54 protein-coding genes, 1 tRNA gene and 1 pseudogene (1 of these 56 running past the window's edge) are annotated in these 56,979 nt (G+C 54.5%); 24 read left to right on the forward strand and 32 right to left on the reverse strand.

Going from position 1 to position 56,979, the window contains the following annotated elements:
- The 3 genes from H9I52_RS16965 to glmM all read right to left on the reverse strand — a co-directional run.
- On the reverse strand, positions 1-959 hold the 5' portion of the coding sequence (locus H9I52_RS16965) for a B12-binding domain-containing radical SAM protein (protein ID WP_187454867.1). The gene continues 466 nt to the left of window position 1, outside the view; 959 of the gene's 1,425 nt are visible here — the first part of the coding sequence; its start codon is at positions 957-959; its stop codon lies beyond the left edge, outside the window.
- Positions 960-1,115: 156 nt separating this feature from the next.
- Positions 1,116-2,258, reverse strand: a complete 1,143-nt coding sequence (locus H9I52_RS16970; RefSeq protein WP_187455278.1) for a cysteine desulfurase family protein — start codon at positions 2,256-2,258, stop codon at positions 1,116-1,118.
- Positions 2,259-2,431: 173 nt separating this feature from the next.
- On the reverse strand, positions 2,432-3,826 hold the full coding sequence (gene glmM, locus H9I52_RS16975) for a phosphoglucosamine mutase (protein ID WP_187454868.1): 1,395 nt from the start codon (positions 3,824-3,826) through the stop codon (positions 2,432-2,434).
- A gap of 168 nt (positions 3,827-3,994) precedes the next feature.
- On the opposite strand from glmM, the gene mazG reads away from it, so the two are divergent.
- From mazG to H9I52_RS17015, 8 genes are all read left to right on the forward strand, one after another.
- Positions 3,995-4,837 carry a nucleoside triphosphate pyrophosphohydrolase gene (gene mazG / locus H9I52_RS16980; protein ID WP_187454869.1) on the forward strand — a complete coding sequence of 281 codons (843 nt, stop codon included), beginning with the start codon at positions 3,995-3,997 and terminating at the stop codon, positions 4,835-4,837.
- Between the two features lie 259 nt (positions 4,838-5,096).
- Positions 5,097-5,969, forward strand: coding sequence for a MotA/TolQ/ExbB proton channel family protein (locus H9I52_RS16985; protein ID WP_222940552.1), 873 nt, complete (start codon positions 5,097-5,099; stop codon positions 5,967-5,969).
- A gap of 68 nt (positions 5,970-6,037) precedes the next feature.
- On the forward strand, positions 6,038-6,661 hold the full coding sequence (locus tag H9I52_RS16990) for an ExbD/TolR family protein (RefSeq protein WP_139514908.1): 624 nt from the start codon (positions 6,038-6,040) through the stop codon (positions 6,659-6,661).
- A gap of 15 nt (positions 6,662-6,676) precedes the next feature.
- Positions 6,677-7,201 (forward strand): ExbD/TolR family protein, encoded by a 525-nt coding sequence (locus H9I52_RS16995; RefSeq protein ID WP_187454870.1) that lies wholly within the window; start codon positions 6,677-6,679, stop codon positions 7,199-7,201.
- Positions 7,198-8,028, forward strand: a complete 831-nt coding sequence (locus H9I52_RS17000; protein WP_230471312.1) for an energy transducer TonB — start codon at positions 7,198-7,200, stop codon at positions 8,026-8,028. Before H9I52_RS16995 ends, H9I52_RS17000 begins: the two co-directional genes overlap by 4 nt.
- 221 nt (positions 8,029-8,249) lie before the next feature.
- Complete coding sequence (locus H9I52_RS17005; protein WP_187454871.1) at positions 8,250-9,065, forward strand: energy transducer TonB; 816 nt, start codon at positions 8,250-8,252, stop codon at positions 9,063-9,065.
- A 462-nt stretch (positions 9,066-9,527) separates the two neighbouring features.
- The gene (locus tag H9I52_RS17010) at positions 9,528-10,487 is read left to right on the forward strand and encodes a PstS family phosphate ABC transporter substrate-binding protein (protein WP_187454872.1); all 960 of its coding nucleotides are present in this window, start codon (positions 9,528-9,530) and stop codon (positions 10,485-10,487) included.
- 45 nt (positions 10,488-10,532) lie between these two features.
- On the forward strand, positions 10,533-12,155 hold the full coding sequence (locus H9I52_RS17015) for a tetratricopeptide repeat protein (RefSeq protein ID WP_139514912.1): 1,623 nt from the start codon (positions 10,533-10,535) through the stop codon (positions 12,153-12,155).
- A gap of 80 nt (positions 12,156-12,235) precedes the next feature.
- Here H9I52_RS17015 and H9I52_RS17020 read toward each other — a convergent pair whose 3' ends face one another.
- The 14 genes from H9I52_RS17020 to H9I52_RS17085 form a co-directional block, all read right to left on the reverse strand.
- Positions 12,236-13,288, reverse strand: coding sequence for an RluA family pseudouridine synthase (locus H9I52_RS17020; protein WP_187454873.1), 1,053 nt, complete (start codon positions 13,286-13,288; stop codon positions 12,236-12,238).
- Between the two features lie 89 nt (positions 13,289-13,377).
- Positions 13,378-13,998, reverse strand: a complete 621-nt coding sequence (locus H9I52_RS17025) for an OmpH family outer membrane protein (RefSeq protein ID WP_139514914.1) — start codon at positions 13,996-13,998, stop codon at positions 13,378-13,380.
- A gap of 41 nt (positions 13,999-14,039) precedes the next feature.
- Positions 14,040-14,726 (reverse strand): OmpH family outer membrane protein, encoded by a 687-nt coding sequence (locus H9I52_RS17030; protein WP_187454874.1) that lies wholly within the window; start codon positions 14,724-14,726, stop codon positions 14,040-14,042.
- Between the two features lie 38 nt (positions 14,727-14,764).
- On the reverse strand, positions 14,765-17,317 hold the full coding sequence (bamA, locus tag H9I52_RS17035; protein WP_187454875.1) for an outer membrane protein assembly factor BamA: 2,553 nt from the start codon (positions 17,315-17,317) through the stop codon (positions 14,765-14,767).
- Between the two features lie 9 nt (positions 17,318-17,326).
- The gene (locus tag H9I52_RS17040; protein WP_139514917.1) at positions 17,327-18,073 is read right to left on the reverse strand and encodes an isoprenyl transferase; all 747 of its coding nucleotides are present in this window, start codon (positions 18,071-18,073) and stop codon (positions 17,327-17,329) included.
- Positions 18,074-18,141: 68 nt separating this feature from the next.
- Complete coding sequence (locus H9I52_RS17045; RefSeq protein ID WP_139514918.1) at positions 18,142-18,879, reverse strand: DUF6089 family protein; 738 nt, start codon at positions 18,877-18,879, stop codon at positions 18,142-18,144.
- 42 nt (positions 18,880-18,921) lie between these two features.
- Complete coding sequence (locus tag H9I52_RS17050; protein ID WP_139514919.1) at positions 18,922-19,836, reverse strand: DUF6089 family protein; 915 nt, start codon at positions 19,834-19,836, stop codon at positions 18,922-18,924.
- A 129-nt stretch (positions 19,837-19,965) separates the two neighbouring features.
- Positions 19,966-20,859 (reverse strand): NAD kinase, encoded by an 894-nt coding sequence (locus H9I52_RS17055; RefSeq protein WP_139514920.1) that lies wholly within the window; start codon positions 20,857-20,859, stop codon positions 19,966-19,968.
- 34 nt (positions 20,860-20,893) lie between these two features.
- On the reverse strand, positions 20,894-22,234 hold the full coding sequence (locus H9I52_RS17060; RefSeq protein ID WP_187454876.1) for a BamA/TamA family outer membrane protein: 1,341 nt from the start codon (positions 22,232-22,234) through the stop codon (positions 20,894-20,896).
- Positions 22,235-22,429: 195 nt separating this feature from the next.
- Positions 22,430-23,137 carry a CBS domain-containing protein gene (locus H9I52_RS17065; RefSeq protein ID WP_262386122.1) on the reverse strand — a complete coding sequence of 236 codons (708 nt, stop codon included), beginning with the start codon at positions 23,135-23,137 and terminating at the stop codon, positions 22,430-22,432.
- An 85-nt stretch (positions 23,138-23,222) separates the two neighbouring features.
- Positions 23,223-24,002, reverse strand: coding sequence for an alpha/beta fold hydrolase (locus tag H9I52_RS17070; protein ID WP_187454877.1), 780 nt, complete (start codon positions 24,000-24,002; stop codon positions 23,223-23,225).
- 4 nt (positions 24,003-24,006) lie between these two features.
- A complete protein-coding gene (locus H9I52_RS17075; RefSeq protein ID WP_187454878.1) occupies positions 24,007-24,624 on the reverse strand; it encodes an anthranilate synthase component II in 618 nt (205 codons plus the stop codon).
- 85 nt (positions 24,625-24,709) lie between these two features.
- Positions 24,710-25,231 carry a CvpA family protein gene (locus H9I52_RS17080; protein ID WP_139514924.1) on the reverse strand — a complete coding sequence of 174 codons (522 nt, stop codon included), beginning with the start codon at positions 25,229-25,231 and terminating at the stop codon, positions 24,710-24,712.
- An 85-nt stretch (positions 25,232-25,316) separates the two neighbouring features.
- Positions 25,317-25,781, reverse strand: a complete 465-nt coding sequence (locus H9I52_RS17085) for a GatB/YqeY domain-containing protein (protein ID WP_139514925.1) — start codon at positions 25,779-25,781, stop codon at positions 25,317-25,319.
- A 150-nt stretch (positions 25,782-25,931) separates the two neighbouring features.
- Between H9I52_RS17085 and H9I52_RS17090 the strand changes: the two genes are divergently transcribed.
- The 7 genes from H9I52_RS17090 to H9I52_RS17120 are packed head-to-tail and all read left to right on the forward strand — an operon-like array spanning position 25,932 to position 31,437.
- The gene (locus tag H9I52_RS17090) at positions 25,932-26,645 is read left to right on the forward strand and encodes a pyridoxine 5'-phosphate synthase (protein ID WP_139514926.1); all 714 of its coding nucleotides are present in this window, start codon (positions 25,932-25,934) and stop codon (positions 26,643-26,645) included.
- 15 nt (positions 26,646-26,660) lie between these two features.
- Positions 26,661-27,737 carry a tRNA 2-selenouridine(34) synthase MnmH gene (gene mnmH / locus H9I52_RS17095; protein ID WP_187454879.1) on the forward strand — a complete coding sequence of 359 codons (1,077 nt, stop codon included), beginning with the start codon at positions 26,661-26,663 and terminating at the stop codon, positions 27,735-27,737.
- Positions 27,718-28,116, forward strand: a complete 399-nt coding sequence (locus tag H9I52_RS17100; RefSeq protein ID WP_187454880.1) for a VOC family protein — start codon at positions 27,718-27,720, stop codon at positions 28,114-28,116. The genes mnmH and H9I52_RS17100 overlap by 20 nt, the downstream gene beginning before the upstream one ends.
- 47 nt (positions 28,117-28,163) lie before the next feature.
- Positions 28,164-29,234 (forward strand): selenide, water dikinase SelD, encoded by a 1,071-nt coding sequence (gene selD, locus H9I52_RS17105; protein WP_187454881.1) that lies wholly within the window; start codon positions 28,164-28,166, stop codon positions 29,232-29,234.
- Between the two features lie 3 nt (positions 29,235-29,237).
- Entirely contained in the window at positions 29,238-29,834 is a 597-nt protein-coding gene (locus tag H9I52_RS17110; protein ID WP_139514929.1) for a hypothetical protein, read from the forward strand.
- A 55-nt stretch (positions 29,835-29,889) separates the two neighbouring features.
- Positions 29,890-30,672 (forward strand): alpha/beta fold hydrolase, encoded by a 783-nt coding sequence (locus tag H9I52_RS17115; protein ID WP_187454882.1) that lies wholly within the window; start codon positions 29,890-29,892, stop codon positions 30,670-30,672.
- Between the two features lie 60 nt (positions 30,673-30,732).
- A complete protein-coding gene (locus tag H9I52_RS17120) occupies positions 30,733-31,437 on the forward strand; it encodes an SAM-dependent methyltransferase (protein WP_187454883.1) in 705 nt (234 codons plus the stop codon).
- 12 nt (positions 31,438-31,449) lie between these two features.
- Here the strand turns inward: H9I52_RS17120 and feoB are convergent, their stop codons facing one another.
- On the reverse strand, positions 31,450-33,633 hold the full coding sequence (gene feoB / locus H9I52_RS17125; protein WP_187454884.1) for a ferrous iron transport protein B: 2,184 nt from the start codon (positions 33,631-33,633) through the stop codon (positions 31,450-31,452).
- 5 nt (positions 33,634-33,638) lie between these two features.
- A complete protein-coding gene (locus H9I52_RS17130) occupies positions 33,639-33,902 on the reverse strand; it encodes a FeoA family protein (RefSeq protein ID WP_316248047.1) in 264 nt (87 codons plus the stop codon).
- Between the two features lie 205 nt (positions 33,903-34,107).
- Here H9I52_RS17130 and H9I52_RS17135 point away from each other — a divergent pair, with 205 nt between their 5' ends.
- On the forward strand, positions 34,108-35,007 hold the full coding sequence (locus H9I52_RS17135; RefSeq protein WP_187454885.1) for a carboxypeptidase-like regulatory domain-containing protein: 900 nt from the start codon (positions 34,108-34,110) through the stop codon (positions 35,005-35,007).
- Between the two features lie 128 nt (positions 35,008-35,135).
- Here the strand turns inward: H9I52_RS17135 and H9I52_RS17140 are convergent, their stop codons facing one another.
- Positions 35,136-35,756 (reverse strand): OmpA family protein, encoded by a 621-nt coding sequence (locus tag H9I52_RS17140; RefSeq protein ID WP_187454886.1) that lies wholly within the window; start codon positions 35,754-35,756, stop codon positions 35,136-35,138.
- Between the two features lie 121 nt (positions 35,757-35,877).
- Positions 35,878-38,373: a bifunctional UDP-N-acetylmuramoyl-tripeptide:D-alanyl-D-alanine ligase/alanine racemase gene (locus H9I52_RS17145; RefSeq protein ID WP_187454887.1), complete on the reverse strand. Its 2,496-nt coding sequence runs from the start codon at positions 38,371-38,373 to the stop codon at positions 35,878-35,880.
- Positions 38,374-38,466: 93 nt separating this feature from the next.
- On the opposite strand from H9I52_RS17145, the gene H9I52_RS17150 reads away from it, so the two are divergent.
- The gene (locus H9I52_RS17150; protein ID WP_187454888.1) at positions 38,467-39,369 is read left to right on the forward strand and encodes an EamA family transporter; all 903 of its coding nucleotides are present in this window, start codon (positions 38,467-38,469) and stop codon (positions 39,367-39,369) included.
- A gap of 50 nt (positions 39,370-39,419) precedes the next feature.
- Here the strand turns inward: H9I52_RS17150 and H9I52_RS17155 are convergent, their stop codons facing one another.
- From H9I52_RS17155 to H9I52_RS17165, 3 genes are all read right to left on the reverse strand, one after another.
- On the reverse strand, positions 39,420-42,050 hold the full coding sequence (locus H9I52_RS17155; RefSeq protein ID WP_187454889.1) for a DUF5686 and carboxypeptidase regulatory-like domain-containing protein: 2,631 nt from the start codon (positions 42,048-42,050) through the stop codon (positions 39,420-39,422).
- Between the two features lie 302 nt (positions 42,051-42,352).
- On the reverse strand, positions 42,353-43,252 hold the full coding sequence (locus H9I52_RS17160; RefSeq protein WP_187454890.1) for a ferritin-like domain-containing protein: 900 nt from the start codon (positions 43,250-43,252) through the stop codon (positions 42,353-42,355).
- Positions 43,253-43,300: 48 nt separating this feature from the next.
- Positions 43,301-44,047 carry a ferritin-like domain-containing protein gene (locus tag H9I52_RS17165; RefSeq protein ID WP_187454891.1) on the reverse strand — a complete coding sequence of 249 codons (747 nt, stop codon included), beginning with the start codon at positions 44,045-44,047 and terminating at the stop codon, positions 43,301-43,303.
- A gap of 333 nt (positions 44,048-44,380) precedes the next feature.
- On the opposite strand from H9I52_RS17165, the gene H9I52_RS17170 reads away from it, so the two are divergent.
- The gene (locus H9I52_RS17170; protein ID WP_139514941.1) at positions 44,381-44,872 is read left to right on the forward strand and encodes a regulatory protein RecX; all 492 of its coding nucleotides are present in this window, start codon (positions 44,381-44,383) and stop codon (positions 44,870-44,872) included.
- 24 nt (positions 44,873-44,896) lie between these two features.
- Here the strand turns inward: H9I52_RS17170 and H9I52_RS17175 are convergent, their stop codons facing one another.
- The 5 genes from H9I52_RS17175 to H9I52_RS17195 form a co-directional block, all read right to left on the reverse strand.
- Positions 44,897-45,526 carry a DUF4230 domain-containing protein gene (locus tag H9I52_RS17175; RefSeq protein WP_139514942.1) on the reverse strand — a complete coding sequence of 210 codons (630 nt, stop codon included), beginning with the start codon at positions 45,524-45,526 and terminating at the stop codon, positions 44,897-44,899.
- A 211-nt stretch (positions 45,527-45,737) separates the two neighbouring features.
- Positions 45,738-46,688, reverse strand: coding sequence for a 1-aminocyclopropane-1-carboxylate deaminase/D-cysteine desulfhydrase (locus H9I52_RS17180; protein ID WP_187454892.1), 951 nt, complete (start codon positions 46,686-46,688; stop codon positions 45,738-45,740).
- Between the two features lie 89 nt (positions 46,689-46,777).
- On the reverse strand, positions 46,778-49,333 hold the full coding sequence (locus H9I52_RS17185; RefSeq protein WP_187454893.1) for a YfhO family protein: 2,556 nt from the start codon (positions 49,331-49,333) through the stop codon (positions 46,778-46,780).
- A 179-nt stretch (positions 49,334-49,512) separates the two neighbouring features.
- Positions 49,513-49,797 carry a DUF4834 family protein gene (locus tag H9I52_RS17190; RefSeq protein WP_187454894.1) on the reverse strand — a complete coding sequence of 95 codons (285 nt, stop codon included), beginning with the start codon at positions 49,795-49,797 and terminating at the stop codon, positions 49,513-49,515.
- Positions 49,798-49,821: 24 nt separating this feature from the next.
- On the reverse strand, positions 49,822-50,571 hold the full coding sequence (locus H9I52_RS17195) for an FkbM family methyltransferase (RefSeq protein WP_187454895.1): 750 nt from the start codon (positions 50,569-50,571) through the stop codon (positions 49,822-49,824).
- A 207-nt stretch (positions 50,572-50,778) separates the two neighbouring features.
- Between H9I52_RS17195 and H9I52_RS17200 the strand changes: the two genes are divergently transcribed.
- Positions 50,779-51,432, forward strand: a complete 654-nt coding sequence (locus tag H9I52_RS17200; protein WP_187454896.1) for a hypothetical protein — start codon at positions 50,779-50,781, stop codon at positions 51,430-51,432.
- Positions 51,433-51,447: 15 nt separating this feature from the next.
- Here H9I52_RS17200 and H9I52_RS17205 read toward each other — a convergent pair whose 3' ends face one another.
- Positions 51,448-51,912: a hypothetical protein gene (locus H9I52_RS17205; RefSeq protein WP_187454897.1), complete on the reverse strand. Its 465-nt coding sequence runs from the start codon at positions 51,910-51,912 to the stop codon at positions 51,448-51,450.
- 188 nt (positions 51,913-52,100) lie between these two features.
- Between H9I52_RS17205 and H9I52_RS17210 the strand changes: the two genes are divergently transcribed.
- Positions 52,101-52,173, forward strand: a tRNA-Thr gene (locus H9I52_RS17210).
- 131 nt (positions 52,174-52,304) lie between these two features.
- Here the strand turns inward: H9I52_RS17210 and H9I52_RS17215 are convergent.
- Complete coding sequence (locus tag H9I52_RS17215; protein WP_187454898.1) at positions 52,305-53,084, reverse strand: hypothetical protein; 780 nt, start codon at positions 53,082-53,084, stop codon at positions 52,305-52,307.
- 203 nt (positions 53,085-53,287) lie between these two features.
- On the opposite strand from H9I52_RS17215, the gene H9I52_RS17220 reads away from it, so the two are divergent.
- Complete coding sequence (locus H9I52_RS17220) at positions 53,288-54,088, forward strand: SDR family NAD(P)-dependent oxidoreductase (protein WP_139514950.1); 801 nt, start codon at positions 53,288-53,290, stop codon at positions 54,086-54,088.
- Between the two features lie 92 nt (positions 54,089-54,180).
- Positions 54,181-54,915 carry an SDR family NAD(P)-dependent oxidoreductase gene (locus tag H9I52_RS17225; protein ID WP_187454899.1) on the forward strand — a complete coding sequence of 245 codons (735 nt, stop codon included), beginning with the start codon at positions 54,181-54,183 and terminating at the stop codon, positions 54,913-54,915.
- Between the two features lie 105 nt (positions 54,916-55,020).
- Here the strand turns inward: H9I52_RS17225 and H9I52_RS17230 are convergent, their stop codons facing one another.
- Positions 55,021-55,395: a hypothetical protein gene (locus tag H9I52_RS17230; protein WP_139514952.1), complete on the reverse strand. Its 375-nt coding sequence runs from the start codon at positions 55,393-55,395 to the stop codon at positions 55,021-55,023.
- A gap of 317 nt (positions 55,396-55,712) precedes the next feature.
- On the opposite strand from H9I52_RS17230, the gene H9I52_RS17235 reads away from it, so the two are divergent.
- Positions 55,713-56,324: a C40 family peptidase gene (locus tag H9I52_RS17235; RefSeq protein WP_139514953.1), complete on the forward strand. Its 612-nt coding sequence runs from the start codon at positions 55,713-55,715 to the stop codon at positions 56,322-56,324.
- A 168-nt stretch (positions 56,325-56,492) separates the two neighbouring features.
- A pseudogene (locus tag H9I52_RS23100) lies at positions 56,493-56,846 on the forward strand (YkvA family protein); the annotation flags it as partial.
- Positions 56,847-56,979: the final 133 nt, after the last annotated feature.

The following is a 56,979-nucleotide window of genomic DNA, read 5'->3' on the forward strand; positions in this document are numbered from 1 at the left end:
GCAAACACATCGGGCCCGTCGTCATCGAGGCCAAATACAAAGCTGCCGTTGATCATTATGCCGAGGGCATGCAGGCGCTCGATGGCTTGCGCGTAGTCGCGGCCCAGGTTTTGGCGCTTGTTGCTGGCCCGAAGGTTCCGCTCGCTGAGCGTTTCAAAGCCCACAAACAAACTCCGTAGGCCCGCTACCGCAGCTTTTTCCAGCAAGCTCGTATCGCGCAGGATACTATCGACGGTGGCCGCGCCCTGAAACAGACGGCCCATGCCGCGCATGCCGTCGAAGAGTGAAGCCGCAAACCGCTGGTGCCCCAGCAAATGATCGTCGAGAAAATACAGATGGCGGCCCGGCAAGCGGTCGATTTCGGCCAGCGCATCGTCGACGGGCTGGGTATAAAACGATTTGCCACCCTCAAAAAAGGCGTCTTTGTAGCAGAAATCGCAGTGGTGCGGGCACCCGCGCGTCACGACAATAGAGTTCGGCACTAGGTATAGCTCCCGCCGGATCAGGTCGCGCCGGATTGGCGGCACGCCTACCAGCGTCCGCACCGACGACTCGTAGCGCGGTTGGGGCCGCCGTTGCTGCCAGTCGCGCAAAAACTGCGGAAACGTTTCTTCGCCCGGCCCTAGGAAGATGCTGTCGGCATGTGCCGCTGCCTCGGCAGGCAAGCTGGTAACGTGCAGCCCGCCCAAACATACGTAGCTCCCCCGGCTGCGGTAAAGGTCGGCCAGTGCGTAAGCCCGATATGCGTTGGTGATATATACTTGAATCACAACCAGTTTCGGCGCATCGTCGAGGCGCAGGGGTTCGACGTGTTCGTCCTGCAATTCTGCTTCCCAACTATCGGGCAGATAAGCGGCTAACGTCGCTAAGCCCAGCGGCGGAAACAACGAGTATTTGATCGGGCGCCAGTAAGGGTTAGTAGCCTCTGTAAGGGCCGGCAGAATGAATTTGACACGCATAGCTCGTAACCGTTAGGTAATGACGAGCGAAAGGAAGAAAACTTACTTTGAAATACAAAGTACTTTATTGTAGGAAGAAAAAATTATCAAGTAAAAAAGTAAAGGCCATACACCTAGCAGGCATCTGTCCTTTACAACTAGTTAATTATCAATTACTTACACAGCTACCTTGCGATACATTTTGGCAAGCTGTTCCACGGCGAAGTCTACCTCTTCCAGCGTGTTGTATTTACTCATCGAAAAGCGAATGGCCCCCCGATCTGGGTCGGTCCCTAGGGCCGTGAGTACGTGAGAGCCCGCGTTGGCACCGCTGGTACACGCCGACCCACCCGAAACCGACACATGATTGATGTCTAGATTGAACAGCAACATCTCGTTCAACTCGGACGGCGGCAGGCTGACGCTCAGCACCGTGTACAGGCTTTGGTCAGCTTCGGTCGAAAGCCCGTTGAACTGCACATCCTCGATTTCGGCGCGCAATCGCACAATGAATCGGTCTTTCAGGGCTTGAATGTGGCGTTGGTGGTCGGCCATGTTGCGGCAGGCGATTTCCAAGGCCTTGGCCAGGCCCACAATGCCATACACATTCTCGGTGCCGGCGCGCAGGTTGCGCTCCTGCGAACCGCCATGAATCAGTGAATTAACCTGAATCTCAGAGCGACGATACAGAAATCCCACGCCTTTCGGGCCGTGAAATTTGTGTGCCGAACCTACCAGAAAATGTGCCTTGAGTTGCTGCACATCGTGGCGGTAATGGCCCATGGTCTGCACCGTATCGGTGTGATAGACAGCCTTATGCGCTTGGCAAATTTCGCCGATGCGCTGAATGTCGTTTAGGTTGCCAATCTCATTATTACCGTGCATCAGGCTTACGAACGAGCGCGAATGCGTTGCCAGCAGATCATCCAGATGCTGCAAATCCAGGCGACCGCGCTCGTCGTGGCGCACGTAACTCAGCTCAATATCTCCGGCTTTCTCCAACGCCTGCAACGTATGCAACACGGCGTGATGCTCGAGCGGCGACGTGATGGCATGACGCAGCCCTAGCGTGCGCACAGTCCCGAACGCTGCGTAGTTATCGGCCTCCGTTCCCCCCGACGTAAAAGAGATTTCGGCCGGTGCCGCGTTGATCAGGTGGGCAATGGTTTTGCGGGCATTTTCGATGGCTGCGCGCACCTTTCGGCCGTGTCCGTGGATGCTGCTGGGGTTGCCAAAGTGCTCCCGCATAAACGGCAGCATGGCGTCCAGCACCTCCGGGTCGAGGGGTGTGGTGGCGGCGTTGTCGAAATACACTGCCATCGGAGCAGGCGACAAAGGAGAATCGGAAGAGTGATGCATAGCGAGCAACCGATTGAAAAAGTGAGTTGCGCCGAGGTGACGCAAGAAAAGTTTGGCCCAAAAATAAAGGATTCCGGCAGGGCAGCCAGAATCCTTTAGCAACTAATTGACTACAAGCAATTTACAACAAGGCATTAGGCTTTCACCGAAATGATTTCTTTGATATCGGCAATGATCTTGTTGGCCAAGTGGTCCGCCGTAGCATTGGAATCGGACTCGGCGTAGATGCGAATGATGGGCTCGGTGTTGGACTTGCGCAGGTGCACCCATTCCTTGTCGAACTCAATTTTCACGCCGTCGATGCTGTTGATGGGCTGCTTGATATAGCGCTTTTGCATCTGGCTCAGCACCTGGTCAGTATCGATGTCGGGGGTCAGCTCAATCTTATTTTTCGAGATAAAGTAACTTGGGTACGAAGCCCGCAGGCGCGTCATGGTAAGCCCCGATTTAGCTAAGTGCGTCAGAAACAGCGCAATGCCTACTAAGGCGTCCCGGCCGTAGTGCAGCTCGGGGAAAATGATGCCTCCGTTGCCTTCACCACCAATGACGGCATTGGTTTCCTTCATCATGTTTACCACGTTCACTTCGCCCACAGCAGCGGCGGCATATTGGCCGCCGTGCTTTTCGGTTACATCGCGCAGGGCGCGGGTGCTGCTGAGGTTGCTAACGGTGTTGCCGCCGCCGTGCTGCTTAAGCACGTAGTCGGCCACGGCTACCAAGGTGTATTCTTCTCCGAACATAGTGCCGTCTTCGCTGACCAGCGCCAGACGATCTACATCCGGATCGACCACGATGCCCAAGTCGAAGCTACCTTTTTCGATCACCCGCGCGATGTCGCGCAGATTTTCGGGCAGCGGCTCTGGGTTGTGCGCGAAGTCACCGGTTGGCTCGCAATACAGCTTCTCCACTTTCTCTACACCCAATGCTTCCAGCAGCAAAGGCACTGCAATGCCGCCGGTCGAGTTAACGCAGTCGATAGCCACCCGGAATTTTTTGGCGCGAATGGCTTCCACATCCACCAGTGGCAACTTCAGGATGGCTTCAATATGCTTTTGCAGAAAAGTATCGTCGGTGCGATACTGTCCGAGCTTCGTAACCGGCGCAAAATCAAAGGCTTCCTCATCGGCTAGGGCCAGCACGCGCTGGCCTTCGGTATCCGAAATAAATTCACCCTGTGCATTCAGCAATTTCAGTGCATTCCACTGCTTGGGGTTGTGCGAGGCCGTCAGAATTATGCCACCGCCCGCTTGGTGAGCCGGCACGGCAAGCTCTACGGTAGGCGTTGTGCTCAGCCCCAGATCAATAACGTCGATGCCTAATCCCTGCAAGGTCGCGGTCACCAACTTATTGACCATTTCGCCCGAAATACGGGCGTCCCGCCCGATAACGATCGTGTTATTCTGAGTTGTTTCCTGCACCCAAGCGCCGAATGCGGCTGCGTACTTGACGACATCAATGGGGGTAAGGCCTTGGCCTGACGCACCGCCGATGGTACCCCGAATGCCTGAAATAGATTTGATCAGTGCCACAAGAAATGGATGTGATGAAGTCGCAAAAATAGACAAATGCGCCTGCTTTCCCTACGCCTAGCTCCGATTGCTACTGCTGGCTAAGTGCAAATTAAATAGCTGTACGAAGCGGCAACCGAAATCGCCTTGCTCTAGTAGTACTAGTCTGGGAAATGTATATTTGACTCAATGGAAAATACATCATCTATCCGACGACAGGAGCAGTTAGCGGCTTTTGGGCGCTTGCTCGACGTGCTGGATCGGCTGCGGACCGAATGCCCATGGGATCAAAAACAGACCCTTCAAAGTTTGCGACATCTTACTATCGAGGAGACCTACGAACTTTCCGATGCCATCCTGCGCAACGATTTGTCCGACCTGAAAAAGGAACTCGGGGACGTGATGCTGCATTTGGCTTTCTACGCCAAAATTGCCTCCGAAACTGGTCACTTTGATATCGCAGATGTCCTTAATGCTCAATGCGATAAACTTATTTTCCGTCATCCGCACATCTACGGCGACACGAAAGTCAACGACGAAGAAGACGTCAAGCGAAACTGGGAACAAATCAAGCTTAAAGAGAAAGGAAATTCCTCCGTGCTGGGTGGCGTGCCTACCTCGCTGCCCGCCTTGGTGAAAGCCATGCGTATTCAGGAAAAAGCGCGGGGTGCCGGTTTTGACTGGGAGCGGAAAGAGCAGGTATGGGAAAAAGTACAGGAAGAACTGCAAGAGTTTGGTACCGAATACCTTGACGCCCAAGTTTCGGATGAGGCTCAGCAGCGGGCAGCCGATGAATTCGGCGATTTGCTTTTCTCTCTTGTCAACTTTGCTCGTTTCGCCGGCATTAACCCTGAAGAGGCTTTAGAACGTACAAACAGAAAATTCATCCGCCGCTTTCAATATTTAGAAACAGAAGCTGCTCGTGAAGGATACCGCCTTGCCGAGCTTACTTTGGCTGAAATGGATATTTATTGGGAACGCGCAAAACAACTCCCCACCACAAACGATCCCATCCCGACTTCCAAAAACTAGCTTTTTTCATAAAAAAAAGCGGTTTAACGCGCTTAAACCCATTTTTCTTTTGGCAGCGTGGGTTTTTTCCTTAGGTTTGCCAAGGCTAGACTCTCTATGGAACAGGCCCCGCACACGAGCAGACCCACGATTTTCACACTGCATTTTTGGTGCAGAGCGTGCGGGTGAGCGGGGCCAGCGTTTTTGTTTAGTCAACCGTTTGTTTACCTTTTTTCTCTCATTCAACCTTTCACCAACAACACCCTAATTCTCCGGAACAATGGAACAAAAGAATGCCATGAACAAGAACGTGCGGCCTGCCGCTCCTGCTGCACCTAAAGGTGAGGCAAAAGGCGGGTCTGTGTTTGCCGCCATCGTGATTCCGTTGGCACTTGTAGTCGCCGTCGTGATTTATATGTTTGTTCTGGGCAACCCAGGGAACTTTCAGGGCAATAACCCCGAAAACAACCCGCTGCCAGGCAACTACTTAGGTGTTGTGTACAAAGGAGGCTTCATTGTGCCTATCCTGATGACCATGCTCATCTTGGTAATCACCTTCTCGATTGAGCGCTACCTGACTATCGGCAAAGCAAAAGGCACTAAGAGCATCGAAAGCTTCGTGCGCTCAATCCGCCAGAAGCTGAACGTGAACGACATCACGGGCGCTATCGCTGTATGCGATCAGCAAAAAGGCTCGGTAGCCAACGTAGTAAAAGCTGGCCTGCTGAAGTATCAGGAAATGGCGCGTGAGCGTGGTATGGACAAAGACCAGAAGATCCTGTCGATCCAGAAAGAGATCGAAGAATCAACTGCTCTGGAGCTGCCAATGCTCGAGAAGAACTTGGTTATCATCTCGACCCTGGCTTCGATCGCCACGCTGGTTGGTCTGCTCGGTACGGTATTCGGTATGATCCGGGCATTCGCCGCACTGGCTCAGGCTGGTAACCCAGACGCAGTAGCTCTTGCCAACGGTATCTCGGAAGCTTTGATCAACACGGCTTTGGGTATCGGTACTTCGGCACTGGCTATCGTTGCCTACAACTTCTTCACCAGCAAAATTGACGAGCTGACTTACAGCATCGACGAAGCTGGTTTCAGCATCATTCAGACGTTCGCTGCTCAGCACGGCGAAAAGGAAACTTATACGGCTTAGGCTGCGGTTAACGCACTAAAGGCTAGTTCCCTTACGTTACTGAATCAAGCTACTTAACCACACCACAAATGCCCAAAGTAAAGCCCCATAGAACGTCCCCTTCGCTGGATATGACCCCGATGGTGGACCTGGCATTCCTGTTGGTGACCTTCTTCATGCTCACCACCAAGTTTTCTCCTGAGGAAGCAGTGGTGGTGGATACTCCCTCTTCTACGTCGGAGCTACGCCTGCCAGAAAGCAACGTTATCACCATTTCCGTTGACAAGGACAAGCGTGTGTTCTTCGGCTTTGACAGCGATAAGGCCAAGCCCAAGTTGCTGGATTACGTTGCTGCCAAGCGTGGCGTAAGCTTTACGCCGCAGCAAAGAGCGGAATTTGCCAACCTGCAAAGCTTCGGCGTTCCGGTTGAGCAACTCGGCTCTTTCCTTAACGTGGAGAGAGAACAACGGAAAAGCATCAAGCAGCCCGGTATTCCTGCCGACTCGCTCAACAACCAGATCACCGATTGGGTAGTTGAAGCGCAACGTGCAAACCGGGAAGCAATTGGCAAACCCGCTTATATCGCTATCAAAGGCGATGGCAATGCCGATGTGCCAACCGTGAGGAAGATCATCAAGTTTCTGCAGGACAAGAACATCAACCGTTTCAACTTGATCACGGACTTGGAAACTAAGCCAACCGCGCTCAAATAACCTGACTGTAGAGAAATGGCAGAAATCCAACAAAAAGCCGACTCCGGCGGGAAAGGCGGGAAGAAGCGGGCCAAGAAAATGTCGACCAAAATCGACATGACACCGATGGTGGACTTGGCCTTTCTGCTCCTGACTTTCTTCATGCTGACAACTACGTTCAGCAAGCCGACTGTAATGCAGGTCACCATGCCGGTGAAGCCAAAACCGGACGATCCAGAACCACCGGCAATTAAAGCTTCGAATGCTTTCACCATCTTGATGGGCGAAAACAATAAGGTTTACTACTACGACGGCTTGCTGTCGTCGGATACTAAGCCTGAACTGAAGCTTTCGAATTACGGCCCCGATGGCATCCGGAAAGAGTTGCTGCAACGCCGCAGCAACAAAGATCTGGTGGTGCTGATCAAGCCTGACGACAAGGCACAATACAAGAACATGGTCGATATCCTCGACGAGATGAATATTACCGGCCAGAAAAAATATGCGCTGGTTGACATTTCCAAGGCGGATGAAGACCTAATTAAATCATCAGGATTATGATGGACAATGCACAACTGGCTACTGCGAGCTTCGACGATATCGTCTTCGAAGGTCGTAATAAAGCCTACGGAGCTTACGTGCTTCGGCGGTTGTACAGCAGTCACATCACTCGTGCCCTTCTTATTGCAGTAGCGCTTTTCGCACTCTTCGTAAGCTTTCCGCTCATCGCGCGGATGTTTAGCCCAAAAGAAGATGTTCAAGCAGCTAAAAACCTGAAGGTCAACGAGTTGATGGAGGCTCCGCCGCTGGATGAAACCAAGCCGCCGCCCCCCCCACCTCCACCCGAGGCGCCACCACCCCCACCGCCCAAGCTCTCCACTATTAAGTTTGTGCCTCCAGTTGTTAAAAAGGATGAGGAAGTGCGCAAGCAAGAGGAGATTCCGGACCAAGAAGAGTTGAAGGATAAGGTAGTTGCCACTGAAACTGTAAAAGGTAACACGGACAACCCTGCTGACTTGAACGGCCTTGAGTCTGGAGATGGTAACAAGGTGGTAGAAGAGGTAGTAGAAAACAAAGTCTACACCTACGTGGAGCAAATGCCCACACCTCCTGGTGGTATGGAGGCCCTCCTGCAGTACATCGGCAAGAACATCAAGTATCCGGCGATGGCACTGCGCAACCAAGTTGAAGGCAAAGTATTCGTTGCTTTCGTAGTTGGTCCGGACGGCGCTATTTCGAACGTAACAGTGCAGAAAGGCATTGGCGGGGGCTGCGACGAAGAAGCAGTTCGCGTAATCAAAGGCCTTCCGCGTTGGACACCTGGTAAGCAGAACGGACGTGCAGTAAGCGTTTCGTTTACGGTTCCGGTAACTTTCGCTATTAAGTAAATTCTACTAACGCGACATCTTTTGGTCGCTACTTAAAAACCCGAATCGAGCTAGCTCGATTCGGGTTTTTTATTGTCAAAATTATTCTCGCCATGCATACTAATATTTCTATACATCTCGTTTTTACGTTGAAAGCCAGAGCAGGAGGCGGTTTGTGAAGGGTGCTTTAGGCTTGGGTAATGCGCGTCGCGAACCTCGTTCACCTCTAGCCATATAACCCCATGAAAACCCTCAACCTGCTCACCGCCTCACTGGACGAAATTGTCTTTGAGGGCCGCAACAAAGCGTATGGTGCTTTTGTCCTGCGCCGGATCTATAACCGGCACCTTATTACGGCGGCCTTCACTGCGTTTGCGCTGTTTCTGCTGTTGGTTAGCATCCCGTTGGTTGTTCAGAAACTATGGCCAGACCCTGTTGTAGCGCCAGTAATTGAAATTCTGCCGCCGCCAATAACATTCATTGCTGACCCCACGCATCCTAAACAGCCGGTCGTCCCTTCTCCTACTGCTAAGCCGATTGTAGTTACACCGCGTACAGACATTACGCCAACGGTAGTAAAAGATGATCAGGTTAAACACCCAATTACTACCGTACAGCCACCGCTGGTCAACAGCACTACGCCGGGTGATGTTACCGGCTTAGGTGATATTCCGGCCGGCACGGGTGTAGGAACTGGTACTGGAACAAGTGATACCGGCCACGCAGTACCACCTCCTCCTACTAAACCTTTCGTTTATGCTGAAGTGATGCCCGAATTTGCTGGTGGGGCCGACGCATTGCAACGCTACATGCAGCGCAACCTGAGGTACCCAAGCCAAGCCTTGTCGAACAGCATATCGGGGCGCGTATTTGTTGCCTTCACCGTAAATGCTGATGGAAGCATTTCGGACGTCGAGGTTGTGAAGGGCTTAGGCTACGGTACTGAACAGGAAGCCGCTCGCGTGGTAAGAAACATGCCGGCCTGGACCCCCGGACGCCAGAATGATGTAGCAGTGCCGGTTCGCTACACCATGCCCATTACCTTCCGTTACGAATAATTTTTTGCGTGTCCGTTCGTTCTGAGTAACACCTCCAGAACGAGGGACTTCGTCTTTCCGAAGTCAAAAATTGGTTAGCTTCTTTGAAGCGGCCAATTTTTGACTTTTTTTGTACTACTGATAAATAGCGTTTTTCAGATTTTCCCGTTAAGAAAAGCGAACAATCTGCCCGCTATTTCTCGTTATAGAAGAAATTCATCTATTCTACATCCATCAGCATGTCAAACCTTCCGACAACGGATGAAAGATTAGGCCAGCAAACACCCCAGCGAATAGTCCGTTACTTTTCGCTGATTATGGCCGCTGTGTATTTAGGGCTAGGCCTATATTTGGCATTCGCCGCGGGCGATACGCTGCCTCTCGCACCCGGCGCACGCCGTATTTTAGGCTTCGTTTTCGTGATGTACGGAATCATTAGATTTGTTCGCACCTACCAGCAACATTTTAGAAAGCGTTCCGACCATGTCCGTTAACCTGCGAAAAATCAGTTCATCTTTAGTACTAGCAAGCTTAGTGCTGGCAGGGTGCAACCGCGGTGGCGGCGCATCAGATGAGTCATCGGATACAGCCACCAGCGGCAAAATCAACATCAGTGTTGACGAGACCTTCCAGCCTATTGTGAAGTCTCAGGTAGATACCTTCCAAAAGCTGTATCAGTATGCTAAAATTCAGGCGGCCTACAAACCGGAGGAAGAAGTAGTACAGGACTTGCTCAAAGGCTCAGTACGGGTAGCGGTAATAGCTCGTGATCTGAACGCTACCGAAAAAGCCGAGTTTGATCGCCTAAAAATCGTACCCCGCTCTACCCGGATTGCTACCGACGGGCTGGCCATCATATTGCACCCGAGCAATCCTGATACCTTGCTGACTATAAGCCAGTTACGCGATATCTTCACGGGCAAAACGCAACAATGGAGCCAAGTCAGCGGCAAGAAAGGCTTGGGCGAAGTAAACGTAGTATTCGATGCCAACCGCTCCAGCACTACGCGTTATATTCAGGATTCGGTATCGAGGGGCGGTACGCTCACCAAACGGGCTTTTGCTGCCAAATCGAACCCTGCGCTGCTTGATTACGTTGCTACCCATCCCAACGCTATTGGTGTTGTGGGGGTCAACTGGATCAGCGACCGGGACGATGCTGCGGTACAAAGCTTTCTTAAGAAAGTCCGCGTAGCAGCGATCAGCCGCGCCGCTAATCCGCAGAAAACAGATGATTATCTGCAACCGTATCAGGCATACTTGGCGCTGAAGACTTACCCGCTACGCCGAGATGTGTATATTATCAGCCGGGAAGCCCGGGCAGGTCTTGGCACCGGTTTTGCCTCCTTTGCAGCCGGCAACAAAGGCCAGCTTATCGTGTTGAAGTCGGGGCTTATGCCGGCCACGGGTCAGACCCGCATCATCACGACCAACCAACAGTAATACCCTACTCCTTTTCCTTTCGCTTTTTCACTAAACCTTTTGCTCATGAACTTCAAGCCCTGGAAGCTTTCGCTCCTCGCTGTCTTGTCAGTTTACGGCTCTGCCGCTTATGCTCAGGATGTACAAAGTGCCAAGAAGGCCATTGACCTAGAGCGCTATAGCGAAGCCCGTGCTTCGTTGTTGCGTCAAGGACAATCGCCCGAAGCCTTGTTCCAATTGGGCCGCCTGTACCAAATGCGGGATATGCCTGACTCGGCTGCGTTTTACTTCAACCGGATTCCCCTCAACCCCAAAGACGCTACCAGCCTGGTAGCTGCCGGCCGTGCAGCGCTGGCGCAAGGCAAAGCGGCTGAGGCCCAAGTGCAGTTTGACAACGCTGTCAAAGTGACCAAAGGCAAAGATGCCAAGGTGTTGACGATGATCGCGCAGGCGTATGCCGAATCGGACATTAAGGACATCACCAAAGCAGTTGGCTACGTCGACGCGGCCCATAAAGCCAACAAGTTGAAAGACGATGCTGCCCTGATGGTGGCCCGCGGCGATATCTACCAGAAAAGCGAAACCGGCGGTGGTGAAGCGGCTAGCAGCTACGACCGCGCCATTGCCGCTGACCCCAACTACGTGGCGGCCTACGTGCACAAAGGCCAGTTGAACCAGCGCTCGCGCAACTACAACGAAGCCCGCGCCAACTTTGAGAAAGCCATCAGCCTTGATGCCAATTACGCGCCTGCTTATAACGGCTTGGCCGAGACGTATTTTTACGCCGGCAAGTACGACGACGCTCTGGCCCAGTTTCAGAAGTACACCAGCGTTGCTGAAAAGTCACCGACTACGGACGCCAAATATGCTTCGTTCCTGTTCCTGACTAAGAAGTATCCGGAAGCGCTTGCTGAAATTGACAAGGTTTTGGCTCGCGACCCTAACAACGTGACTATGAACCGTTTGCGCATGTACTCGTTGTACGAGACAGGCAAAAACGATGAAGCCGCGGCCGCCATGCAGAAATACATGCAGGTAACCCCACCCGACAAGCTCATTGCGCAGGACTACGTGTACCAAGGCAAAATCCTGTCGAAAAGTGGTAAAGGTGCTGAAGGCATCGCGGCCATTCAGAAAGCCATTCAATTGGACCCGAAGCAAGCCGCTGATCTGCAGAACGACTTGGCTTCGGCGTACTTAGCGCAGAAGGATTATCCGAAAGCCATTTCTACTTACAAGGCCAAGATCGCGCAGAACGGTGGGAAAGCAGAGCTAACGGACCAAGTGCTGCTGGCCCGTGCCTATAGCTTCAACAAGCAATACCAGCAGGCTGACAGCCTTTACAACATCGTACTGACTGCTCGTCCTACTTACACAGCCGGCTACCAGCTACGGGCTCAAAATGCCTATAACCTAGACCCGGACTCTAAGCAAGGCTTAGCTAAGCCTTATTATGAGAAGTATATCGAAAGCGCCAACGCCGCCGATCCGTCTAAGTTCAAGTCGGGTTTGGTAGAAGCTAACGGTTACCTGGGCTACTACTATTACCAGAAAGGCGATAAGGCCGCTGCTGCGCCTTACTACCAGAAGGTACTGGAAATGGATCCCGGCAACGAAAATGCCAAGCGCGTACTTGACTCGATGCGCAAGCCAGCTGCAACCAGCAAGGCACCTGCCAAGAAGAAGTAATCACTTCCTGCTCAGTAAAAAGGCTCGTTACGTATGTAACGAGCCTTTTTTTTGTAACTACTTATTTATCAATCGATTATCTAACTAACGTATTGTTCCCATTTTGCCAGCACAGCTTCAAAGTCGGCTGGCAGTTCGGTTTCAAAATGCATAAACTCGCCGCTTACGGGGTGCACAAAGCCCAAAGATTTAGCGTGCAGGGCTTGGCGGGGCATCACTTCAAAAGCCTTTTCCACAAACGCCTTGTAGGCTCCTACGCGCTGCCCATACACAATCTTATCGCCACCGTAGGTCGCATCCGAAAACAGCGGGTGCCCGATGTGCTTCATGTGAACTCGAATTTGGTGCGTACGCCCAGTTTCGAGATTACACTGAATGAGGGATACATACTGAAATGATCGTAGCACCTTATAGTGCGTAACGGCTTCTTTGCCATGGTCCGCGTCGGGATATACGGCCTGCACCTTGCGGTCTTTGAGGCTACGCCCAATGTGGCCACGCACAGTGCCCTGCGTTTCTTTGGGTACGCCCCACACCAAGGCTAAGTAAGTGCGCTCGATGGTATGGTGGAAGAATTGCTGCGAGAGGTGCGTCATGGCGTACTCAGTCTTGCCAACGACTAACAGGCCCGAAGTGTCTTTGTCAATGCGGTGCACCAAGCCCGGACGGATTTCGCCGTTTCGGTCCGTGGGCAAGTTGCTCAGATGGTAAGCCAACCCGTTTACCAACGTACCGGTCCAATTGCCAAACGCGGGATGTACTACTAGTCCAGCCGGTTTATTAACGAGCAGCAACGACTCATCTTCGTACCGAATATCCAACTCCATCGGCTCGGGCGTCACCTTAAAATCTATCGGCGGCTCCGGCAACGTGATGGTAATCAGGTCAAGGGGCTTGACGCGGTAGTTCGATTTGATGGGGTTACCGTTTACCTGCACCGCCTCCGCCTTGATGGCACTCTGAATTTTGGTGCGCGAGGAATGAGGCAGCCGGTTCATCAGGAATTTGTCGATCCGGAGGAGTTCCTGCTTTTTATTAGCTCGGATGCGGTGGTGCTCATATAGCTCATCACCGCCTTCTTCCTCCTCTTCTTCCTCGGGTAATTCGGGCGATGGCAGGTCTTGATTCGTCATGAATCGGCAAAATGTATGTGGGGTTCAAAATAAGAAAGCCGGAACGTAGGGTTCCGGCTTTCGCACTTCGAAACAAGCAAAAGGGTTGCTTATTTCTTCTTGGTTTTGGTCTTGGAAGCGCCAGCCGGCGTAGCGGCAGGAGCTACGGAAGGAGCAGAAACCTTAGGAGCCGCAGCGGCTGCCCCAGGCGTAATGCCCATTTTCTTCAGCACCAAGTCAGAGATGTCGCCATCTTTCGGGCCGTGCAACAGCACTGGGCTGGCACCGTCCGAATTCAGCACGTACGTGTAGCCATTTTCGGTAGCTACGTCGTCAATGGTCTTCTGCAATTTGTCCAGAGCTGGCTTAAGCAGGGTTTGCTGCTTTTGCTGCAAGGAAGTCTCGGCGTTCTGCTGGAACTCCTGAATCGAGTTCTGCAGGTTTTGCAGTTCTTTTTCTTTGTCAGCCCGCACGACATCCGTCATAGTCGAAGCGCCTTTCTGGTAAGCTTCGCCTTTGGTGCGGTATTCGGTAGCCTTTGTGTCCAGCTGGGTTCTCAATTGGGTGCTATAATCCTTCAGCTGCGACTCAATCTGCTTGCTTTCTGGCATTTGGCTTAAGATGTACTCAACACTGGTATACCCGATTTTCAGGGGTGCCTGCGCTTGAACAGCCGTAGCCGTAGTAAAGAGAAGAGCGGCCGCAGCCAAGACAACGCGAATTTTGTTCATGGTGATCATTAAGGAGAAAGTCAGTTGTTGATGAGGCAAAGTTAGTTTTTTCGGTTAGTTGGTTGCTGGCTGCCTGTATTGGTGCGTACAGGCTGACGCCCAGTAGGGGCATTCTGGTCCGTACCAGTAGCGGCGTCGCCGGCAGGCGTTTGGGGAGTGGTAACGCTGCGCACGGCCCCTTTCTGCCCTGGTTGGTTGCGTTCCTCTGAAGCTAAGCCCAATTCCTCCAGCACAAACTCGGTGTAGTCGTGCGCCGGATTGGTATAAAGCATAGTCAGATCGCCAGCTTTATCGAATACGATGGCCAGCTGCTTTTTCTTAGCCACTTTTTCGATAGCCTCAAACACCTGATCCTGAACGGGTTTCGTCAATTCCTGGCGCTTCTTGAAGAGCTGGCCCTCGAAGCCGAAGATTTTGTTTTGGTAGGCCTTAACTTCTTGCTCCTTCTTCAGAATCTCGTCCTGCCGCTTTTTCTTCATCGGCTCGGTAAGTAACACTTCCTCAGCCTGATAAGTGCGGTACATCTTATCAAGATCCTTTTTCTGGTTTTCGATATCCTTTTGCCAGTTCTGAGAAAGAAGGTTTAGCTCCTGTTGAGCCTGCGCGTAAGCAGGAATTTTGCTCAGCACGAACTCCGAATCTACGTAACCAAACTTCTGCGCGAAGGCTGCCGGCGCGGTTAGCACCGTTAGGAAAGCCACCGACAGCCAGAAAGTTATCTTGTTCATAGCAGTTGAGAAAATCCGGCCTCAGGCTGACCGGGGAGTTATCGTATTTGCTGACCGATGATGAAGTGGAAGTGGCCTTTGGGAGCCACCGCCGGATTAGCTCCAACCGTAGCATTGCCGGGTACGGCAGGTACCGTGTCGAAACCATAACCGTAGTCGAAACCTAGCAAACCAAATGCCGACATGAAAATACGGGCACCTACGCCGGCCGAACGGTACAGTTTGTAAGGATTGTACTGCTTGTAATTGTCGAAAGCATTACCTGCCTCCGCAAAACCCAGAACATAGACGGTCGCAGCCGGGTTCAACGAAACTGGGTAGCGTAGCTCCATTACGTACTTGTTATAGGCTACGCCGCCTGCTGACACCTGCTTGGCAGAAGGAATGGCTTCGGCATCGTTCGGATCACCGTAGCCGCGCAGACCAATGTATTCAGTACCTACAATGAAGTTCTGTGCCCCGCCATAGCCCAAGCCGGAGCCGCCCATTTTGAAGCGCTCGAAAGGTCCGATAGAACGATTTGAATTATAGGAGCCAATAAAGCCAAAATGCGCGCGGGTGTTCAATACCAGCTTGCCAACAACAGGCGTAAACCACGAAGCGTCGAACATCCATTTATGGAATTCTATCCACTCGTTCACGCTTGGATGTGCGCCGGGCAGAATAGAATAAGGCGGCGTCAGGTTGACGCTAAGCGAAAGCGACGAGCCCCGGCGCGTATAAGTCGGGTTGTCGATGCTGTTGCGCGACAACGTGGTGTTAAACGAGATATTTTTGGCATTTCCCGTATTATTCTTGAAAAAGTCACCGCCAATCGGGTACTTCTGCAAAATATACTGAGTAACTGATAATGAGTTACTTAGCGTAAAGTAGTCATCGGGGAAACGCAACTGACGACCAAGGCCAATTGAGGCGCTGTTTGATTTGATGAACGCATCAGACTTAACATCAAACACGCCCGTAGTAGAGTAACGGCTGATGCTCTTGTTCAAGCTGAATGACAAGGAGTTAGGCCGACGCCCGCCTAACCAAGGCTCTGTGAAGGAGAAGGAGTAGGCTTGGTATTGCAAGCCGTTCGCCTGCACGTTCAGCGACAACCGCTGACCATCGCCGGCTGGTACCGGGGTCCAATTGCGTAAACTCCCGGCTTTGCGCAGCGAAAAGTTATTAAACACAAGCCCTACGGTACCAATAAAGCCTTGGTAACCACCCCAGCCGCCCGAAAGGGTAATCTGGTCAGAGGGCTTCTCCACCACGGTGTAGTTGATGTCTACAGTGCCATCAGCAGGGTTAGGCACCGGGTTGATTCCTACTTTCTCTGGGTCGAAATAGCCCAACGTAGCCAACTGCCGTTGCGAACGAATCAGCAGCTCTCGGTTGAAGTTATCGCCAGGCAGCGTTCGGAGTTCGCGGCGTACCACATGGTCGCTGGTTTTAGTATTGCCCGCAATGTTGATTTCTTTGACGCGAGCTTGTACGCCTTCGCTAATGCGCATTTCGATGTCAATCGAGTCGCCCTCTACCTTGGTCTCAACCGGATCGATGGAGAAAAACAGATAGCCATCGTTCATGTAGAGCGAGGTAATATCCTGACCCGTAGGGTTATAGTTCAGGCGCTTGTCCAGGGTTTCCTTGCTGTAGACACTGCCCTCCTTAATGCCCAGCACCGAGGCGAGCGTTTTGTCGTCGTAGAGGTAGTTACCGCTCCACGTAATGTTGCGGAAGTAGTACTTGGGACCTTCATCTACTCGAATACGAAGCGCAAGCCCCTCAGTATCACGCTTTAACGAATCAGATAAGATAACAGCATCCCGGTAGCCCTCGGCATTGTAGAAGTCGAGGAGCTTTTTCTTATCTTCTTCAAACTCAGTCTTTTGAAATTTACCCGAGGTGAGCAGCTTGTACGGCTTCTTTTCCTTGGTCTTCTTGAGTTTGCCCTTAAGCTTACGATCGGAGAAAGCGGTATTGCCTTCGAAAGTGATGTCGTGAATGCGGACTTTGTTGCCTTTGTCGACGTTGATATTCAGCACCACGCTGTTCGATAAAGCTGAATCCGGAGTTTGCGTGATAGTTACCTTGGAATCTAAGAAGCCCTTGTTTGTGTAAAACTTCCGAACCTGAGTCTTGGTGTTATTCAGCAAAGCATCGGTTACTACTTTGCCGCGAATGAGCTTAATCTTATTCTTAAGCTCATCAGCTTGGCCTTTACCAATGCCTGTAAACACAAACTTGGACAAGCGCGGACGCTCCTGCAGGTTGAAATCCAAGAAGATACGCTTGCCTTCCGTACGAACGATGGACACGCTGATATCACCCAAGATGCCCTGATCCCAGAGCTTACGGATTGCCTTGCCAATTTCTTCGCCAGGAACGTTTATCGGATCTCCGATTTTTAAACCCGAGATTCCGATAAGCGTATTAGAGTCCAAGTAACGGGCACCACTGACCGTAATGCCGCCCAACTCATAGTGTTGCGGCTCGGCTTCGGCACCAGCTGCCGGCTTATTTTGCGCCTCAACCTGTCGCGCCGACAAGCTGAACGTCAGCACGACTGCCAGCAGCCAGAAAAATCTATTGCAAGAAGAATTCATTCGAAATAATTACGAGACGGTTATCTGCTCACTGGTTTTGCCAAAGCGCCGTTCCCGACGCTGGTAAGCCTGAATCGCGTCGTAGAAATGCTCACGGCGAAAGTCCGGCCATAGCAAGTCGGTGATATACAATTCGGTGTAGGCAAGCTGCCACAGCAAGAAGTTGCTGATGCGCTGTTCTCCGCTTGTCCGGATAAGCAATTCTGGATCAGGCATTCCGGCGGTAGCCAGGTAGCCTGCTACGGTAGCCTCGTTTACTGCCTCGGGCAATAACCGGCCAGCCGCTACATCTTGGCTAAGTCGCCGAGCCGCCTGGGCCAAGTCCCACCGGCCACTATAGCTCAGCGCCAACACTAATGTCATGCGGGCGCCCTCCTTGGTCAATTCAATAGCTTCGCTCAGTTCACGCTGACACGATGCCGGAAGGCTAGTGATATCGCCAATAGCTTTGAGGTTGATGCTATTTTTAAGCAACGTGGGCGTTTCCTGCCGGATCGTGTGCACCAATAGTTGCATCAAGGCTGAAACCTCGTGCGCAGGTCGTGCCCAGTTTTCGGTTGAAAAGGCATAAAGCGTTAGAAACCGCACACCTAGTTCCGCTGCCGCCTCCACTGTGTCACGCACAGCAGTGATGGCATTCTGGTGACCAAAAATGCGCAATCCACCTTTTTTCTTGGCCCAACGGCCGTTGCCGTCCATTATAACGGCAACATGCGTGGGTATATTTTGGGAATCTATCTCGGACCGGGCGGCCATCGGTACTTTTTGCGTAAAGAGGCCGCAAGTTACGCAAATGGTTGCATTTGGCCCTGATTTGAAGCGCTCTACTTCAAGAGCTTGGGGTTGCGCTTATATTGATCGGGGCAACGAATCTTGAAGAACGTATACGATATGCTCACGCCATTGTAGAAATACCAATCCATGTCGTGCTTATTGGCATAGGTCGCATCCTGATCACTGAGGTGGTCAATCTGATCGGTGAAAGTCTTTCGGGCGCCGGCTTCCAGCCCTAGATTCCAATGTTCGGATAGCCCTATTTTGAAGCCTAAACCCGCTGGCACAGCAAAATTCAAGAGGCTGCCCTGCCGCTTATCGAAACGGCTTTCGGTGGTAGTTTTGGTATAAAATCCTGCCAAGCCCACAAATACGTACGGCGTAAAATGACTTTTATCCTTGCGGTAATGGTAGTCGAAGAAATTATACTCCAATACGCCGGAAAGTTCGAGCAAATGCCCCTTCATGTTGGCATTGCGATAAGTCGACAAAGGTGCCTGCTTGCCATTTATGCCGTTCACATTGGCATCATCTGCTCTAAGAAAGCCACCCGTAAAAGCGCCACGTAGCGTTACAGGTGCTGAAATGTCCTTCCGGTAGAAAACAGTGAGCGCCGGACGGTTATTTTGAAATTGATAGTTGGGAGAGATTTCGCCTTTGTAATTCAGGCCGCCTATTCCAATACCTATCTCACTGGTATTCTGAGCAATAGCGGAAGAGGCAAAAAAAACACTCCCTGCATGCACGAAGCAAGCAAGGAGTGTCAAACGGAGAACCGAATTCGTCATTAGGCTGGCTGATTTGGGTAAATGGCAGCCAGTAAGAACTGGCTAGCGGAATTTAGGGCTTTTAACGCGGGGGGCGAGAATATAGTTAACGTGGATACCCGTAACGATGTACCAGTCTTTTTCATTGCTCTTACCCCGACGCTCGCTTGGACTCGTGAACGAAGCAAAGTCGATGCCTTGGTCTTTTCTTGTGATATCGCGGCCAAAATACTGAGCCAGCGGAGTAGGTAGGTTAGCAGCAGCTGTGTAGTTTTTGCTAACGTCGTCAAGATAATCGGTAAATGTTTTGCGCCAGCCGATTTCTAAAGCAATGTCGAATTGCTTGTTGATTTTGTAGCGTACGCCACCACCAAAAGGAATAGAAAACTGTGTGAGGTTGTAGGTGCCGCCTCCGCCTGCTACACGCTGGCCTTCAGTGCCCAAGGGCTGAAGCGCTACGTATTCGCCTTGGCTGCTAGGCCCATCGCTACCTACTAGACCTTTAGGATTGTGGTGAAATACTGCTACGCCAGCAAATACATAAGGAACCAGGTCTGGACGACGCAGGTAGTTGTTGCGGTTTTCGATCAGATCGAAAATACCTACGGCCGATAACTCAAGGATGTCGTTGCGGAAGTTCATGTTCCGGTTGTAACGGAAACGAGCGTCCGGATCGTTTTGATCAGCAGCTTTAGCATCATCGCCGGTTATACGACCATAGGCGAAATTGGCACGGGCCGAGATACGGGGGGCAAAACGCCGGGTGAAACTTAGACCAATATTGGGGCGGGTAGCGGCAAACCGAAAGCTAGGAATGCTCGGTTTCGGCACAATGTCACCGAAGTAGTTCATTGCGTTCAGGCTGACCCCTACGGAGTTATACTGCTTACGCTTACTGAATTGTTGAGCACTCGCCTCGGTGGCTACCAGCGTTATCGCCAGAAGCAGAGTCAAGATGTGAGCGAAAAGATGCTTCATATTAAGCGAAGGTTAAGGATATCTAGATTCAGAAAGCGATAAAAACCCGTATGGACACGGTCGCAGTCACGCACAAAAGTAGAAGTTGCTGGGAACTTAAAAAATAAATACTTAAAAAAGTCGATGTTCTTATACCGGCAGCCCCGATGGATTTCGCCGGTCTAACCCCCAATTTAGCTTGCTACGAAGCGTACTGAGGAAGTTTACATGGTTGAGCTTAACTAAGCGGGCGTTGAAGGTTTCCCGCCTAACTGCAATTTGCACACTTGCATCAACGGGTACCGAACGCGAGTCCAGCGACAGCAAGAAATTGTTACTCCTACCCTCAATTTCGAAGGAGATCACACTTCGGTCCGACACGATCAGCGGGCGAACGTTCAGATTGTGGGGGCATACGGGAGCGATAATGAAATTGTTTGTTTGGGGCAGCATTACCGGCCCGCCACAGCTCAGAGAATATCCGGTTGAGCCCGTAGGAGTTGCCACGATAAGTCCATCTGCCCAGTACGAATTCAGGTATTCGCCGTCGATGTAAGTGTGCACCACAATCATCGAGGAAGTATCACGCTTCAGAATAGAGAACTCGTTGAGTCCGAAGTTGATGCCTCCAAAAACATCCGGATCGGTATCTACCCGAATTAGGCTGCGCTCTTCGATTACAAAGTGTCCCTTAAATAAGGCATCGAGGGCATGCGAGATGTGACCGGGCGTAATGGTGGCCAGAAAGCCTAGCCGTCCGGCATTGATTCCCAAGATCGGAATCTGTAGGCTGCCGACGTACGTTACTGTATCAAGCAAGGTGCCGTCGCCGCCGATGCTGAGCACAAACTGTACGCCGCGCAGCGAATCGCCGCGCCGAAAGGTACCTGTTCCTTCTGGCAGTCGCAGACGGTTGTCGAGGTAGGTGCGAAACGATTCGGCAATCAGCACTTCCGCCCGCCGCCCGATCAGATCGTCGAGTAAAGTCTGCACAAAAGGCAGCGTTTCTTCATTGAAAGGCTTACCCAGAATGGCGATTTTCATAACGATACGTTTCCGTCAGAAGCAAGTAGCTGCATCAAATGGGGAATTCTGTCCGGAAGAAAAACCCGCGCTGACCGAGGCCATTGAGGGTATATTCCATGGTGAGCACACGGTCGTAGTACGTAACCAAATGCAGGCCTACACCAACTGCTGACAGTAGTTGATTGGGCAAACGGTTATTGGCTGCTACCGAACGGCTAGCTACGTAACCAGCATCAACAAAGGTATTTAAATAAAATACCAGCGGGATGCTGTTGAGTTTAGGATTGTTCAGCCCGCCTAGCTTCAGACGGCCAGCATCCAGCAATCGGTATGATAGGCCCTGCTGCACCAGCCCGTAATGCCGGCCGTTTATTACGTAGCGGTCGTAGCCCCGCACCAAGGCATCGTAGCCAAAGGCGCGGTTGTCGGCGTAGGCCACACGTTCGGCAAAACGTAGCTGGCCCTGCAAGCTGAAGTTGTAGTAAAAATCGCCTCCTAGGGCAAAATACTGGGAATACTGCGCTCGGGCGACCGTAATATTAGGGCTTCCTGAGGTAAGAAAAGCCCGGTATGCTACCCCCACCTGCACGTAGCGCCCCGTAAGCGGATAGGCAAAAGTATTGCGGCGATTAAGAGTGGTGGTAAGGCCAAACTCAACGTATCGGCGTTGGGAAGGACCCAAGAAAAAATCCGGGTTGAGCTTCTGAATTGAATCCGAAATGCGCTCTTGGTGGTACGAAACATCGAAAGCCGTCAGGCGCTGCACGGTGTGCCGCCAGCGCACGCCCGCAGTAACATATTGACGCTCAATAGGATATATATCATGCTCCCGGAAGTTCACCAGTCGGTCGCTGACTACGTCGTAATCGAGGGCGCGGCTGCGGTAATAGGAAACCCCGCCGCCAAACCCAACGCGCCGGCGACGACCGTAGCCAGGAGCCTCGTAAAAGAGTTCGTATTTTTTGTTGAAGCCGAGCTGTAGGTTGGCGGTAACTTGCTCGTTGCGGCCGCGAAAGTTGCTGCGCACGACGTGCAGACCGTAATCGACGCGTTGCCAGCGATCGCGCCGGTCGAGCCAAGAGCGGAAGTTGCGGTCGGCCAACGAAAAGATAGGGACTGGAAACAGATACCAACGCTCCTGCACGCCAAACAGGATGGTGATGTCGCCGTTGCGGCACACCGTCTGAATCCCGACTGAGTGGAAAAGTTGCAGGTTGAAAATCCGACGGCGGTTGGCTTCTAGGCGCTTGGCCAGAGAGGTTGCCGGCAGCGTGTCGCCTTCGTGAATATCGAGTTCGGCGCGCAACACGCGCTCTTTGGTTACCTCATTTCCTACAAACAGAATGGTGGCCACCCGCAGCGTCGCGTATTCTGGGCACTGCGCCCGAACCAAACTGTCGAGAGATGAAACTCTGAGAGTATCCGTAGAAGCCGCCTTCGGGGCCGGCAGACAGCTCAGCAGTACGGAAAGTAAACAAACAAGCACTTAGGGAGGAGTTATGGCGGATAGATGCTGAGCCAGTGAATTGAGGTGAGCTTCAATTAGCAATCCGGAACTCAACATTCAAAATTCATAACACCTTTATTATCAAAGACTTAGATACTTAAGAAGCGCATCAAACCGCTCCTGCTCATTCTCGCTGATTTCGCCCGCTCCGGCAAATTGCGCTGTGATTACATAGCCAAATCGCTCGAGCGTGGCGATGATGCGGGTCAGGTTGGCCGTGTTGAGCTTAAGCGTGAGCCGGATTTTGTAAGGATCGTTTTCGTCCTGCGCGACGTGGGAGCTCAGGATTTTGGCGTTGTTTTCTTCGACGTACCGGCTGATCTGCGTCAGGGAGTAATCGCGCTCGTCCATTGAAAGGACGAGGATGCCTCCCTGCCCAGCCCCGATGGTCAATTGCCCAAACGCGGCAATGGTGTCGCCTACGGTCACGACTCCCATATACTCGTGCTGATCGTCGAGCACGGGCACCAGTTGCAATTTGTTTTGGATCGCCATCTCCATCACGCTGTAAAAATGCTGGTCGCGCTGCACATGCACGTTGGCGTAGCCGAAAGGCACGGCAGCCAGCAGTTGGGTAGAATTCTCGTAATCCAGCAGATCGCTTTCCGTAATCAGGCCGCGATATTGGCGGTTTTCGAGCACGGGAAGCTGGCCGACGTGAAATTCTCCAAGCCACTTCGCCGCCTTCCCGGCCGAATCCGAGACCTTGAGCGGCGGTATCATTTGATTTATCAATTCTTCGGCAATCATCGATGCAGCAGCGAAAAGCGGGAGAAAGGTGAAGGGCATTACAGCGGACGAACCCCCTCAATAAGCCTTGAATATAGGACAATGTTCAACGCGGCGTAACAATACCCTGTTCTTTCTTCGGCGACTATCGGCTAATGGCTTGTTCGGTGGGTTGCTGAAGAAACTGTCGGAGTAGGCCATTAAATTCCTTCGGGCGCTCCATCATGGGGGCATGGCAACAATGGTCGAGGAAGCGCAACTCGGAATGTGGGATGAGCCGGTGAAACTCGTGCGCTACTAGGGGCGGCGTAATCGTATCGTTTAGGCCCCACACGAGCAAGGTGGGGGCTTTTATTTTACCCAGCTCCTTGCTCAGATTATGCCGTTGTGCCGAACGAGCTATCGCAATGATACGCAGGCACTTAGCATTCGAGTTAGTAACGTTGAATACTTCGTCTACCAGCTCTTTGGTGGCCACAGCCGGATCGTAGAAGGTGTAAGCAACTTTTTCCTGCACGTAGGCATAATTGCCGCGCTTGGGGAAGGAGCCGCCCATGGAGTCTTCAAACAGGCCGCTGCTGCCCGTGAGCACCAGCCGCGCTACCCGCTCGGGATTGCGCAGGGTATACACAAGCGCCACATGGCCGCCCAGCGAATTGCCCAACACGGTAGCCGGCTCCGTCAGGCCAAGCTCGGCGAGGAAGTCTTCCACAAAATTTACCAGCCCCGGCACGCCGGCTTTGGTGAGGGGCATATCGTAAATGGGCAACAGCGGGATAATGACGCGGTAATCGTTCTGAAATTCCTCGACTACGTCCTGCCAGTTGCTCAGGGCGCCGAACAGGCCGTGCAGGAGCAGCAACACGTCGCCGGTGCCCTCGTCCACGTACTCAAATCCGTTTCGTTCCTTAATCAGCAAATCCATATGTTCAGGGGCGGACGGGCGCCAGATTGAGCGGCAACCCCTCCTGTGCAATGATACAACACTTGACCCAATTGCCCAGAATGGCGAGCCCGTGGGTCGTGAGCAGGGCTTCGGGGTGAAATTGAACACCGTACAGCGGTAAGCTACGGTGCCGGAAGGCCATGAGTTCGCGGTGGTCGTCGGCGGTGTGTGCCAACGGCACTAGGTGCGCCGGCAACTCTTTGAGTACCAAAGAGTGATACCGGGTAACCGAAAGTTGCATGGGCAGGCCCGCGAACAGCGTTTCATCGGGCACTGACTCTATCTCCGAGACTTTTCCGTGCATCGGCCGCGCCGCCCGCGTAAGCCGCGCCCCGAAGAACTCGCCCAACGCCTGATGCCCCAAGCACACGCCCAGAATAGGTACCCGGCGGTGATATTCGGCGATGGCGGCAGGCATCACACCGGCGTCGGCGGGATGGCCGGGCCCAGGCGAAAGTACCAGCGCGTCAAATGATTGCGCTTGTAGTTCGGCTAGCGGCACATCGTTGCGCAGCACATGTACCGTCGCGCCGAGCTGCCGGAAGTAGTCAAGCAGGTTGTAGGTAAACGAATCGAAGTTATCGAGCAGCAGAATTTGCACGAGCTAGGCAAACGAGAATTGCAGACGCAAACGGCACCAGAGATACAATATATAACTAAATGACAATCAGATAGTTATATAAGTATCAAAATACCCCGCGCAGTTTGTTTAATAGGGTGCCCGCGAACGGCAATACGAAACCAACCACGCCGAGGGCAAACGGAGTGGCTTGCTGTACCACCGGCAACACCTGCGACTCTGCAACCAGCGAAGGCGAAAGTAGTTTCAAACCCGCCAAACCCAGTCCGTGCAGCAACAAGCTCAGGCCGAGCACCCACTTCACAACTCCCGCCGCGCCACCCAGCACATTATCGAGCACGCCCAGCGGCGTGAGGTGCACGGCCGTTTTCAAAAAGCCGCCTAGTAAATGTACGCCCCAGACAATAAGGGCGAAAACCAAGACGAACGACACCAGTGGCAACGCCCCAAAGGCGTCGCCCACGTAGTGTCGCACCAACGGAATAGCGTCGTTGAGCAGCATCAGGCCGCCCACTACCCCCAACACAAAAGCCAGCAACGAGGCTACTTCCAGCACCAAACCGCGCCGAAAACCTTTGACGGCACCAACGCCCAGCGGCAATAAAAGCAGGATATCAAAGCCGGACATTTTTCTGGGCAGAGCGAAGAACAAGGAATAAAGAATTGTGTAGATGCCACGCATCCTCGTTCTTCATTCCTTATTCTTTCTTCGTTTATAAGTTGGTGTTATTCAGCAAGTTACTTACCACTTGCGAAATCATGCGGCCGTCGGCCTGGCCGGAAAGCTCGCGAGCAGCTACGCCCATTACTTTGCCCATGTCGGAAGGGCCGGTAGCCCCTACTCGCTGAACGATTTCAACCAGTTTTTCGATCAGATCGGCTTCGGAGAGCTGCTGGGGCAAGTACTCCTCAATGATGGCCAACTCGGCTAGCTCAGTTTCTTCCAGGTCGGAGCGAAATTGCTTTTGGTAGGTTTCGGCGGCTTCGCGGCGCTGTTTGGCGGCTTTGGTCAGGAGCTTGATTTCGGCGTCGGGCGTGAGGGCCGCGCCGTGCGCGCCTTCGGCGGTTTCGGCCAGCAAAATCTGCGATTTGATGCTGCGCAAGGCTTGCAGACGGATCTTGTCTTTAGCCAGCATGGCCTTTTTGATATCAGCGTCGATGGTTTCTTTCAGGGCCATTGGGAAAGGAAATGGAGCGTGGGAAGGAAGGATGGCAAGGCCGCAATGCGCAAGCCACCTGGGCTCGTATATAGCCACTGTTACCGATATTTGTTTTACTAGCTGAGCCTACTCAGCGACTGCAACGTAATCAGCGGCAAACAGCGATCCATGACGAAACTAAGCGTAAACATAAATAAAATAGCCACGCTGCGGAATGCGCGCGGCCACAACCGCCCCGACCTGCTGCAGGTAGCCCTTGACTGTGAGCGCTTTGGCGCGCAAGGCATTACGGTGCATCCGCGGCCTGACGAACGCCACATTCGCTACCAAGACGTGCGCGACCTCAAGAAGATCGTGACCACCGAGCTTAACGTGGAAGGTAATCCGACCCCCGACTTTCTGGCCTTGGTACACGAAGTTCGGCCCGAGCAGGTGACCTTGGTGCCCGATGCGCCCGATGCCATCACCTCCAACGCCGGTTGGGATACGATTGAGCACCAAATTTATTTGCTGGGTGTTGTGACGGAGCTAAAGGCCATCGGCTGCCGGGTTTCCATCTTTCTCGATCCCGATCTGGCGATGGTGAAAGCCGCGTTGGCGACGGGCACCGACCGAATCGAGCTCTACACCGAAGCCTATGCGCAGCAATACGCCCAAAACCCCGCAGCGGCCCTCGCGCCGTACCGTGCGGCGGCCGAGCTGGCCAAAGAGCTAGGCATTGGACTGAATGCAGGCCATGATCTTGATTTAGAGAACCTTGCGTATCTACACCAGAATTTACCCGGCCTAGAAGAAGTAAGCATCGGGCACGCGCTCATCTGCGATGCGTTGTACCTAGGGCTTGAGAATACAATTCAGCTGTACCGCCGGCAATTACAATAACCCTCACGTTCCTTTATGCCTCGTCTCGCCCTCCCCGACTTTCTAACCGGCCCTACCGAAGCGCCCATCCTGGATGCGCGAGCGCCGGTGGAATATGCGCAGGGCCACATACCGGGGGCAGTCAGCTTTCCGCTGTTCTCTGACGAGGAAAGAGCCCGCATTGGCACTACTTACAAGCAAGTAAGCAAGGACAAAGCCGTGCTACTGGGCCTCGATTTCTTCGGCCCTAAGATGAGCCGAATGGTAAAACAGGCGCAAAAAATCGCCCCCGACAAGCAGGTGCGGTTGCATTGCTGGCGCGGCGGCATGCGCAGCGGTGCTGTGCAGTGGCTCCTGGAACTAGCTGGTTTTCAGGTTTCTCTGCTCGACAAAGGCTACAAAGAATATCGGCACTGGGCACTGGCGCAGTTTGCGCAGCCTCGCTCCATGCTGGTGCTGGGCGGCCTGACGGGTTCGGGCAAAACCGATGTATTGCACGAACTGATCCGCCAAGGCGAATCGGTGATTGATCTGGAAGGCATTGCCCACCACAAAGGATCTTCGTTTGGGGCCATTGGGTTGCCTCCGCAGCCCACGCCCGAGCAGTTTGAAAATAACCTTGCCTGGGAGTTGGACCGGTTACCGGCGCAGGCCGTGTCGTGGGTGGAAGACGAAAGCATTGCCATCGGGGCGGTGCCGGTGCCAAAACCCTTTTTCACTCAGATGCAGCAAGCGCCGTTGGTTGTGCTGGAAGTGCCACGCACGGCCCGAACACGCAAGCTGGCCGTAGAATATGGCAGCCAAGATCCGCAGCTACTCGGCGAAGCCATTCAGCGCATCAGCAAGCGCTTGGGCGGTTTGGCCACGAAAGAAGCACTGGCCGCTTGTGAGGTAGGCGACATGGAAAAAATGGTCGACATCGCGCTTAGCTATTACGACAAAACCTACGGCTACGGCCTCACTGTCAAGCAAAACGTGCGCGTGGTGCGCGTACCCACCGACTCGACCGATGCCGCAGAAAACGCCGCGCGGGTGCTGTCGGCGGCGCGGCAGGCAGGGTTGTACGCGCTGGCCAAAACCCCGCTCGTTGGCGATGCCCCTCTCCTATCCTAAGCTGCGCGTAGCCCGCCCCACCGATAACATATTGCTAATCAAGCAGTTCTATTGCGATGGATTGGGCTTGCAGGTTCTCAGCTCCTTCACCGACCATCAAGGCTTCGATGGCGTAATGCTGGGCCATCCGCAAGCGCCTTACCACCTGGAGTTTACGCATCAGCAGGGGCACCGGGCGGGCCGGGCTCCTACTGCCGATAACCTGCTCGTTTTTTATTTACCGCACGCTGTCGAGTGGCAGGCGGCCGTACAACGCATGTTGGACCACGGATATGCTGCCGTGCCCGCCTACAATCCTTATTGGGACGAGCGCGGGCGCACGTTCGAAGATCCTGACGGGTACCGCGTAGTTTTGCAACAAGCCGCTTGGGACCTTTAAGGGCTTACGTGGTTGTTCTCTGATATACCTAGCCAAAAAGCCTTCTGATGCCTTCTCAAATTCCCGCTTCCGAAACCTCGATCGAACAAGTTCGCCTCACGCAGTATAGCCACGGGGCTGGCTGCGGCTGCAAAATCGCGCCGAAGGTCCTGGACCAAATCCTGCACACCAGCATTCCCCAGCCCCACGACGATAAGTTGCTGGTTGGCAACAGCTCCCGCGACGACGCAGCGGTTTACGACATCGGCGGCGGACAGGCCCTGATCAGCACGACCGACTTTTTCATGCCCATCGTCGACGACGCCTACGACTTCGGACGCATTGCCTCGGCCAACGCCATTTCCGACGTGTACGCCATGGGCGGGCGTCCCGTGATGGCCATTGCCATTCTGGGGTGGCCCATCGATAAGCTGGCGCCCGAAGTGGCCCGCCGGGTCATCGAAGGCAGCCGCAGCATTTGCCTTGAAGCCGGCATTCCGCTGGCGGGCGGCCACAGCATCGACTCGCCGGAACCCATTTTTGGCCTCGCTGTGACCGGCATGCTCGACATCAAAAACCTTAAGCAAAATGACACCGCCACAGCCGGTTGCGAGCTGTATTTGACCAAGCCGCTAGGCGTGGGAATGCTTACCACAGCCCAGAAACGCGAGATTTTGCAGGACGAGCACGCCCACCTTGCCCCTCAGCAAATGATGCAGCTCAACAAAATTGGGGCAGAGCTAGGCCAGCTGGAAGCCGTGCGCGCCATGACCGACGTTACGGGCTTTGGTTTGCTAGGTCACCTTTCGGAAGTGTGCGAAGGCAGCAACCTGACGGCCGAAATCGACTTCGGCAAAGTGCCCCTGATTGCCGAAGCCGAAACCTATCGTTTGCAAAAGGCCATTCCGGGCGGCACGGTGCGCAACTGGGCCAGCTATCATCACAAAATCGGGGAACTGACCGACGAGCAGCGCGAGTGGCTCTGCGACCCCCAAACTTCGGGAGGCTTGCTGGTGTGCGTCGATCCGGCAGGCCGTGCCGAAGTGCAAGCCATCTTCCATCGCTACAATCTTGATCTGCAACCTTTTGGCGTATTGCGCGAGCACCACATCGACGAGCCCTGGATTCAGGTTCGCTAACCGATGAAGTTTCTGCCGTTTTTGCGGCCGTTGCTAGAGTTTAGCTTCGCCGTACTTGCCATTATTCTGGGTCTGCGTTTCATAACCAGCTTTTTCAGCCGCGAAAGCAAGGTGTACCGCCCTATGTTTTTGCGGCAGCTCTACCTGCTGTTCTGGCCGTTGCTGTGCATGGGGGTAGGTCTGCCGTTTCTGGCCTCTTTTGTGTATTTGGGCAGCATTTCTTCGGCTTTCGAGTTGGTGCTCTTGCTGGCCCTGGCGTCCGTGGTGTTGGGCTTTTCGATACCGGCGCTGGTGCTGCACGCGCAGTATTACGCTCGCAATCTGCGCACTACGCTGGTTTTCGACCCGAAGCAGAACCGCTTGGAAGTATACGAAGGCCGCGTGCGAATTCCGTTTCGGCAAGCCGACATGGTGCGCGTCGAGCGTGTGACCTGCAAATCGCGGCGCTTGTTTTGGAGCAACTACGACTACGTGCGCCTGTACCTGCGCACTGGCGAAGTTCTAACTTTGACTTCCATCCTGACCAACTTAGAACCCTTAGCGGAGTTCTTGCGCAACACCAATCTGCAACACCGCGAAAGCTGGTTTTGCTTTGCATGATTTTTCATAAATAATTGACATTCAATTATTTATGAAATTTAACATTTCCTCTCTTATGCAACTACATTATCGCGAAATGGGCGCCGGATCGCCGCTGGTGATTTTGCACGGCCTATTTGGGACTGCTGACAACTGGCAGACGCTGGCGCGGCGCTGGTCGGAGCGGCAGCGCGTCATTCTGGTTGACTTGCGCAACCACGGCCGCTCGCCCCACACGCCCGAGCACACGTACGAGCTGATGAGCCAAGATGTACTGGAACTGTTTGATAGTCTGAAACTTACCGACGTCACGCTGCTTGGCCACAGCATGGGCGGCAAAGTGGCCATGCGCTTCGCCCTCGACCACCCAGAGAAGTTGGAGCGCCTCGTCGTGATGGACATCGCCCCGCGCCTTTCGGATATGCGCCACCAAGACGAAATTTTAGCCGGCCTTAACGCGGTCAATCTGAGCACGTTGCAAAGCCGCCAGGAAGCCGACGACGCGTTGGCGCGCTACATTCCGCAAGTGGGCGTCCGGCAATTTTTGCTCAAAAACCTGTATCGGCGCGACGATAACTCGTTTGCGTGGCGCCAAAACCTGACGGCCCTCACCACCAACATGAGCCAGATTGGTGCGGAAATCATGGACGATCAGCCATTTATGAAACCTACGCTGTTTATCCGCGGCGGCAAATCCGACTACATCAGTCCCGAAGACAAGCTCTACGGCATTCCGCAGCTGTTTCCAAACAGTCAGGTCGAAACCATACCCGATGCGGGCCATTGGGTACATGCCGAAGCACCGGATCGGGTGTTTGAGCTAGTAGATGCGTTCGCCCGACAATCAGAACCCATATAAAATACTGATTGTTAATCAGTTGTATAATTAACTTAAGTCATAGTCCTAATCCCAGTCACCTTGTCCGGCACCCTCTATCTGATTCCCACCGTTTTGGCTGACGATACGGCGGCCCAAGTTTTGCCGGCACAAGTGGGGGCGCAGGTGGCCGCGCTCACGTATTTTCTGGTTGAAAATGCCCGAACAGCGCGGCGTTTTATCAAAAGCGTGGCCCCCGCGCAAGTTATTGAGGATCTGCGCATTGGCGTTATCGACAAGGATTCCACCGAAGCCCAAATCAACGAAGCGCTGAAACCCGTTGCCGCCGGCCTCGACGCCGGCGTGATTTCGGAAGCGGGTTGCCCTGGCGTAGCCGATCCGGGCGCAGAGCTGGCGCGCGTAGCGCACCGGATGGGCATCAAGGTAGTGCCGCTGGTGGGGCCCTCGTCGCTGCTTCTGGCCCTGATGGCTTCGGGCATGAACGGCCAGAGCTTTGCTTTTCACGGCTACTTGCCTATCGAACGGTCCAAACGCATAACGGCGCTCAAAAACCTCGAAGGCCACTCGATCCGACACCATCAGACGCAGCTTTTCATCGAAACGCCGTATCGCAACATGCAGCTGCTGGAAGATTTGCTGGCGAATCTGCAGCCTTCGACGCGGCTATGCATTGCCGCCAACCTAACGGCGCCCAACGAGTATGTGCGCACCGATACGGTAGCGGGCTGGAAGGGCAAATTACCCGAGATTCATAAGCAGCCGGCCGTCTTTCTGATCGGGCGGTAGCTTTATGCAGGGTTATTTCATCAACTGAAATACCACGAGCGACGACACGTAAGCCAGCCCCGTCATGTAGAGCATCTGCATGATGGGCCAGCGCCAGCCTTTGGTTTCGCGGTACGTAGCAGCCAGCGTGCTCATGCATTGCATGGCAAACACATAGAAAACAAGCAGCGAAAACGCGCGGGCCGGCGTGAAAAACGGCTGGCCGTTTTCGTCTTTTTCGGCGGCCAGCTTTTGCTGAACTGTGCTCATGTCAGCATCTTGGCCCACGCTGTAAATGGTGGAAATCGTACCTACGAATACTTCGCGCGCCGCGAAGGAAGTAATAAGCGCAATGCCAATTTTCCAGTCGAAGCCCAGCGGCCGAATCACCGGCTCGACGGTACGACCGAAAGTGCCGGCATACGAGTTTTCCAAGCGCTGAGAAGCGACCTGCATATCCACTTCCTTAGCGGTCAGGCCTTGTTGGGCGGCACTGGCGCGTACTCGCTGCTCGGCCCGCGCCATTGAATTACCGGGTCCATAAGAGGCTAATACCCAAAGGATTACGGATATAGCTATGATCACTTTGCCGGCTTGCAGCACAAAGGTCTTGACCTTTTCCACAATGGTAATGCCCACGTTTTTCCAACGCGGCCAGCGATACACCGGAAACTCCATGATGAAATAGCTCCGCTCCTTGCGCCGCAGCAACAGTTTGAGCGCTAACGCCGAGAAGATAGCCGCCAGGAAACCAAGCAAGTACAAGCCCATCAGAGCTATGCCTTGTAAGTTGAAGATCCCTAACACTTTATGATCTGGCACCACCAGCGCAATCAGCACTGTGTAGACCGGAATGCGGGCCGAGCAGCTCATCAGCGGGGTCACGAAAATCGTGATCATGCGGTCCTTCCAGTTCTCAATGGTGCGGGCGCTCATGATGGCCGGCACGGCACACGCCACCCCCGAAATAAGGGGCACCACGCTTTTGCCGTTGAGCCCAAACTTGCGCATGATGCGGTCCATCATGAAGGTGACGCGGGCCATGTAGCCGGTTTCCTCCAGCACCGCGATGAAGGCAAACAGCATCGCAATCTGCGGCACGAACATCAGCACCCCGCCCAGACCCGCTAATACGCCATCGGTGAGCAAGTCAATCAACGGGCCGTGTAAGTTTCCCTTTATCAAAGAGTTAACCCACGCCACGCCTTGATCAATCAGGTCCATGGGGTATTGCGCCCAAGCAAAAATCGCCTGGAACATCAAGAACAGGACGCCAAAGAAAATCAGGTAGCCCCAGACCTTATGAGTCAGGACCCGATCGAGTCGATTGCTGTAAGGCTCGTTGCGCTCGGTGCGCGTCACCGATACCGTGTTGAGCAAAATATCGTTGATGCGGGCGTAGCGGGCAATGGTTTCCTGCGCCTGCTGCGCCGTGGCGTCAAAGCCGTATTTCTGCGTTAGCTCCTCAACGTATGCGCGCTCGTCGGCCGTTAGGAAATTGATCTGACGAAACTGATGCGCGTAATGCAGCGCCAGATAATCGTTGTGCAGGTTGAAATAGTAGCGAATCTGCCGGATCATGGGCAGCAGATCCTCGTCGGGCTCGTAGAAATGAACCGAAGGTGCTCCCAACTCCTGCGACATCACGATTTTGAGTGCAGCCACCCCGATACCTTTGCGGGCGTTCATCGGGATGATGGGCACGCCCAGTTCGCGCTGCAACGCCTCTACGTCGATTTTGACGCCGTGTTGCTCGGCCACGTCCATCATATTGAGCGCAAGCACAGCCGGCAGGCCCAAATCAGCTAACTGAGTGAACAGCAACAGATTACGTCGAATATTAGACGCATCCGCCGTGATTACTACAAAGTCGGGGTACTGCTTGGAAGTCCGGTCGTAGAGCAGGTCGGTAATAACCTTTTCGTCCAAGCTTTTCGGGTACAGCGAGTACGTGCCGGGCAAGTCAATAATCTCGGCGCGGTGTTGCGGCGTCAGCTGGCTGATGCCTGTTTTGCGGTCGACGGTGACGCCGGGGAAGTTGCCGACTTTCTGGTTGAGGCCCGTCAACTGGTTGAACAGCGACGATTTACCCGAATTGGGGTTACCAATGAGCGCAATGCGCGTCAGAGTGCCGGGTAAGCGGGGCGAGGCAGCCTCCAGCACAGCCGCAGAAACGGCCGCGCCCGTCGAGTTAGTAATAGTTGCTGCGCCGGCCATTCAAGCTACTCCTTCAACATGATGGTTGCGGCCTCGTTTACCCGCAACGACAGGGTATAATCCTCATCACCAAGTACTAATGTAATGGGGCAACCGAGGGGAGCCCGGCTGTTGAGGCGCACCGTAGTGCCCGGAATGCAGCCCATCTCCAATAGCTTGAGCGCCATTTCAGGATCTTTGAGGCAGCAAATTGTCCCGCTTTCGCCGAGACTAAGATCTTTTACGCTGCGAGGCGCGACGGACTTGGCGGGTGTGGGACGAGCGGACACGGCGGTAGCTGTTATTTAGATTCTCTTTAAACAAAGGTACCACCCATTTAGGTTTCAGCCAACACTTAAGTTCGAGCGCTGCTTATGCGTGCCGGGCGCCTTATCATTATTCCAAAATCAAATTGCACATTTATAAATATTCTCAGAAGACTTGCAGATTATCAGGCAATTCATTGTAGTTTTGACATATAATAACTGTCAAGCTATGCTCAAACGATTACTCTCACTTGTTGCTTTTGCCTTGCTGATTCCGGTGCTGAGTTTTGCTCAGGCCACCAAAATTTCTGGTCGCATCGTCGATCAGAAGACGAAGGAGCCGATTCCATTTGCTTCCATAGGTCTTCGGGAAGAACAAACCGGCGCTCTGACCAACGAGTACGGCTTCTTTCAGATTGCCGCGCCCGAAAAAAGCGCGCAGGACTCTCTGATCATCATGGCCTTGGGCTACGAGCGCAAAGCAGTGTTGGTGAAGAAAGGCGCCAACATGACCGACCTGATCATCGAAGTACCTAAGCGTCAGATCGTTCTGGGCGAGGTAACGGTAAAAGGCGGTAAAGTAAAAGATCTGGCTCTCGGGGCTAAGTCCAATACACCCGGCGAAGGCATGATTCAGGGCATGCCCGGCAGCCAATACGCATTTTTCGTGAAGAACGACAAGGGCAAAAAGCTGGGTAACGTGCGTACGGTGTCGTTCTACATCGGCGAAAACGGTTTTCCGCGGGAGCCTTTCCGCGTGCGGTTGTATAAGGCCGATGGCAACTACAACTCGCCCAACACCGACTTGCTCATGGACAACGTGGTGGTATCGGCAGCCAAAGGCGGCGAATGGTACACCGTCGATCTGACGCAGTACAACATTACGGCTCCCGAAGAAGGCTTCTTCGTGGCGATGGAGTGGATCGTGAGCGGCGACAAGTTTTACACCACCAACTTCATGGACACTTACACGCCCTACGGGCAGATTCTGCGTCCGACTTTCGAATTCAAAGAAAGCCGCACCTGGAACTACACCATCGGTCGGGGTTGGAGCCTGATTACGCTCGCCAACAATGGTTTGCGCTACAACGCTATGATTCGGGCCGAAGTAGATATGATAAAGGACTAGGTTTCAGTATGTGCTGATAGGCTGTGTTTGTTGGAAGCCTAGTTCAAAAAAGCCCGCTACAAAGCGGGCTTTTTTATTTTCCTGTCTTTTACACAAGTGTTTGACTGTCAAATACTTATGTAAAAGACTTATTTGGTGCGTACCGCAATTTCTACGCGGCGGTTTTCCTGACGACCGCTGGCAGTAGCGTTGCTAGCCACGGGGTTCGATTCGCCCATCGGCTCGACGCTTACGCGGGCGTTGTCGAGTTTGCCATTTTGCACGAGCCAATTCTTTACTGCTTCGGCGCGTTGCTCGCTTAGCTCTTTGTTATAGCTCTTATCACCGCGAGAATCGGCAAAACCCATCACGCGCACTTCATTGGCCTTGTAGCGCTGCCCGATGGAGGCAGAAATCTGCTGCAAAGCTTTGGACGCGCTGGGCTTGATGGTCGCCTTGTCGGTATCGAACAGCACTTTTTCGTCGACGCCATACACGCTGTACTCGTCATTGCCGCGCACCGAAACATCGGGCAGGTTTACTTCCGGAAACTTCACATTCGAGAGCTTGGCTTTGGTCACTTCCCAAGCGTTGCTCATTTTGGAGCCGGCACTGTCGGTGGCAGCGCCGGCACTCTCACCTGTGCGGGCTACCACCGCCGTGTCGGCGGTGGCTTCGCTGAGTTGGTCTTTGGTTTCGGGCTTTTTCAGGTTGTCACACGAGGCGAGCAGACCAGCAAGAGCCACTACGGAAAGCAGGGAATTTTTCATGATAAAAGGCATAGGGTGGAGAAAAACAATCGCAATGGTTACGCACTGCGCGGTCAATGGTTAATCTCCGGTGAGCCGACTGTTCGCTTGCCGGCCCGCCTGTACCTTCAAATCGCGACGTTTACTCGGCGAAGAAAACGCGCTTTACGCGTTCGCTGACATTGGTAAGTAGCTCATACGGAATGGTGCCGATGCGCCGGGCCAACTCCGTTAGAGGCAACGCTGCGCCAAAGATTATCGCCGTATCGCTGGCCTGCGCCAGCGGAATGTGCGTCACGTCAACCATGCACATATCCATGCAGACATTGCCCACCAGCGGCGCCCGCTGCCCCCGAATCATTACCTCACCTACCCCATTGCCAAACCGCCGATCGTAGCCATCGGCATAGCCAATGGCCAGCGTGGCAATGCGCCGCTCGTAGTCAGCAGCAATGCCGCGCCGCCCGTAACCGACCGTTTGGCCGGGAGCGAGGGTTTTTATCTGCGAAATGGTGGTCTGCAGGCTGCTCACGGGTCGTAAGGCGTTCTGTTCCTGCCCGCTCGCTTCCACGCCATATAGCCCAATGCCTAGCCGCACCATGTCGAAATGCGCCTCGGGGAAGCGCAAAATTCCAGCTGAGTTAAGTGCGTGTTTTACAATGCGATAGCCCAAAGCGGATTCTACCTGTGGGGTCATCCGCTGGAAAGCCGCCAGCTGCTGAAGCGAGAAGTCGTTGTGCTGCTCTTCGTCGGCACCGGCTAAGTGCGTAAGGGCGCTGGCGACGCGCACGTAAGCAGCGTTTTCGCGCAGCACATTGCACAGCGCGGGCACGTCTTCTTCGGCAAAACCCAGGCGGCGCATGCCGGTGTCGAGCTTGAGGTGAATAGCGGGCATCGGGTATTCGCGGGCGATGCTCAGGTAATCCTGAAGCCGCTCAAACGAATAGATTTCGGGCTCCAGATGGTATTGCCGCAGCTTCTGAAAGCTGTCCGGCGACGGATTCATCACCATGATGGGCAGGCTGATGCCGTGCTGGCGCAGATCCACGCCTTCGTCGGCGTAGGCCACGGCTAAGTAGTCGGCTCGGTGAAATTGCAACAGGTTGGCCACCTCATAACTCCCACTGCCATAGGCAAATGCCTTTACCATCACCATGAGCTTGGTACCAGCTTGCAGCCGTGCGCGGTAGAAGTTGAGGTTGTGCACCAGCGCATCGAGGTCTACTTCCAGCATTGTGCCGTGGATTTTCTGCTGAAAAGCTGCCACGATGCGCTCAAAACCATAGCGGCGTGCCCCTTTCACCAAAATGGTTTCGTGGCGAAAATCATCGGGGCGAAAGCTGGCCAGAAATGCTTCGGTGCTGTCGTAAAAAGTGGCTTCAGCGGCCCCAAACAGCGCCCGATGCTGGCTGATTTCGGGCCCGATGCCAATCAAACGCTCTACTCCGTGTACCGTGAGCTGCGCATTCACCCGGGTATACAACTCAGCCGACGGCAGACCCGATTCGAGTACGTCGGAGAGAATGAGCGTGCGGCGGCCACGGCGCGGTTGCCGCGCCAACACGTCGAGGGCCAGCGTAAGTCCCGCCAGATCATTGTTGTATGTATCGTCGAGCACGTAGCAGTCGTTGACGGCCTGCTTCATTTCCAGACGCATCGCTACGGGTTGTAAGCGGTCGAGGCGGCGCTGAATTTCGGCAGGGGGCACTTGCCGCCATAGCAACACGGCTACGCCGTGCAAGGCATTCTCAAGGGAAGGCTCGTCGGCGAAAGGCAGCGTCAGCATGTGCTCCTGCAACACAGGATGCGCAACGCTTACGCGCACCACCGTACGGTCGGCGGAAGCTTCGGCTACCGTCACGGCCACGTTGGTATCGTAATGATGATTGCGGCTCCAAGTAAACCGGCGCGGATCGGTAAGTTGCTGAGCAGCAATATGTACGGCTTCGTGATCGCGGCAATAAAAGAGCGTGTCCACCTTCTCGAAAAGGCGCATCTTTTCGCCAACTTTTTCGGCAGCCGAAGCAAACCCCGCGTCGTGAGCAGTGCCCAGGTTGGTAAAAATGCCTAGCGTAGGTTGTATGACGCGGGCCAGCCGTTCCATCTCGCCGCGCTCCGAAATTCCAGCCTCGAAAATGCCCAATGTATGCGTTGGGTTCAGCTCCCACACCGAGAGGGGCACGCCCACTTGCGAGTTGTAGCTGCGCGGGCTTTTGCAGATTAGCTCGTCGGGGCTTAGCAGTTGCGCAAGCCACTCTTTTACAATGGTTTTGCCATTGGAGCCGGTGATGCCAAACACGGGAATACGGAACTGCCGACGGTGCTGCGCCGCTACTGCCTGTAGCGCCACCAAGCTATCCTCAACCCGTACAAAGCCTGCCTGCGGAAACGTCGCTACGCCACCCGGAATCTCAGCTTCCCGATCGACGACAAATAGCCGCACGCCGCGCTGATACAGGTCGGTGAGGTAGCGGTGCCCGTTGTGCTGGGCGCCGCGCAACGCAAAAAACACCGTGCCGGCCGGCTGCCCCACGCGCCGACTATCGAGCAGCAGGTGTTGGACGGGCGCCGCCGGGGCAGCCGGCGATTGGAGTAGAATACCGCGAGTCAGGGCGGGCAGATCGGCGAAACTCAACATAGTGATGCAAAGGTACGCTTGCCGCTATAACCACGGCAGAGGCCCGTTTGCGAAGAGCAATGCCGTACCTTTGCGGCCTCTTTGCTTTTCTCTGTGAAATTCTCTCGTTACCACCTCGCGGCTTTCAGCGCCTTCCTGATCTGGGGCTTCTTCCCGCTGCCTTTGCGCCTGCTCAGCAGCTATGCCAGCGGCCAGATTTTGTTCTTCCGTATCTTATTGTCGCTGAGCATTTTACTACTCATACATGCGTTCTTCCGGCGCGAAGCCGTGCAAACGGTTTGGCGCCAACTACTTGCCGCCTCGCGGGCCGAGCGCCGGGGCGTAGCCGTCAGCACCGTATTCGGCGGCTTTTTGCTGACGGCCAACTGGCTCTTGTTCATCTACGTCATCAACCAGGTGAGCGTGCAGGCCGGCTCGTTTGCGTACCTGATTTGCCCCATCCTGACGGCGCTGCTCGGCTTTGTGGTGCTGCGCGAACAACTGCGGCTTAACCAGTGGCTGGCCATCGGCCTTAGCCTAATGAGCTGCGCGCTGCTCGGCTCCGGCGAAGCCCGGACGCTGCTGCTGAGCTTGGCTGTCGCGCTTACGTATGCCCTTTACCTCATCACGCAGCGCGGCCTGCAAGGCTACGACCGCCTCGTGCTGCTAACGGTGCAGCTGATCTTGGCCGCTGCGGTGGTCCTGCCCATCGCTCCGTTGCTCGGTGCCGATCCGGCGGCCGGCTTTGCCGATTCGCACCTGCTGTTGATGGCGGCTGTTCTGAGCGTGGGCTTTACGGTCATACCGCTGTTTCTCAACCTCTACGCCCTCAATGAGTTACCATCCGGCACGGTAGGCATCATGATGTACGTGAACCCGTTGGTCAGCTTTGTGCTGGCATTCACCTACTACGGCGAGCAAGCCCAGGTGCTTCAGCTGGTGACGTATGGCGTAATCCTGCTTTCGGTGGTGCTGTACAATGTGCAGCTACCGACGCGCGTGCGCCAACCGGCATAGAGACACCTAAACGTTTCGGTGCTGGATCGCAGGCAAATCGTAGAACGCTCTTAAAAACCCAGCCCGATCCGCAGCCCATTGGCTTGCCGATTGCCGGATTGCAGCGCCGTGTAAAAGTCGACGCGCAGCACTTTCAGGACGTGCTCGACGCCTACACCCAGCTCAACATAATTGCCGGAGCTCGGCGTGCGCAAGTAATTGACCGACGCTACTTCCTGCCACTTAAGCCGGCGCATCAGCGGGATTTTGTTCAGGAAGAAGCCGTTGAAATGGTGGTTGTAATGCGCTTCCAAGTAGCGGTCTCTTGTGCTATATAAGTAGTAGTCAAGCAATTGAAATTGGGCGAAATTGCTAGCAAACGCCGTTTGGTTGCCGGAAAAGTGCCGGTAATCCATGAAGTAGAGCCTTGGAGTGCCGAGGTAAGCGCCCGTCATTACGTTATAGCTGCTCGTTCCAAGCAGGCCCATGTTCACAGATTGGCTAACGCCCACGCCTAACCGGGTGTAACGCACATCGGAGCCAAGTGCCTGAATCCCTTGCAGATACGTGAATCGGAACGTTGGCCATTTCGAGCCAAAATTGAGCTTGCCATCGGGCCGCGTAATGTAGCGCTGCCCAGGCCTATACGATAAGGTAAGCTCGGCTGTGAGGGCTTGGTTGCGGGCGAAGCTAGTGTTAGGCAGCTCCGCACTTACTGGCCGATTGGGGGTGAAGGCCCGGCCGGCCACATCCTTAATAAGGTCAATAGTAGCATTTTGCAGCTCGCGGCGGTCGTAGTAGCTAAGCGCCGTGCGCACCGTCAGGCCGTTGAGCAGTTCGGTAGTGTAGCTAATGTCGCCGCCGAGGCGCCGGTAGTATTTGGCGTAATTGCGGTTGCGAAACAGCGTGTACTGGGTATTGATAAAAGGCGTAAGCTGCGAGTTGAGATCGAAATTTTCGATGGTTTGGCCCACGCCCACGCCAAGGCGCGCCAATTTTACGGGGTCGTGTTGCCATACGGCCTCCACGCTCGGGCTGAGCAGCTTGTTGGCGAAACCGTAGCGCACCGCAGGCGTCAGCGAAAAGGAGCGACGGTCGTCGGTGTTCTGCGTATAGGTAGCCTGCGCATTGACCACCGCGCCTTCTACCGTGTTGTATTGCAGAATGTTGAAAACAGGCGCAACGGAGAATTGCCACTTCTTGAACGTGTTGCGATACGTGTAGCCCGTCACCAGAAACTTCATGGGTTCGGGCTCATTACGCTTGCGATCCAGGGAATCCTGATACGGGCGGGAGCTGCGGATGACTTCAGTGCTGTCTTTTAGGTGGTAGTCTTTTTTCTCCTCGTCGGTGAGCGGCACGGGGCGCACCTCCGACCAAAAGCTGGTATCGCGCTCATTTACACCTTTTTCCACCACCATTACTTGCCCGCGCGGCATGCGTTCCACGGGTAGGCCCCCGATCGAATCGCTGCGTTCGGAGCGCCGTACGCGCTCCTTCACTTGCTTGGCGAAGCCGCGTAACACGGGCTTTTGCTTTTTCACGTCGGCTACCGACTCGCGCATAACGGGCGCCGGTTCGGCATCTTTACTGGCGACTGCGGGCGGCGCGGTTTGGGGAGCGGGCCGATTAGGATAGGTCGGCGTTACCTGGTAGTTGGAAAGCACGGCCGTCACGTAGCCATTGCCCTTAAAACCAAAGGCTTCGAAGCCCATCGTGATCTTCTGCGACTGCATCACCCACACATCCGACGGGCCCGGCGCGGGCGCAAAAAGCTGCTCAATGTGGATGTTGTCGACGTAGTCGAGCTGGGCGTCTTTCGTCAGGTCGAGCGACACGGAATGCAGACGCCACGTACCTTCCACAACGTAGATGTAACCCGAAAATACCGGATCGGTGCGGCGGCGCGGCGTCACGCGTATTTTATTGATGGTCAAGCCGTTCTGCTGCGTACTGCCTTGCAGCTCGTATTTATAAAACAGCATGGCGCCGTCGGCAATCGGCGACACGAAGCCGCGCTCCGAAAAGCCGCTTTTCAGCACGTTGTTGTAGAAATTAAGGCCACGGCCCGCACTGGCCCGGTTGAAGCTGATGCCCTTGGCATCGCCGCTCACCCGCGACGACAGCATGCGCTCCTGTACCACGTTGGGCTGGCGAAACGTCATGTCCGACAAAGACTCGGAGAGGTAAAAAATACCCGGCTTCACGTCCGGCCCTACTTTCACCAAGCCCAAAATCTTGCCGGGCACATCGGTGAAGCGGCCCAGCGTTTTGATGTAGACCCGCGCCTTGAAAGCCGCCACCTCGCGCTGGTGGTAACGCCGCCAGTTAATGGCTTGCTGTACAATGGGATACGCAGGGTCGCGGTCGGTAGCGCGTACGACTACTTCGCCCAGCCGGTAGTTTTCCGATTCGAGCACGACGTTCAGGACCGTGGCCGTATCACCGCCGGCTACCCGAATGGTTTCGGTGCGCGGCTTGTAGCCAACGTATTGAAATACAAGTTCATACTGTCCCGGATTGAGGCGCAGCTGATAATTACCTTGCTCGTTGGTGGCGGTGCTGGTAGAAGTGTTGCGCACGGCCACGTTGGCGAAAGCCAGGGCGGCGCCTTTGGTGTCCGTAATCCGTCCTCGCACAATGCCGGCCTGCGCCCCAAAGACGCTTGCCAAAAAAGTCAGCAGCAACAAGTAACGAGCCATCCGGAATATATGCACAGTGTTCGTGAAGATAGAGAGAATCCAGAACCGAACGGTTGCCTCCGCGTGCTTCAAATGCGGAATTTATCCTTGGCAGAACCCACTTTTTGCAGCACGACTACGCAACGATTAGATTCATTATTCACAAAATATTGACCATCAAATAATTACACAGAAAAGAATGTGCTTTCATTACCATCTTCAGCACCAACATGCAGCCTTTATAAGTTCGGGGTCATTTCCAATAAAAAAGGACAGCCTTGCGGCTGTCCTTTTTTTGTGACCTGGAAAGAGTCCGCAGGCCCTTATTTGATAAAGTTGCTGGCAATCGAGAGCACAGTCGCCATGTCCAGCGGCTCGTCGAAGGCTTCGGACGCTTTGTTGGTGGAGATGTTGCTGTTGGCAGCGATGTTGATGCCGGCCTGCACCACGTTGCCCTCGCTGGGGTACTTGCTGGCGGGGTTGCCGGGGCCATAGATGCCGTTGGTAATGCCGGGCGCCGGCCCGCCGTTGGCATCGCCCGTGATCCAGCTTTCGGGCGAATCCTGCTCGTTGTTGGGCAGGGCTTGCGGGCCGCCGCGGCGCATGGTGCGCAGATGCGAAGCGTGGCGGGCCTCCACCGAGTGAATGTTGAGGGCCGCCTCCAATACGGTGTTGTTGCTCATCAGCAGCGCCGCGCCGCCTTTGTAGGCGCGCACGCCGGTATCCTCAAATGCCTGGGCCACAGCCAAAAACGTTTTTACATTTGAGAATACGTCGGGGAACAGGGCTGCGCGGGCGCCACCCTTCGAGCCGGTAAAGTCGAAAGAAGCCGTTGGGTCTTTGATGGCGTCGGCGCCGAGCACGGCCTTCAGGAACTTAACGTGGTTGTTTTCGTCGGTGCGGATGGTTTCAATGTCGGTGCGGCTCTGGCCCGTCAGCGACGATTGGAGGCCCGCGGCGCTCAGGCCTTGGTTGTAGAAGGTAGCCTCGAGGTATTCGAGGGTGAGGGCGAAATTGAGCACTTCTTTGATCTGCGCACTCAGGCCCGACGACTGCCCGTAGGCCTTCTGGAACATGGAACCCATGGCCAGCGGCACGGCAGCGGTGGCGAGTTTCTTGCCGAAGCCAGCAAAATGCTTGAAGATGGCGCGGCGCTGATCGAGACGCTCGTAAACTTCCGGATCGACTTTTTCGATTTCGGTGATAAGATTGAAAATATTCATGGAGTAGAGATTTTGACGATAGATGGATGAATGCGAAGCAGGGCCAGCTTATTCTTTGGGCAGGTTGCTCACGTTGAGCTTCGAGCCTTTCTTGAGGAAGGCATTGGCCGTTATTACTACCTCAGCAGGCGACTTAGATTTCTCCAGGCCGGTGCTGAAATCCACCACGTCGGGGCCTACAAACGAGCCATTCTGGATCAAATCGCGAATCAGGGCGGCGTGCCGGGCCTCTACCGACACTATTTTGCCGGCCAGCGTCAGGTAATCGGGGTTGGCGATGAGTTTGCCGGCTCCGTTATAAGCCGATACACCCAAATCTTCGAATGCCTTGGCCGTGGTCAGGACACTGGTGCGGTCGGAGAAATTAATCGCCGAAAAATCGGGTTCCAGATCCTTGATTGGGCTGCCGCCCAGCGCCGTAATGGCTTTTTTGAAGAAGTCGCGGTGCGCCACTTCGTGCGCGGCTACATCTTGCAAAATTTGCCGCTCGGCCGCCGAAGCACCGGCATAGTATGGGCTGGCTACTACCTGCGCATAAAAAGCCGCTTCCAATTGCTCCAAGGCGTAGGCATAGTTGAGGATGCCGAAGTCGCCGGAGCCGACATTTACCTCGTTCTTGTTGGCTTTCGGATTTTTAAAAATCTCTTCCAGCACATCGTTGCAGCCGGTTAGCGCCAAGCTTGTGGCGGCTACTCCGAGCCCGGTATACCGTAGAAAGGAGCGACGCTGCAATGGCGTGTTCAGCCCCTCCTCTACCGAATTGGATTCGGGGGTTAGTAATGGTAGTTTCGACATATTTTTTTGTATAAAATGGTGGGAAGATAGAAAGCATACGCAGTGCTTTCGTCACCAGATTTAGACAAGAATAAAATACGTATTTAACGCATTACCTTAAGCATATTCGACAGTATATCAGGACTTTGCGACACGAGCACAAGCTTGGATTTATCCTGCTACCCACAGATATTTCAATAAACTTTGCATTAACAGCACCGCAGGGCTTGATTGCAGCGGTCTGGCTTCCGTTTTGTCAACTTGCACCCTGCAAACCCGAACGCCTAGGCTACCCACAACGTTAATTGGATATACCTACGCCGGCGCCCCTTCATCAGCCGGCTGCTAAGTCGAATGGATCAACCGAAAAAAAAGTTTTATACGCCCGGTGAGGCCCTGCAAAAGATCGCTGCCTTCTGCGCCTACCAAGAGCGCAACCACAAAGAAGTGGAAGAAAAGCTTCGCAGCTACGGCCTCGACGAGGACGAAGCCGGCGAGATTATCATTCGGTTGAGCCGCGAAAAGCTGCTCGACGAAGAGCGGTACGCCAAGAGTTTTGTGCGGGGTCGGTACCGGTTGAAGAAATGGGGCCGGCGCCGCATTACGCAGGAACTCAAGCAGAAAGGTATTTCGGACTTCTGCATCAAAGCGGGCCTGAAGGAAATCGACGGCGACGAGTACTACGCCAACCTCACGACACTGCTCGAAAAGAAAAACGCCCTCGAAAAAGAGCGCCATCCGCAGAAACGCAAGCAAAAGCTCATGCAGTACCTAATGCTGAAGGGCTACGAAATGGACCTGATTCAGATGGCACTGAGCGACTTAGGCAAGGAAAGCGAGGATTGATATAAGCATTTGATATACAGATATTTACCTTTTGCCCGGTACTTGCGGAGGTGCCGTTTGCTGCACGAGTACGACGCGCCGGCCAGTCATGGTTTCCAGCATAGGCCTTAGGATTTGCTGGGCATTCTGCTGGGTTTGGGCCAGAATTCCGGATTGCAGGGCCGAGCGGCGCACGTTTTTTTCGGCGTATTTGTAGGCTTCATCTACCAGCTCGGCGTTGCGCAGCAGGCCATTTTCGACGCTATACACTTTGCTTTGGCTGTGGTCGATGCGCCAGCTGCACAGTTCGGCGGGCGGCAGCGCAATGCGCACTACCGAGTCGCCTTCAAACACCACGTCTTGCGCCCGCACTTTGCGCAGATCGAGGCAACCCACGGCATCGCCCGCCACGATAAGCGCCACTTTTGCGTCTTCCAGAAAACGGTACGTGCCTTTGCGGTACTCCACCACGTCTTTGAAATTGTAGCGCACCAACTCCATGCGGCCCAGGGCCTCGACTTTGGTCAGGACGGTGTTGTGCGTGACCGTGATGCGCGGATCGGAATTGAGGGGATTGTCCAGCAGCACCGGCTGGACTTTTTTCCAGAGAAACCAACCTAACCCCACTAGGAAAACCAACGGCAGCAAGCGGCGCAGCAAACGAACAACAGGCATAAGCACAAACAGAACAAGACACTACTTTACGGGCAAGGTACGGGAAGCACTGGGTTTGGGTCACTTTTGCTTGGATGCAAACGGCCCATGCACAGTACGCCATCAAATCCCTGTCCACTGGTATTTCGGATATAAACGTGATCTGAAACAACTAAAGCAAACGCACAAGGTATTGATTTACAATGTTTTGTAGCTTTAATCCAATCGATACCTATTCTATTTCCGGCCACCAGGTGCTGCGCGACTCATAGCGCTGGCGAAAACCGGCCCACGCCTGCAAGCCGCCCGTGTGGACGGCCACCACGGTGCTGCCCGGCTCAAAATAGCCTTTCGCAATCAGGTCGAGCACCCCGAACAATAGCTTGCTGGTGTATAGGGGATCGAGTAGGACGCCATGCCGCTGCTGAAACTCACGGATGAATGCCAACAGCGGCGGCGAAAAGCTGGCGTAGCCCCCAAAATGGTAGTCCGTTTGCAATGCCCAGTTGGTATAACGCTGTCCAACAACCTGTTGCGTGAGAGCATTCACATCGTTGCGCAGGAAATCACCGCCTTTCAAGGCTGCTATGCCCACAGCCTGACGCGTGCCGGCAAGGCCCGTGAGCAAACCGGCCAACGTGCCCCCAGTGCCACAAGCCACGCACAACGCATCAAAGGCCGTGTGGGCAGCTAATTCCGTTACCAGCTCAGCGCAGCCGCGCAGGGCCAGCGCATTGGTACCACCTTCGGGCACAACGTACGCCGGGCCGGTTTGCGCTAGTAGCTCCGCCTGAACTGCCGCTTCGTGCTTGCGACGGTACGTGTTACGATCGAGGTAGCGCAAGGTCATGCCGTGCGCCACGGCCTGCGCCAGCGTCGGATTTAGCTGATCATCCTGGGCCAGCTGTAGCTCGTCGCCACGCACCACGCCAATAGTATTGAAGCCGTATAAATGCCCAGCCGCCGCGACGGCGGCCAAGTGATTGGAGTAAGCCCCGCCGAATGTCAGGAGCGTGTCGTGGCCTTGTTTGCGGGCCTCCAGCAGGTTGTATTTGAGCTTGCGCCACTTGTTGCCGGGTAGCTCCGGGTGGCGCAGATCATCGCGGAGCAGCAGCAGCCGGATGCCCTTTTGCTGGACAACCGTCTCCAGAATATCTTGTATAATTATCTCATTATCAATCATTTACTAATAATATAAAAATCCATCGCCTGTCATCTTAGGAGAAAGATGACAGGCGATGGAGGCTGTTAATGACGCGCGGCCTGGGCTGCTTACGCTACCAACTGCTGCTCTTCTACTACCGGCTCAGGCTTTTGCCGGATTGCATATACCAAAGCCCCCAGCAGGGCCAGAATCAGGAGAACGGAAGAAACCAGCGATACCGTGTTGCCGATGGCGTAGGCCTTGGGCTCGAACTTAAACTCGATGATGTGGTGCCCAGCGGGCACGGGCATGGCACGGAGCACGTAGTTGGCGCGCAGGTGCGGCACCGGTTTGCCGTCGAGGTAGGCGTTCCAGCCGTCGGCGTAATAAATTTCCGAGAACACCACGAAGCCGTCCTGCGCGGCATTGGCGTCGTAGCGCAGTTCGTTGGGCGAGTAATTGGTGAGGCGGATGGTAGAGCCAGCCGCATTGTAAGTGGTCTTGTCGAGAGGGAATTTCGAGGCATCCACGACGGCCGTAGTAGCCACGTTGAGGTTAGTAAGCGCCTGAATTTCTTGGTCGGGGTTCTGCACTTTCTGTACTTCGCTCACAAACCAAGCGTTGCCCAGGGCGCCGGGGTTGCGTTGCACAGGCTGCTTAGGATCGCCGGTGATGAGGTAACGCATGTTGAGCATGTTGAGCACGCCGGGATTGTTATTGGAAATCTGTCGCTCAATTAGGTCTTGGTAGCGGCGCAGCTTAGCGCCGTTGTAGCCCCCGATGCTCTTGTGGAAGTACGACGTATTGGCCTCACTGAAAGGGTTTTGCAAATTCAGCACGCGGTAGCTCAGGTCTTTGTCCTGCAGAATTTGCTCATCGACTGCGGTCGGTACAAACTGCTGGGCTACGGTTTCGCGCTGGAAGTTGCTGTCGTTGAGGTAGCGCTTGTCCACGGTCCAGAGGTCCACCAACGTCAAGGCGGCTACCAACATAGCCGCCAGCGACACCGACAGCTTGCGCTGCAAATAGAAGTACAGGACGCCACCCGCCATCAAAATGAACACCAACGAGCGAAGCACGTCGGTACGCATCAGGCTTGCGCGGTCTTGGCGCAAGGCATCTAGCGGGAAGCCACTTTGCTGCAACTGAGCGTCGATAGGCGAAGCGAAATTAGCGCCTAACCCAAACAGGAAAGCCAGGATGCAGATGCCGGCCGTGATGCCCACGGCGTAGAGCAGTTTGCGCTTCAAATCGGCTGTTTCGGCAGTGTCCACTGCTTTCGGGGCCAATGCCGGATGTGAACCGGCCGGTAGCGGTGCTGTTTCGGGGCGTGTGCGCAGGACGCGAGACAGGGCTAAGATGCCCAGCAGCGGCATGGCCAATTGCGCAATCACGAGTGCCATCGACACAGCCCGAAACTTGTCGTAGCCGGGGAAGTAATCAAACATGAAGCCGTTGAACGACTCGAAATTCTTGCCCCAGGCCAGCACAATCGACAGGATGGTGCCGATCAGCAACCAAATGCGCGTGCGGCGATCGGCGACAAACAAGCCCAGCACAAACAGCAAGCACACAACCGCGCCCACATACACCGGTCCGCTTGTGCTCGGCTGATCGCCCCAATAAAGCGGCAATTGGCTCAGGTAGTCGCGTAGCTGTACGGGCGGGACTCCTAGCTGCGAAAGGGCTTGCCCCGTAGCCGAGCTTTCACTCAGCTTGGCTTGCGAAGCTCCACCGAAGTAGTTGGGAATCAACAAGGTAATGGTCTCGCCGACACCGTAGCTCCACCCGAAAGCGTACTCCCGATCGTGGGCGGTGCTGGCCGATTCACCATCGGCAGGGGCTGGCGCTTCTTGGCTGGGCGCAGTTGGCAATGGCGTTTTCAGTTCCGACTTGCCGCGGTTGGAATACTTGCTGTATTGTGCCGTAACGTAAAGGCGGCCAAAGCTCACCCCGACAGCCAACACGCTTGCCGCCAGCAGTAACGCTGTGCGGTTCAGGAAAGCAGCCGTGCGTTTTTCGCGCACCGCAAACACAAGTTCCACGATGCCAAACACCAGCACCAGCAGCAGCAGATAATAGGTGATCTGAACGTGGTTGGAACGCAGGTTCATCGTCAGACCCAATGCAAACAAGGCCGCACCCAACCAACGGTTGCGCCGAAACGTGACCAGCAAACCCGCCAGCACCAACGGTGCGTAGGCCAGCGCCAACGACTTGGTATTGTGCCCGGCTGCCAGAATGACCAGGTTATAACTGGTAAAACCCAACGCGATGGCACCGGCGACGGCTACTAACGGTCTCACGCCCAGCGCGATAAACAACACATAGCCACAGAGCAGCGCCAAAAACAAATTGGCCACCACCGCGGGCAGATGCAGCGTGAAAATCTGGTGCAAGTACACCGACAAGTCGCCCGGGAAGCGGGTACTGATCATGTAAGTGGGCATGCCGCTGAACATGGAGTTTGTCCAGAGGGCTTCTTGGCCGGTTACCTCGCGGTATTGGGCAGCTTCGTGCGCCCCGCCGTTAAACTGCACGATATCGTGCTGGGCCAGCGTTTTGCCTTCAAACAAGATCGGCGAGAAATACACAGCGGCCAGCGCCAGAAAAAATACAACGGCCAACAGGTGCGGCAACACCCGTCGCCACAGTGGCACGCTGCCGGAAGAAACGGTAGTCATGAAGCGTAAAAAGAATCGGATAGGTCCCGCCAAATCCCCCGATCTGGCCAGGCAGCCCGAAGGTAGCCTGTTTATTTCATTTGCAGCAACCTACCGCTCGGAGCAGCGCTTTGGGCTCAGCAGCAGGTTAAAAAGAGAGTTTATGCTACGCTGTGCTATAGCAGGCAACCACTCAAGCGTTAGTTAACCTCCTCAAAATCAACGTATTCCCCACCTTTAAACTCCGTGGGTTTTGATTTTTTTTGCTTGGGTGGCACGTAATCTACATGGACCTCCCCTGGGGAAGAAGGCGGAGGGGCCGTGGGAGGCGTAAAGGGCGATTCGAAAGGCGTACCACCAAATTGCTGCCCGTACTTGCGGGCTTGCTTCTGCACAAAAGCCCCCACCAACAGACGCAACACCACGGGTACAACGTAGCGTACGACAAAGGAAATGATGAGCAGCGTCAGGATGAACTTAACCATTAAGGAACGTCCGAAGTGGCGGGATTAAGAATTGGGTTGAAAGTAAAAATCGGCGGTAGCAGGGCTGGCCAGCTCGGCCGCCGTGCAGGGCACAAGTTCCAAACGCGCAGACAACTGAAATGGTTTGTAGCCCAGCGAATCTAGTAGCGCTACCACGGCCTGGCGGTTTTCGAGGCCGTTTAGCTCGGTTTGGATTAGCGGCCGGAAGCGGCGCAGCGTGCCCTGCATATGGCGAAACACCTCGTATTCAAAGCCTTCTACATCGCACTTCACGAAGTTGAGGCGAGTGAGGTCGGCGAAGAGCTCGTCGGGTTGGCGCATGGGCACGTCGTAGGTGCGGGCATACTTTTCGGCCGTGTTGCTGGCGGCTACTTTGGTCATGCCGTGGTGCAGCAGGCCGTCGCGCTCAGGCGTGCCCATTTGCACGGTGGTGTTTTGGCCGCCTAGCGCGTAAGGCAGCAACGTGAGATTGTCGTACCCACTCAAGCGCACGTTGTCGCGCCAGATTTGCTGAAACAGCGGAATGGGCTCTACGGCCAGTACTTTCCCTTTTGGCCCCACCAGCTTTGACAAGGCCACGGAGTAATACCCCAGGTTAGCCCCAATATCAATACAGGTAAACCCTTGACTTACAATCTTTTGCAAAAAGAATAATTCCGGATATTTCTCTTTGCCCCAGCCAGCGCCCACCAGTCGCAAATACACACGACTAACCAAACGGATGTAGCGCTCGAAGCCAAGCGCCCGGACGAGGAGTTTGCGGAGTTCTTTCATTACGGGCGCAAAGATGCCGGAAAGGCAGCAAATGCCTGTTATACCCGTGCTCGGAAAGCCTGAGGATGCAAGAGCATATGCCGCCTACTGGACTTGTACGCCGGCCAGCTGCTTTGCTACCAAATAAGCAGCCGTTTCCGTTGCCTTTTCGCCCAAATTTATGGATATTATATCCTGCTATTGTTATACTCTTTTACTACTATCAGGATGTTGAAATCGTGGTATCTGATTTTCATCGCCGGGCTGCAATGCAGTTTTGCCTACGCCCAATTGGCGGTGCCGGGGTATATCATTACGAACCATAACGAAGTGATTCACGGCGCCATCCGCATCCAGGACCCGGTGAAGCAACAACACGAAGTAGAATTCATTGCGCTCAATGGCCAAGGCTACACCCGATTTGACGGCAGCCAACTGATGGGGTACGGCTACATCACCAAAAAAGACACTGTTCGCTACGTCTCCACAGTTGCCACTGCCAAAACCGAGCATGGCAAGACCAGTCGGCTTTTCCTGCGGCAACTCTGTGCCGGTCCGGTGCAACTTCTGGATTACTATTTTCCTGTTTATTACAGCGGCATTTCCCAATCGCAATACGTCACCAATTACCGGTACCAGGCGCCGCCAGCGTCCTATCTGGGCCGGGTCGATCATTCTGTGCTGGTTTGGCGAGCGGGGCAGGCTGGCTTTGTGGAAACCCGAGCTTGGAAATTTCCTCAAGAGGTAGCAGAATATTTTGCTGATTACCCGGCTCTGAAGTCCGATCTGCACGCCGGCCGCTACCGCCGCCGCGACTTGCAAGCCATCGTGCGGCGCTACAACACATGGCAACTAGCCCAAACGACTAACACTGGTAAGTAGCTACCGCACAGGCGTTTACTTACGAGCCTTACTCCAGAGCCGCGACGCGCCTGCCGCGGCCAGACCGCCTAATAAGTACCACGCTACAGTCATGGCTTTCGTTTGGGGCGTGCGGTTGCTAGGCGCTTTGCCTAAGCCCATCGGACCGGGCAACAACACGCCACCCACGCCCGCGGCCAGCCCCAGCAGAGCACCTCGCCGCCAAGCGTTCTTACCCCGGCCGATGAAGCTGTAATACAAACCGTTGCTGAGCAAATCGCCGGCCAACGTCATGTAATACAATGTTTTGTGGTTGGGAGCGGCAACACCGGCTTTGTCGAAGAGCTTGCGCAGGCCGCGCTCGCCAAACAAATCCATGCGCGGGGCATCGTCGCGCCGAATACGGCGGACGGTTTCGTGCACCACGTTCAACACGACGGCTCCGGCCAGTCCGCTGCCCAAAGCCTGTGGTAATGCCGAAGATTTGCCAGATTTTGCCATAACCCTCAAAAGTAAAACGCGGCGCCCCGCATACGTGAGTAGATATGCGTTACAACGGCCGCCCAAGCGTGTAGGTTATACGGGTGTCGGCACCCGGCCCGGCTGCAAAAAAATGCGGCTCCCACTTGTGACATTTCTGTGGGCCTGCCTATCTTTGCCCTCCCCAGTGGCGCTGCCACTGCGGAAACGCCTTCTTAGCTCAGTTGGTAGAGCAGCTCATTCGTAATGAGCAGGTCGCAGGTTCGAGTCCCGTAGAAGGCTCTTTGCACGAAGCCCCGTAGTCAGGTATTGATCTACGGGGCTTTTTGTTGTTTGCCTGCCGCAAACGATCACAAAAAAGGCCAGATTCCTAAGAATCTGGCCTTTTTTACAACTACTTATTAATCAATCGATTACAAACCGTTGTCATAAGAGTCATCGGCCATGTTTGAGGCCGAGCTGCCGCTGCTCCGATAACCTTGCTGGCTAGCCGATGGGCCTTGATCGCGGCGCTGGCTTTGGTTGCCGGAACCGGAGGTGTAGCCCGAGTTTAGATCGGAGCCGTAGCCCGAACTAGAGGAGCCGGAGCTGTACTTCGAGCTAGAGCTGGAGCCGCCACGGTAACCCGAGTTAGACGAGTCAGAGCCGTAGCCGCTGTCAGAACCGTAGTTGCTGCCGCGGTAGCTATCGCCGGAAGAGCCGCGCTTGTTGCCCCACGATTTGTCGTGCTTCGATTCTGATTTTTCACCTTTCGAGCGTAGCGCCAAGAATACACCGCTACCAACTAAGGCGGCGGCTCCGACGGCCAGCCACTTCTGGCTGCTGCTCATGTTGTTAACCTGCTCTACGGCTTTGTTGCTCCAGTCTTTTACCTGGCTGAGATTAACGTTCTCCAGCAACGACTTGATGCCGCCTTGCGACTCCTGATTTTGGTTCTGGCGGCTGTCACCTCTGGAAGCGCCCATATTCCCCGAGCCCGAAGAAGACGAGCCCATACCCGAAGAGGCATTGGCGTCTGAGCTGCTCGTTCTGCTGCTGGAGGCGGTTGAGGCCGAGCCCATGGCAGCATCCTGGTTTTGGTTGCTCTGATTGGAAGCGGAAGAACCTTGTGGCTGTGCAGCCGAAGATGATTTGCTAGCGCCGGCACCCGACGAATTGGGTTTGTTAGCGGACGAATTCTGGTTGTTTTCCATGATACGGGGTGGTTATGTAATTAGGAAAGACTAAGTGCGCCTTTTGCAAGATCGCATAGCAGTCTATTCGTAATTCGGGGTCATGGGGTTGCAAATGGGCCAATACTTTTCGTTACGCTTGGGCCGGGCAACCTTCTGGGTTGTTGGCCAGTACCTGAAGGATTGTCCTTTATCAACTACCACCTCAATCATTCTTTCAAACTATGGCTAAGGATCCCAATCTCTCCGTGGCTCTCGTAACCGGGGCCGCCAGCGGCATTGGCCAAGAGCTCGCGCATTTGCTCGCCAAAGACCAATACCAGCTCATTCTGGTCGATCAGAACCCCGGCGGCTTGCAAGGCTTTGCCGATCATTTGCAGAGCGTCCATCACATTCAGCCCACGCTTATCACGCAGGATCTCAGCCAACCCGGCGCGGCCCAACGTGTGTACGACGAAGTGAAAAACAAAGGCCTGCAAGTCGATATCTTGGTTAACGACGCAGGCTTCGGTCTCGCCGGTCCGTTCCTAGATGCCGACATCAACCGGCACGTGGCCATGATCAACACCAACATCACGGCCTTGATGGAGCTCACGTTCCTGTTTGGGCGCGACATGAAGCAGCGCAACAAGGGCCGCATTCTGCAACTGGCGTCGCTGGCTTCGTTTCAACCCAACGCCAACTTGGCGGTGTACGGCGCCACCAAAGCGTTTGTATTGTCGTTTACGGAAGCCATCACGGCCGAGCTGCAAGACTCAGGCGTGACCATCACGGCATTGTGCCCCGGCGCCACCGAAACCGAGTTTTTCGTGACGGCCCACGCCGAAGACACCAAAGAAGGCCAGAGCAAGAAAGCCGACCCGAAAGATGTAGCTAAAGATGGCTATGAAGCCCTGATGAGCGGCGAGCCGCGCGTGATTTCAGGCGTCAACAACAAGGTAATGGCGACCATCACCAACGTAGTGCCCGACAAATGGCTGGCGGCCATGAGCAAAAAGCAATTTGAGCCGGCAGCTAAACAATAAGCTGTCTTTCTAGATTTTACTTCGGCTGCCGCCTTCTGCTTGAAACAGAGGGCGGCAGTTTTTTACCCTACTCAGCAGCAAGTACCGACCCCATGGAAAAGCGTTTTCAAGACAAAATATGCCTGGTTACCGGCGCCACGTCCGGCATTGGGCGCGCAACGGCCATCCGGCTGGCGCAGGAAGGCGGCCGGGTGGCGGTGCTCGGCCGCAACGAGCAGGAGGGCCAAGAAGTGCTAGCTGCCATTGAGGCGGCTGGCGGCGAGGCCATCTTTCTGGACACCGACTTGGCCGACGATGCCCAGCTTGCGGCAGCCGTGCAACAAACCCTCGACAAGTGGCAGCGCATCGATGTGCTCATCAACGACGCCGCCATGATGACGTTCAAACCCATAGTCGACTTGGACCCTAAGGATTGGGATAAGCTGATGAATGTGAACATTCGGGCCCTGTTCCGGCTCTGTCAGCTGTGTTTACCGCACATGCAGGACGGCCGCATTGTGGCCGTCAGCTCGGTGCACGCCCACGAAACCACTGCCAATGTCGTTCCCTACGCAGCCAGCAAAGGCGCGATGGAAGCTTTTGTGCGCGGTCTGAGCCAGGAAATACCGCATTCCAAAGCACGCATCAACGCCGTAGCGCCCGGAGCCGTCGATACGCCCATGCTTTGGGACAACCCCAACGTAAAAAGCGGCGCCGAGAAAGTAACCGGGCAAGTCGGCACCCCCGAAGATTTAGCAGCCGCTATTTGCTTCTTGGCTTCCGACGAAGCCAAGTTCATCAACGGCACCACGCTCGTCGTAGACGGCGGCCGTCTCGACGCTTTATAAATCCTTTATTATCAATTGATTACACAAAACAAGCGGGGGCGACTATCTATGTGATAGTCGCCCCCGCTTGTTTTGTGTAGGGTAGCACGGACTGCAAGTTCGGCGCTATCCCTTTTTCCGTTTGGGGCCAACGCCCTTGTGGCGTTCTTCGGGAGCCGGCAGTGGCAAGCCGCCGGCATACAGGTGCGCTTCGCACTCGCCGGCTTGGCGGGCTTCGGCTTCGAAAGGAATGTTGTAGTAGCCGTGCCGCACCCAGCCCAGCAGGTACTTCCACAGGAACCCCCAATAGCCGTGCTCGCGAAACTGGCGGATGTGGCACATCTCGTGCGCCACCCAGTGCGGATCGCGCAAAAACTCTTCGCGCGTAGCGCCGCTCAGGTGGATGCTATTGCCCAATACCATGGCCACGCTGCCGCTCCCCAATTTGAGGCGAGCAACGCGGGCAAAAGGCGAATTTTCGATGATGCGCGGGAGCTCCATAAACAACTGAAAACGAAGGGGAAATATACGCGGTGTACAACTGGACAGTTTTATATTATCTCAAGAATTATTTGCCATTTTATTGAACTCAGCAAAGAAAATCGTGTAAAATCCGGGCCAAAACTTGGACCGCAGATTTTTTATGACTTAGCTTTAACTAATGGCGCAAGAAGAATTCCCGCTTCTACGGCCATTTGTAAAACGCATTTTGCCCACACTTTATCACCACTTCAGGGACTCGAATTACTCGAAGCAAAACGACCCGACGGCCTTCCGAAAGTTTTCGGAATCCGCCTTTTGCCACCCTACGACGGACAATGAAAAACAGCCTCCTGTATTGCCTCGCCGCTGCCTCCATGGCCCTTTCCTTTTTCTTTGAAAGAAGCCCCGATTCTCACCTACGCAACCGCACCAACGCCCCCATTATTGCCGAAGCCTCGCTGCTTCCTGATTTCAGCGGCGGCAAAGAACACCTAGCCGCTTCAGCCTCCTACCGCGACTCGCTGGCGTATCATTACTACTCCCAAACTCTAGGCCTGAATCTGGCCTATACCGAGAATAAGGACTTGCTGCGTACCGTAACCGACTGGCTCGGAACTCCTTACCGCTACGGCAGCAACTCCAAAAAGGGCACCGACTGCTCTGGCTTCGTGACCCGCGTCTTCAAAGAAGTATACGGCATTACCCTTCAGCGCAGCTCGCGCTCCATGTTTCAGAACGTGCAGCGCGTCGCGAAGGACGAAGTAAAGACTGGCGACCTAGTGTTTTTTCGTCGCGGTCCGGGCCAGCCCATCTACCACGTTGGCATCTATCTGAAAGACGGCAAGTTCGCGCACTCGGCCTGCAACGGCGGCGTGATGGTTAGCTCCCTTAACCAGGCTTATTACCACCGCAACTTCTACGCAGCCGGCCGCGTTGAAACCGAATAGCGGTCGCCGATGATCAGTTTTCAAGCCTCGTTCTTCCGAACGAGGCTTTTTTTGTATCCATTTGCCGACGCAAAGCCCGCAAAACCATTTTGGGCTGAAACAGTATAGAGAGGCAACCGCCGAAGCCGCCTGCGGCCACAGCGTCTCTCCCCTTTTCATTTTACTCCTATGGACGCCAAAAATCCCAACGGGGAGCACATTGCTTCCTCCCCCCTCTTCAAGAAATTCCTTGGAAAGGCTGAAGAATACCTCAAAAAGCCTTCCCGCATCAAGACGCTGCTCAACGACGCCTACCAAAAGGCCAGCGACAAAAAAGACATCGGCACCATTGCGCACGAAGCTTGGGAAAGCCTGCAACTGTTGCTACGCTTGGTAAAAGCCTCGGCATCAGGCGAATACACGGGCTTGCCGACTACCACCATTGTGGCAGCGGTAGCCGTTATCATCTACTTCCTGAGCCCGATTGACCTGATCCCGGATTTTATTCCGGTGCTGGGCCTCTTGGATGACGTAGCGCTGGTAGCCTGGTTTACGTCGACGCTGACGGGCGAACTGGACAAGTTTGCGGAGTGGGAAGCGACCCGCCCTGTGGTCGTGAGCGACCCGAAGGCCAGCGATATTCGCCCCGGTTCGGCCTCGACGCTGCACACTTCCA

Source organism: Hymenobacter sp. BT491, assembly GCF_014349165.1.
GTDB classification, from domain to species: domain Bacteria; phylum Bacteroidota; class Bacteroidia; order Cytophagales; family Hymenobacteraceae; genus Hymenobacter; species Hymenobacter jejuensis.

Excerpts from the sequence above, each read along its gene's own strand:
- H9I52_RS16970 (WP_187455278.1), bottom strand. The coding sequence starts at position 2,258 with ATGGCAGTGTATTTCGACAACGCCGCCACCACACCCCTCGACCCGGAG.
- mazG (WP_187454869.1), top strand. The coding sequence starts at position 3,995 with ATGGAAAATACATCATCTATCCGACGACAGGAGCAGTTAGCGGCTTTT.
- H9I52_RS16985 (WP_222940552.1), top strand. The coding sequence starts at position 5,097 with ATGGAACAAAAGAATGCCATGAACAAGAACGTGCGGCCTGCCGCTCCT.
- H9I52_RS16990 (WP_139514908.1), top strand. The coding sequence starts at position 6,038 with ATGCCCAAAGTAAAGCCCCATAGAACGTCCCCTTCGCTGGATATGACC.
- H9I52_RS16995 (WP_187454870.1), top strand. The coding sequence starts at position 6,677 with ATGGCAGAAATCCAACAAAAAGCCGACTCCGGCGGGAAAGGCGGGAAG.
- H9I52_RS17000 (WP_230471312.1), top strand. The coding sequence starts at position 7,198 with ATGATGGACAATGCACAACTGGCTACTGCGAGCTTCGACGATATCGTC.
- H9I52_RS17005 (WP_187454871.1), top strand. The coding sequence starts at position 8,250 with ATGAAAACCCTCAACCTGCTCACCGCCTCACTGGACGAAATTGTCTTT.
- H9I52_RS17010 (WP_187454872.1), top strand. The coding sequence starts at position 9,528 with ATGTCCGTTAACCTGCGAAAAATCAGTTCATCTTTAGTACTAGCAAGC.
- H9I52_RS17015 (WP_139514912.1), top strand. The coding sequence starts at position 10,533 with ATGAACTTCAAGCCCTGGAAGCTTTCGCTCCTCGCTGTCTTGTCAGTT.
- H9I52_RS17020 (WP_187454873.1), bottom strand. The coding sequence starts at position 13,288 with ATGACGAATCAAGACCTGCCATCGCCCGAATTACCCGAGGAAGAAGAG.
- H9I52_RS17025 (WP_139514914.1), bottom strand. The coding sequence starts at position 13,998 with ATGAACAAAATTCGCGTTGTCTTGGCTGCGGCCGCTCTTCTCTTTACT.
- H9I52_RS17030 (WP_187454874.1), bottom strand. The coding sequence starts at position 14,726 with ATGAACAAGATAACTTTCTGGCTGTCGGTGGCTTTCCTAACGGTGCTA.
- bamA (WP_187454875.1), bottom strand. The coding sequence starts at position 17,317 with ATGAATTCTTCTTGCAATAGATTTTTCTGGCTGCTGGCAGTCGTGCTG.
- H9I52_RS17040 (WP_139514917.1), bottom strand. The coding sequence starts at position 18,073 with ATGGCCGCCCGGTCCGAGATAGATTCCCAAAATATACCCACGCATGTT.
- H9I52_RS17045 (WP_139514918.1), bottom strand. The coding sequence starts at position 18,879 with ATGACGAATTCGGTTCTCCGTTTGACACTCCTTGCTTGCTTCGTGCAT.
- H9I52_RS17050 (WP_139514919.1), bottom strand. The coding sequence starts at position 19,836 with ATGAAGCATCTTTTCGCTCACATCTTGACTCTGCTTCTGGCGATAACG.
- H9I52_RS17055 (WP_139514920.1), bottom strand. The coding sequence starts at position 20,859 with ATGAAAATCGCCATTCTGGGTAAGCCTTTCAATGAAGAAACGCTGCCT.
- H9I52_RS17065 (WP_262386122.1), bottom strand. The coding sequence starts at position 23,137 with ATGCCCTTCACCTTTCTCCCGCTTTTCGCTGCTGCATCGATGATTGCC.
- H9I52_RS17070 (WP_187454877.1), bottom strand. The coding sequence starts at position 24,002 with ATGGATTTGCTGATTAAGGAACGAAACGGATTTGAGTACGTGGACGAG.
- H9I52_RS17080 (WP_139514924.1), bottom strand. The coding sequence starts at position 25,231 with ATGTCCGGCTTTGATATCCTGCTTTTATTGCCGCTGGGCGTTGGTGCC.
- H9I52_RS17085 (WP_139514925.1), bottom strand. The coding sequence starts at position 25,781 with ATGGCCCTGAAAGAAACCATCGACGCTGATATCAAAAAGGCCATGCTG.
- H9I52_RS17090 (WP_139514926.1), top strand. The coding sequence starts at position 25,932 with ATGACGAAACTAAGCGTAAACATAAATAAAATAGCCACGCTGCGGAAT.
- mnmH (WP_187454879.1), top strand. The coding sequence starts at position 26,661 with ATGCCTCGTCTCGCCCTCCCCGACTTTCTAACCGGCCCTACCGAAGCG.
- H9I52_RS17100 (WP_187454880.1), top strand. The coding sequence starts at position 27,718 with ATGCCCCTCTCCTATCCTAAGCTGCGCGTAGCCCGCCCCACCGATAAC.
- selD (WP_187454881.1), top strand. The coding sequence starts at position 28,164 with ATGCCTTCTCAAATTCCCGCTTCCGAAACCTCGATCGAACAAGTTCGC.
- H9I52_RS17110 (WP_139514929.1), top strand. The coding sequence starts at position 29,238 with ATGAAGTTTCTGCCGTTTTTGCGGCCGTTGCTAGAGTTTAGCTTCGCC.
- H9I52_RS17115 (WP_187454882.1), top strand. The coding sequence starts at position 29,890 with ATGCAACTACATTATCGCGAAATGGGCGCCGGATCGCCGCTGGTGATT.
- feoB (WP_187454884.1), bottom strand. The coding sequence starts at position 33,633 with ATGGCCGGCGCAGCAACTATTACTAACTCGACGGGCGCGGCCGTTTCT.
- H9I52_RS17135 (WP_187454885.1), top strand. The coding sequence starts at position 34,108 with ATGCTCAAACGATTACTCTCACTTGTTGCTTTTGCCTTGCTGATTCCG.
- H9I52_RS17140 (WP_187454886.1), bottom strand. The coding sequence starts at position 35,756 with ATGAAAAATTCCCTGCTTTCCGTAGTGGCTCTTGCTGGTCTGCTCGCC.
- H9I52_RS17145 (WP_187454887.1), bottom strand. The coding sequence starts at position 38,373 with ATGTTGAGTTTCGCCGATCTGCCCGCCCTGACTCGCGGTATTCTACTC.
- H9I52_RS17155 (WP_187454889.1), bottom strand. The coding sequence starts at position 42,050 with ATGGCTCGTTACTTGTTGCTGCTGACTTTTTTGGCAAGCGTCTTTGGG.
- H9I52_RS17160 (WP_187454890.1), bottom strand. The coding sequence starts at position 43,252 with ATGAATATTTTCAATCTTATCACCGAAATCGAAAAAGTCGATCCGGAA.
- H9I52_RS17165 (WP_187454891.1), bottom strand. The coding sequence starts at position 44,047 with ATGTCGAAACTACCATTACTAACCCCCGAATCCAATTCGGTAGAGGAG.
- H9I52_RS17170 (WP_139514941.1), top strand. The coding sequence starts at position 44,381 with ATGGATCAACCGAAAAAAAAGTTTTATACGCCCGGTGAGGCCCTGCAA.
- H9I52_RS17175 (WP_139514942.1), bottom strand. The coding sequence starts at position 45,526 with ATGCCTGTTGTTCGTTTGCTGCGCCGCTTGCTGCCGTTGGTTTTCCTA.
- H9I52_RS17180 (WP_187454892.1), bottom strand. The coding sequence starts at position 46,688 with ATGATTGATAATGAGATAATTATACAAGATATTCTGGAGACGGTTGTC.
- H9I52_RS17185 (WP_187454893.1), bottom strand. The coding sequence starts at position 49,333 with ATGACTACCGTTTCTTCCGGCAGCGTGCCACTGTGGCGACGGGTGTTG.
- H9I52_RS17190 (WP_187454894.1), bottom strand. The coding sequence starts at position 49,797 with ATGGTTAAGTTCATCCTGACGCTGCTCATCATTTCCTTTGTCGTACGC.
- H9I52_RS17195 (WP_187454895.1), bottom strand. The coding sequence starts at position 50,571 with ATGAAAGAACTCCGCAAACTCCTCGTCCGGGCGCTTGGCTTCGAGCGC.
- H9I52_RS17200 (WP_187454896.1), top strand. The coding sequence starts at position 50,779 with ATGTTGAAATCGTGGTATCTGATTTTCATCGCCGGGCTGCAATGCAGT.
- H9I52_RS17205 (WP_187454897.1), bottom strand. The coding sequence starts at position 51,912 with ATGGCAAAATCTGGCAAATCTTCGGCATTACCACAGGCTTTGGGCAGC.
- H9I52_RS17215 (WP_187454898.1), bottom strand. The coding sequence starts at position 53,084 with ATGGAAAACAACCAGAATTCGTCCGCTAACAAACCCAATTCGTCGGGT.
- H9I52_RS17220 (WP_139514950.1), top strand. The coding sequence starts at position 53,288 with ATGGCTAAGGATCCCAATCTCTCCGTGGCTCTCGTAACCGGGGCCGCC.
- H9I52_RS17225 (WP_187454899.1), top strand. The coding sequence starts at position 54,181 with ATGGAAAAGCGTTTTCAAGACAAAATATGCCTGGTTACCGGCGCCACG.
- H9I52_RS17230 (WP_139514952.1), bottom strand. The coding sequence starts at position 55,395 with ATGGAGCTCCCGCGCATCATCGAAAATTCGCCTTTTGCCCGCGTTGCT.
- H9I52_RS17235 (WP_139514953.1), top strand. The coding sequence starts at position 55,713 with ATGAAAAACAGCCTCCTGTATTGCCTCGCCGCTGCCTCCATGGCCCTT.